Genomic DNA, 57,671 nt, shown 5'->3' on the forward strand with positions numbered 1-57,671 from the left:
TCAGGGTCACCTTGAGTGGCGACGACTTTGCCGTTTTGCGTACCGACCAGCACAGAACAACCAGTACCACAAAAACGACAAGGGGCTTTATCCCATTTTATTTTTGTTTGGTCTGAACTTGCGATGAGATTGGTCGCAGAAGCGGGAAGTGAAATTCCGGCTACAGCAGCAGCTGAAGCAGCCGCATTTGCTTTCACAAACTCGCGTCGTGTCATTTTCATAATGTGTCCTCTTGCGGGGTCGGTGTACCGATGCTGGCATCGGTCGTAGCCGTTGCATGTATGTCGGTGTCTAGGGCGTCAATATCTGTTTCGATTTGGTGATAAACTAAAGCCGTATTAATGACTTCCGGTTGATCGTTTATTTCATCAATAGTTGAGGTGATAAAACCTTGGTCTTGCGTTTCCATAACCACAACAAATTTACCGTCAGATTCGGCGTAAATTTCCGTAGTAGAAAAGCTGTTTATCTTGTCTCGAATACTATCCATAGCATTTGGAGCGCAGTAGATAACAAAACTTGAAATATGAACTTCACTGGCTGGCATGTGGTTCCTCATTGCAGTCAGTCATCGATATAGCTGTGACAGGGCAAACACTCAAACAAGCTCCGCATCCGTTACACAACTGAGAGTCTAATTTTGGCTGGGGGACATGCCCAACCGAAAACGTAAATTGTATGGCGGCCTGTTCGCACTCATCGGTACAAGTGCGACACTCGACATTCTTTAGTGCTAGGCAAGTATCATTAATTTTAGCTGTAATCTCCCAAGCTACCTCTGCAGTGGAACGAAAAATGCTCTCTGGGCAAGCTTGAACACACTGTTTACAAAAGGTACATTCCCCTTTATTAAAGTCGATTATCGGAAATCCGCCACTCCCATTTATGATGATGTTGCTTTCACAGGCTTGCAGACATTTGCCACATTGGGTGCAACCATCAATAAATTCGGCATCGATTTTAGCCCACGGTAAACGTTGCCCAGTCTCGTAAACTAGGCTTGTTTGAGCGGTGCGTCGCGTGAATAATTTACGCTTAGATAAATCGACCAATTTCGTCCTTGAGCAAAGAAAAGAGTAAGCCATAAGATGCATACACATCTAAACACCTACTAAGTCTAGGTGAATAAAATCTATTCGATATAACTCGAAAGGGTTAAACTTGTGCTTAACTTGTTTTAGATCAAATAGTTATTATGACCAAGTTCACAGATTCATTGATGGGAAGAAAAGTGAGAAAGAATTCAGCACAGTCTGTGTCATTTACCATAGGGGGAGCAGTGTTTTTGATGGTGATTCTGTCTGCACTCACCATTATGGTTGCTGTGGCAACGGTCTACTCAAGTTTTGATGATGCCGAAGCGGTGAACGTATCAGGTTCTATGCGGATGCAAAGCTATCGACTTGCCTATGATACCGAGACACACTCTGAAGAAATCGCCAAGCATATCGACCGATTTGAAGTGTCTTTGTATTCCTCTTCGATGCAAAATTTAATGCAATGGAATGTACCCACTGACATCCAACAAGATTACCAATCGATCATTAAACGCTGGCAAATCATGAAAAATTTGCTGCTCACTCAGCAGTATGTTGAGTACCAAAAACACGTGCCCATTTTTGTGTCTCGCATTGATAAATTTGTATTGAAGTTGCAGTTAAATACCGAGAAAAAGCTGTTAGATATGGTGGTGTTCTGTGGCTTTGGTTTAACTTGCATCATATTGATTTCATTTGTGATTATGCGTTTTGTGCGCTTTAAAGTGCTGCATCCACTACAAGCATTAGTGCGCGCCAGTCGTAAAGTGGAATCTCAAGATTTTGACGTAGTGCTGAACGATTCAGTGGACAATGAACTGGGCGCAGTAGCCGCTACATTTAATGGTATGACCCGAAAGCTTAAAGATCATTACGAACGTCTGGAGGCTATGGTTGAACATAAAACTGAAGAACTAAGACACGCCAATAGTTCGCTGACTGTGCTGTATAAAAGCACTCAGCAATTGTCCGCATCAAGATTGAGTCCGGCACACTTTCAGCAGATCATCGATAACATGTCTTCCATCGACAATATCGAAGCGGTGAAGTTGATTATTGACGACAGTGCAGGGCAGTCTACAGAGCTTGTGTCTGGTGAAGTGTCGGCAGGCACTTGGATAGATAAAGCGTTAATTTTAGATGAGGTAAGGCTAGGTAGCCTACGCTTACAGATTACGCCGCAATTTTCAGAGCAAGAGCTTATCGACAATATGTCGTATATTTTGGCGCGGGGTATTTACTATAATCAGGCACAAAAGAAATTTGAGCAGTTGCTCATTTACGGCGAGCGCAGCGCAATTGCCCGAGAGCTGCATGACTCACTGGCGCAATCCCTGTCATTTTTAAAAATTCAAACCAGCTTGCTCAAGCGCGCTATGAAGCAAGAAGGGCCGGCAGAGAAAATGCCCAAATCTTCGATTATTGTGCAAGAGATCGATGATGGATTACGCGAAGCCTATACTCAACTAAGAATTCTGTTAAGTACCTTTAGATTTAGTATTGATGAAGCCAATTTTGGTGATGCGTTAAATGTACTGTTAGAGAAGCTTCAAACCACCACAGAGGCGGAGATTGAAGTGGAAAACAAACTATCTTCGATTTTGTTAGAAGCACATCAGCAAGTGCATTTATTGCAAATTATCCGTGAAGCGACTAATAATGCAATTAAACATGCGAATTCGACATTAATTCGTGTAGAGTGCCTGCAGAATGAAGAACAGATCACCGTTTCTATTACAGATAACGGATGCGGATTCGATACCAGCCTTGAGAAAACAGGTCACTACGGCTTATCCATTTTAAATGAGCGAAGTCAGTACCTTAATGGCAAATTAACGATAAATAGTGAGCCCAATAAAGGGAGCACAATAAGAATTACCTTTAACTGTAAGGATGAATCGGACAGTGAGTAATACCCATCGCATTATGATTGTGGATGACCATCCATTAATTAGACGAGGCATCACCCAATTGCTTTCATTCGAAGATGACTTCGACATTGTTTGTGAGGCAACCAGTGGCACTGAGGCGCTTGCGCTCGCCCATCAACATGATTTAGATTTGATTTTGCTCGATCTGAACATGAAAGGGTTATCGGGGCTTAATACCTTACAAGCATTGCGTGATGAAGATATTTTAACCAAAGTGGTCATACTCACGGTATCGGATTCCCCTGCAGATATTGATGCTATTGTAAAAGCCGGCGCTGATGGTTATCTCTTAAAAGACAGCGAACCTGATGAGCTGATTGACCATTTACGTCAAGCGCTCAACGGCGACAAAGTGTACAGTGACGTTGTCGCTCAACAAATTCGCGACCGCGCAGAAAACCCAAGCTTGTTAGATAGCTTAACGGAAAGAGAGCTAGAGATTTTATCGAAAGTGGCACTAGGGCATCGCAACAAACAGATTGCCGATGTGTTATTTATCTCGGAATCCACCGTCAAAGTGCACATGAAAAGTTTATTAAGAAAACTGCAGGTAAAATCTCGCACAGCAGCCACTATTTTGTACTTAGAGCACTATAGCTAACGCCGTATTGATAGGTATTTATTCAAGCTGCGATATGAAGTGTCATCTCAGATACTTCATAATCCCAGATGCTTCATATCGCAACTTGAACTTATTTGAGCTAAATGCTCGGCTAATCCAAAGTAAAACCAATCTTCACCGTCACTTGCCAGTGAGCCACTTTACCATCGTCAATATGACCTCTGACTTCCTGCATTTCAAACCAACGCATGTTGTGCACACTTTCACTGGCTCGCGCCACCGCATTATTAATCGCATCATCAATTCCAATAGAAGATGTACCGACAATTTCCATTTTCTTGTAAGTATGATTTGGCATCCGATAGCTCCTTGAGTTACACCGTCATCACTGTTTAAAAACTAGACTGCGAACTCGGCTATAGCAAGGCGTTAGCGATTGTTTTCTCTATAGGGATAGTGGTTATCTAACGGCACAGAGTCATCAAGCTTTCTTATTGATATTTAACAAGAAATTAATGTCTGAGAGTATTTTTTTCTTAATGTTTTTGTTACATTGAGGATAGTAATGTTTTTGCATATCCCAAACACATGTACCGCTAAAAAGTAATATCAAAACCACACACTTTCCACAATCAAGAGGTTTCAAAATGCTAAATGAACAAACTGCTACTCGACTTGATGTGCAACAGAATGAATCACTGCAATGGTTAAAGATTGTTGATTTACAGCACTACCAGCAGAGTTGGGAAAAGGCGAGCGACTATTTTCAATCACAAATCTCTAAAAGCGACTGGGTTGATGCGGTGTCGGCGGTGCGATCTTCAATCGGTGAGCTAGTATCACGTGACATTACTATGTCAAAACCAGTGACACCTTTATCTGATGCTCCAGAAGGCGAATATAGCCAGTGCCAATATAAATCTACGTTTAGCCAAGGTGAATTTATAGAAACAGTCACTTTACTTAAAGAGAATGGTGATTGGAAAGTGGTGGGTTACTTTGTGAAGTAGAAGTAGAAGTAGAAATGGTAAGCGTAAGGTGGTGCTAAACATTAGTCACCACCAAAGCACACTACTTATCTCCGCAAACTTCACATTGCGCCTGCTTAGGCAAAGTAAACTCTTGCCATTTCATGCTTAGCGCATCAAACATCATTAATTTACCCAGTTTATGCTCACCCAAATTCGACAGTATGCGCACGGCTTCTAATGCCTGCATGCTACCGATCACGCCGACCACAGGCGCTAATATTCCAGCTTCAACACAGCTTAGCTCATTAGCACCAAATAGGGTGCTTAGGCACTGATAGCATGGCTCGTCATCTTGGTAGGTAAAGCTAATGACTTGCCCCTCAAGGCGGATTGCCGCGCCTGAAACGAGTGGAGTTTTATATTGGTGACAAAGGCGGTTGAGCTGATTGCGGGTGGTGAGGTTATCGCTGGCATCAATGACTAATGAGTGGCTGCGTACTGCCTCAGCAAGCTGTTGCTCGTCTAAACGATGAGCAATGGAGGTGAGCTGACAATGAGAGTTTAATTGAGCCAAACTTGCTTTTGCGGAGTCCACTTTAAAAGCATTAATATCCGATTCAGTGTGTAAAATCTGACGCTGTAGATTCGACAGTTCCACCACATCATCATCCACAATAGTCAGCGCGCCAACGCCCGCTGACACCAAATACGGCGTTGCCGCACAGCCAAGGCCACCTGCGCCAATCACCAGTATTGAGGCTTGTTTTAGCGCCTCTTGGCCTTCAAAATCGAACGAACGTAGGATGATCTGCCGATTGTAGCGAAGCATCTCTTTGTCACTCAAAATCTCCATCACACAACCTCTAGTACAATGTTGAGTTAAACAACTGGATATTGACCGTTTCGCCCACTTCAACGCGGCCACGCTCTCGCTCTAGAATCACAAAGCAGTTGGCAAGGCTCATTGAGCGAAATGCGCCCGAGCTTTGGTTGCCAGTACTTTGCACTTCAAATTGGCCTTGTTCATTGATGGTATAGATGCCGCGCTGATAATCAGCACGTCCCGGTGTTTTCTTAAAGGCTGAATGGGTGGTTGCTGGCAGCGTCGGTGGACACTTCCATTCGCTTTCACCGCTGAGTTTTGCCAGCAGTGGCTGAACCAATATATAAGTGGTCATAAAGGCAGATACTGGGTTGCCTGGCAGACCACAGAACAGTGCATCGCCTATGTTACCAAAAGCGAAAGGTTTACCCGGTTTGATGGCCAGTTTCCAAAATCCGATTTGTCCTTTTTGCTCTAAGATGTCTTTAGTGTAATCAGCTTCACCGACACTTACGCCGCCAGAGGTGACAACAACATCGGCTTGCTGTTTCGCTTCATCAAAGGCTTTGGCGAGCAATTCAACGTCATCAGGGATCACGCCAAGGTCAATAACCTCACAACCAAATTTTTTAAACAGAGGAATGGTGCCATAGCGGTTGCTGTCATAAATTTCGCCTTCACCTAAGGCGGCGCCAACTGGTTTTAGTTCATCGCCAGTTGAGAAGGTGGCAACAATCGGTTTACGATATACAGAGACTTGCGCCACGCCAAGTGAAGCCAGCATAGGGAGATCGCGCGCGGTCAGTCGTTTGCCTTTACTTAGCACCAGTTGCCCAACCTGAATGTCATCACCAAGGGGACGAACGTTCTGGTTATGCTTAGGCGTTGCGCTATCAAATTTAATTCCTGCATCGGTAACTGTCGCTAACTCTTGCATGATCACCGCATCACAACCAGCTGGGATTTTAGCGCCCGTCATAATGCGGATACAAGTAAGCGGTGGCCATTCACCTTGCAGTGGCGCACCAGCAAAAGATTGTCCTGCTAACGGAAGCGTCGATTGCTGTTCAAAATCGGCAATACGCACCGCATAACCGTCCATTGCCGAGTTGTCAAAAGGCGGCACATGAATAGGGGAGGTGATGTCACTACAAAGAACACGACCAATGGCTTTATCTAAAGGTAACGTTTCAGTTTCATTGACCGTAAATGTACTTTCGAGAATTTTGGCCATTGCTTGTTCGATTGGCATTAGACCTGGGGCGTCGCAACAATCCATCGTAGTTCCTTGTTTGTGCACTGAAAAAAAGCACTGTAACACGATGCCTGCATAGAGACACTTAAGTGATTAAATTAGATAGTGTAATTTTGACCAAATCCAAGTATTCTCTTTCGCCATCGCATAAATTTTGATCGTGCGATGAGAAGATGTAGAAATGGAGAGACATATGTCAGCATTAAGCGAATCAGCACTGCTAGTCAAACAAGCACTTGCCGATAGAGGTTTAGAAACCCCTATGGTGGCAAACGAGCTTACCGCAGAAGATAAAAAGCGCAAGATTGAACATCATATGCGCGAAGTGTTGGAAATATTGCAGTTGGATTTAACCGATGATTCTTTGCAAGATACCCCTAAGCGTATTGCCAAGATGTATGTTGATGAGGTGTTCTCTGGTCTAGATTATGCTCGCTTTCCTAAGATTACGGTCATTGAGAATAAAATGGACGTCAGCGAAATGGTACGCGTTAAAGACATTACTTTAACTAGCACTTGTGAACATCACTTGGTGACAATCGATGGTCGAGTGGCAGTGGCGTATATTCCACGTACTAAGATCATTGGCCTATCGAAAATAAACCGCATTGTGCGCTTTTTTGCCCAGCGTCCGCAGGTGCAAGAGCGTATGACTCAGCAAATTTTAGTCGCGCTACAAACGCTACTAGAAAGTGACGACGTAGCGGTAAAAATTGACGCGACTCATTACTGCGTTAAATCTCGCGGTGTTATGGATGCGACCAGTGAAACCACTACCACAGCGTTGGGCGGTATTTTCAAATCAAACCCAGCCACACGCCATGAATTTCTGCACGGCCTAAGCTAATCGCAACAATGGCTTATTGCGGTTTAATCTTCTTCTTTTGAGGCTTAAACCGCTCTGGCCAATACATCACTACATATCCCGCTGATACCCACACCACTAATAGCGTTGCAATCGTTAGCTCAAAGAAACCAAACGTATGTAGCCAATACCAGTTGTCATGATGATATTCAAACCACGTAGTGAGCTTTGACATAGCAATTGCACTGATCACCGATGGAAAAGTCACCGCCGCGATTGAGGGCTGAAATTTAAGCCTGAGCAAATTAATGTAGCAAAGATAGATGAGTAAGGTCATGGTGATGGCAATGCCAGCCAGTGCGCCTGTTAAGATAGGATCTGGGTCTGGAAAGTTCACCAAATAAGCCGCTAGCGTTAAGTTGATAGGGGCGGCCATAATTGCCAGTGTTGGACGCGCATTTCGCGGTAATTTACCAAAGAATACCAAGCGATACAGCACCAGTGGCAACATAAAGAAGTAAATCCCCACGCAGGTCATCACTATAGTTTCTGAAAAAACCGTATGCCCAAACTGAGTAGCGGCGAGCGAGCTACTGATCACTCCCACTGGGTATAAAAACCAACTGGGCACTATGTTAGACATCTTGAAATTGGCAATTTGATAGCCAAAAAATAAAATCATCATAGTGACATGCAGCAGGACTGACATAACCCACAAAGGGTAGGCAATATACGGTGATATAACCGCGAGATAGTCACAAAGGATCAACAGCGCCATGCTCATAGGCGCCATTAAACTGCCTCTAAGCGGGTGTTTGATATCAGCTTTGAAGGTGGAAACACTGGTTAAGTATTTCATTAATACGGGTGTTAATAGCAGAGCGCCAAAGCAAGCGAGAAAAGGGCGAATAACCTCGCCAATTTGCGGGATGTATAGAGCCCATGCTTGGCCTAAACCAATAACGCCCAGTGCCAGAGCGGCCTGAGAAGGTGGTACATTTTGATATTGTGTAAAACGTTTCCAGTCCAACAAGCTTTCCTATTTAAAGATGATACTGAGCTACTTCACTTTTTCCTGCATTTATACAGGAAAAAGTGAAAGATCATAGCAAGATCACAGCTTGTATTGCAAATATGTTTGCTATTCGGTCGGAAGGTCGTCTTGGCGCAACTTCGTTTTCTTCAACGTTCTGTTAAGCAGTTGGCTGTAAATAGGTTGACCACCGAGTAACTGAGCAAAAATAACCGCACCTAAGCTGGTAATGATTAATGGAAGAATCAAGTAATAGTTATTGGTCATTTCGATAACCAATAGAATGCCGGTGATCGGAGCACGAACCGTTGCCGCAAATAGTGCGCCCATTCCGGCGATGGCAAACATTCCTGGAGTAATAGGTAGTTCTGGGAACGTCGCTTGTGCAATAAGACCAAAAGCGTAACCAAATAGAGTACCTAGCGCGAGCATTGGCGCAAAAATACCCCCTGGTGCACCAGAACCAAAACAAAGCATAGTCGTGATAATTCGCGCTGCAAATAAAAACAGTAGAAGTTTTACACTAAAACCACCAGTAGTAATTGTTGGGATTAATTCAATACCGCCACCAGTGACTTCTGGAAGATATAACAGAATTAAACCAAAACTACCGCCAATTAAACTGCCCGTTAGCAAATAACGGCCGCGTTTATTTTGATGAAGCTTCACAAATGAGTCTTGAGAAAATGTCACCAGACGGTTGAATACGACGCCGAATATACCAAACATGACTCCAAGTAATAAAAATAGCCATAACGTTGATAGCTCAGGAGAGGCATATTGTGGCGTTTGAATAACGGCATATTGTCCATTCAGAGCGCGGAAAACAATCGTTGCTGAAATAGAGGCAATAATAACGGCTCTAATAGAAATTAGGGAGTAACGAAATTGAGGACGCATTTCCTCAACAACAAACATAATAGCGGCTAGCGGAGCGTTAAACGCAGCGGCCAAACCTGCCGCTGAACCTGATGCCAGTAAAGAGTGACGAGTATCATCGTCTTTAACGCGGAAGATATCACTGATCATGCGACCAATCGCGCCACCCATTTGCACGGTTGGACCTTCTTGACCGAGCACCATACCTGAACCAAGTGTACCCGTACCGCCGAAGAATTTAACAGGTAGTACGCGCCACCAGCGAACAGGTCGAACCCCGTCCATTGCCCCTTCGATTTCTGGAATACCAGAGCCGGAAGCTTCTGGAGCAAATCTGTGTACTAGGTAGTAACCGATAAAGGCTAACGCGGCACTGATAAGAAACGCGGCTAACCATAGAGGCAATCCGCCTATAGAGTTCTTTAGCCAATCGGTACGAGTGTCCGATACAAAATGGACTGCGAATTCAAATGAGGTCGAAACCAAGCCTGCGAGAACGCCAACGATAACAGACATAAATAGTATCGAGATGGAAGTATTGTCGCGAGAGAGAAATTGACTAATGGTATCCTTTGGCACTTTTGCTAATAGGGACCGTGTAATTTTTTCTCTTTTTGTCATTGTTGTGAGCCTTTCGCGCCAATTGTTAAGTGAGATATCTATTTAAATTATACGTCTACAAATGAATAACGTTTGAAGAATAGAGCGTATATTTTCATTTAGTGTACATGGTTTATATGACAAAAAATCTAGCTATTTTGTCATTGTAAACTTGCAGTTTTTATAAACTTAGCCATAGTTAAAGGGTGAGGTAAGGATTAAATCTTACAGGGAGAACAGGATTGCCTCACTTTGATTAACACATTAGTAATAGCGTATAGATAATACATAGTGTAATCGCAACAAAGCTGAAGAGCTTAAAATACTTTAAAGCTCGTTAAATGTTCTCCGGTTTATTATCCGCGAGATTCGCGAACTCACGATTGAGTAACGAGACCATAAGGCGCATGCAAAGTGCGCCTTTGTGTTATTTAGTGTAGTCATAATATCACCGTCTGCCTCATTAATTTTCCGATTATTTATTCCAAAAACGTAAACTTGCTTTCCGATAAATCATACTAATAAACTGTTTGTTTTTTATGCAGTAAATGTATAATTCGCACTCAATTTAAGGCGTTCTGTTGAGTATTTTGATGGCCTTTTTAGTGATATGTTTTGGTCGTGAGTGAGGTTTGTGATGAAAGTGGTCGAGTATGTTTTGATGTCGGGCTTGGTAATTGGCATTTTATGCGCGTTGTTTGGTACTTTTACCGCGCATGCTGGTGATATTTGGGGAACAGTTCTGGCGATAAAATAGTCACCCTTAAATTACTACTTTACTAAGTAAGCGGACGCGTTGGGTTAAGGACAACCTCTCTTACTGTTTATTCTCCTCTCATCTGTGTTCTCTGCCTCTATTTTACCTTTCTAGGTGTAAATGAATCTTGTAAACTTCCTGTACTATTCGTTCGTTCAGGCTTTGCATTATGTCGACTAAAACTCCAACCAATATTATTACCGGCTTCTTAGGCACCGGAAAAACCACGGCAATTTTAAATTTATTAAAGAACAAACCAGAAAATGAAAACTGGGCTGTGCTGGTGAATGAATTTGGCGAGATAGGAATCGATGGCGCATTGCTGTCTGAACAAGGTGCGTTAATCAAAGAAGTTCCGGGTGGATGCATGTGTTGCGCCGCTGGCGTGCCAATGAGTGTTGGTATTAACTTGTTGCTTCGTCAAAAACCTGACCGCCTACTCATCGAACCTACAGGTTTAGGTCACCCAAAACAGGTGATGGCAACGTTAACCTCAGAGCAATACCAACCTTATATTGCGCTTCATACCACCGTTACTATGACCGACGCGCGTTATTTTGAAGATGAGAAATACACGTCAAATGATAACTTTAAGCAGCAGCTGGCTGTGGCTGATGTGATTGTGGCCAACAAGAATGAGTTAGCTAGCAAAGCGCAAAATGAAGCAATGCATGTATGGCTTGCTGAACAAGGGTTTACTTATCGTGTCGAAGCCACTTCAAATGGCGAGTTTGATATTGAGTTGCTAGATGAAGTGCTTAAACCAAGCGTTGCGGTGGATATTGAGCAGCATCACCATCATCATGCGGCTATGGAGCCTCAGTTTGCGATCCCACCAAATAAAACCTTTGTTAGAAAAGAGAACAAAGGGCAGGGTTATTTCAGCTGTGGTTGGCTGTTTGGCCCAGAAGTTGAATTTCCTTTTGATGATGTGTTCTCATTATTTTCAGATATTACTGCAGAGCGTGTTAAAGCGGTGATCAATACCGATAAAGGCTGTTTTGCGTTTAATGTTGCTAACGGTGTGGTGTCAGTGAATGAAATGACATTAGATGGCTTTGAGTCGCGCCTTGAAGTGATTGATAGCCAGCTAATTGCATGGGATCAGTTAGAAAGTATTCTGCTCTCTATCGCAGGTCTACCAGCAAACGTATGATTACCCTGATATAAAGTCGTTAAATGCTTTAATGATATCTTGAGCCCCATCTTGCAAATTGCCGATGGGGTCAGTACTGATAAATTGCCACACTTCTTCACCAAATACCGCCGAAATTAACAAAGCCAGTACCAAAGCAGGGATTACGTAGCGTCTAATCATGTTTCTTCCTCCGTTGAGGAAACCGTTTCATTGTTGTATGAAATATAGTCGATTAGACGCAATCTACCTATTTTGGGCGAAAGTAAGGTTATGAGCGACAGTGATGTTTTGGGCGAAATTAACGTTTGTTGCGTAAGTAACGCTTGCGTCGCTCTTCTTTTTTCTTCGCTTTCGCTTCTTCTTTACGAGCAGTTTCGATTTCAACTTCAACCAACTCTTCACTGATCATTTCTGGCAACTCTAGAGTTACTTGACCCAAGATACCTTGGCGCAGTTCGTGCAGTAATATTTCTGATGCTTTATGCAGATCCACTCGGCCACCAGAGCGCAATGCACCACGTTTGCGACCGATGGCTTCCATAAGTTCGATTTCGGTTTCTGGCAACTCGTCAAGTTGGTAACGCTCTTTAAGACGCTCAGGATATTGCTGTGCTAAATACTCAACCGTATAAAAAGCCACTTCGTCATATTCCATCGCCGTATCTTTAATTGCGCCGGTTGCGGCTAAGCGGAAACCACTGTGCGGGTTTTCCACTTTCGGCCATAAAATTCCAGGAGTATCAGAAAGAATGACGCCATTTTGCAAGTTAATGCGTTGCTGGCGACGAGTGACCGCAGGTTGGTTACCCGTTTGAGCAATGGTACGGCCTGCTAAGGTATTGATTATTGTAGATTTACCTACGTTAGGGATCCCCATAATCATAGTGCGAATATTTTTACCCATAGCTTCGCGATGCGGAGCTAGCTTGCGACAGATTTCCATGATTTTATGGATTTCTTGCGGATTTTCCGTGGTAACCGCCATCGCTTTAACGCCATCTTGCAGTTCAAAATGGTCAATCCAACGCTGAGTTAATTCAGGATCGGATAAATCTCTTTTATTTAGTACTTTCACACATGGCTTATCACCTCGTAATTTAGAGATAACAGGGTTCTCTGAAGAATACGGGATACGTGCATCTAAGACTTCAATAATGACATCGATTTGCGGAATTACTTCCTCAATTTCTTTGCTCGCCTTATGCATGTGCCCAGGGAACCACTGAATAGTGTTATTAACCATTTGAAAAATATACCTTTTGATTTGATGCTTGGCAGGAGGGTAGTAGGTGAGGTACTGATGCGTACAAAACACAATAGCCCTAGCCGTGGTCACTTTAATGGCATGATCATAGCATTTATGCCGGTTTAGCGGAAATAATACCAATGACTTAATTCTGTTGGTCGATATGGTGTTTGTGAAAGGTGTTAAGGAGGGTGATTGTGGTTTTTCGTGCCGTTTATAAACATAAAGGCAGCGATGAAATCATCACTGCCTCTATCTATAACTCTTAATCTTAGCTATTAATCCCAATCTAAAGCATGAACTCGATTCAGCTTAATGCTTGAGATCGACTCGATTAGAATGCGTAACGTACACCCAGCGCCGCATCCACACCAAAGTGGAAGCTATCAGGGATATTTACGCGCGGTGCCAATGATGCAAAGCCATCCCACTGCGGAGCAAACTGCCAATCAAGACCTAGTGGTACGCGAATACCGTAGTCGTTGAAGTGGTTGCTTCCATCTTCAGTCCAATAGTTAGAGTCATGGTAACCATCACAGTGACCTACATTATCGAAATGATCACAAGTATGGCTGTGGACCAAATGGCCGTGGCCACCATGCCATGTTTTGTTAAAGTCATAGAAACCGCCTACCGCTACGTAGTAGGTGAAAGGCAAGTTAGGGGCAAAACGTTTGTCTTTTACAACTTGGTAATCAGCAGAAACACCGTCGTTACCGATGAACGCATCGATAGTATCGTATAGCTCAGCATTGATACCAAAGCCTTGATCAAAACCTACACCAAGTTTGAAGTCTGAGTGATTCTCATAGCTACGTGGTTTAGTGTTTACAGGCGTACCTGGATTTGCATAAGCGGTAACCGACGTCAACAGCACACCCGCTGCAACCAAAGCTTTAACTTTATTCATGTCATTCCTACGATTTATTGTAAATTCATTACGTTGGTTTTCATAACCTTGTGACCATTATCACAATAAAGTTTTAAAAAGTTCAATTTTGACAGCTTCATTGACATGCAAAAATAATTTCCATAATTGTTGTATGGTTAATTTCTACCGCTTTATCAATACCTTGCATCAAATTACCCAACTGAAAACACCACGCGAACATTTTAAAAAATAAGCACAAAAAACCATCACAAAGTACCCGTATAACAACAGAGATTCATATCAAAAGCGGGGTCAGGTCTTGAAATTTGCATGCCTCTAGATTTTGTACCTAAATAAGTTGTTTTTAGAAAAGATCGCTAAAAGTATTCTGATTAAGTGATAGTTCACTCCATTTTTACGCTAGTTTTGACTGACTCAAATTAAGTGCAAATTTCAAGACCTGACCCCGCAAGTGGGGTGTGGTAATATCGCTCTCAATTTATTGTTTCTATTAGGTCATCTATGTCATTTTCCAAGCTTGGTTTGAGTACTCCTATTCTCGATGCGATTAAAAAGGTGGGTTACGATAAACCTACTGATATCCAACAAAAAGCAATTCCGATTGTGTTGGAAGGTCGAAACCTTATTGCGGCGGCTCAAACGGGTACGGGTAAAACAGCCAGTTTTGTATTGCCTATTTTGGAGATGCTGAGTAAAGGTGAAACGCAACGTAAAAAACGCATTCGTGCGCTTATTGTGGTGCCAACGCGTGAGCTTGCTATTCAAGTTGATGAAAAAATAAAAGAGTACGCTGGCGAAACTAAGCTTACTTCGATGGCGATGTACGGTGGGGTGGATTACCAGCCGCAGAAGCAAGGATTAGTTGATGGTGTGGATGTATTGGTTTCCACTCCGGGGCGTTTGATTGATCTTTATGGTCAAAAAGCGGTGTACTTTGAAGAAGTTGAAGTGCTGGTACTTGATGAAGCCGATCGCATGTTGGATATGGGCTTTATCGAAGATATCAACAAGATAATCGCTCGTTTACCGCAAGATATTCAAAACTTGCTCTTTTCTGCGACATTGTCGAACCCTGTTCGCGACTTAGCCAAAAGCGCAATTGATGGCGCGGTCGAAATTTCTATCGGTAAACACAGTGCCTCTAAATCTAATATTGAGCAGTGGTTAGTTACGGTCGACAAAGACAAAAAATCATCGTTATTGGCGCACATGATTAACGAATATCAGTGGGAACAAGCGCTAATCTTTATCGAAACCAAACACGGCGCGGCAAAACTGGCGGCGCAGTTGGAAAAACGTGGTATTCATGCCGAAGCATTCCACAGCGGACGCAGCCAGCATATTCGTGCAAAGCTGTTAGAAGATTTTAAAGCAGGCAACATTCAATACATGATTGCTACAGGTGTGGGTGCGCGTGGTATCGATATTCACGATCTGCCAAGAGTGATCAACTACGATTTGCCATACCCTGCCGATGAGTATGTACACCGCATTGGTCGTACTGGCCGTGCTGATAAAAATGGTGAAGCGATCTCGTTTGTCTCAAAAGACAACTTTAAGAATCTATGTATGATTGAAAGCCGTCTTGGACATTTAATCGAAAGACGTGAAATTGAAGGGTTTGCGCCGCGTAAAGAAGTGCCAATATCCATTCTTAACTATGTGCCAAAACATAAGCGTGAGCCAAAGGATTAATACCAATCGTACTAAATAACTGGTCATTCTAGCTTGTTAAAATACTCGATAACGGCGTTAGAATTTTTGATTGTAGAATAACTACTTATCGAAAAATTCTGCCTTGTTCTCGAGCATTTTTCCTGCGCTAGTTCTGATCACTTACTTAGTGTGATTGGTATAATAACAATCCTTGGGGAAGAACCGTTTATGATTTCACTTAGTTAAACGATAAATCAGAACACTAAAAAAGCTCTATAAGGGGAACCCTATAGAGCTTTTTATTATCTTATTGCTATAAAACGTCAATGATGCAGGCAAGCGCTGCCCGCACGCGTTTTATATTAAGCAGCTACTTGCTTAGCAGGTGCTTCAGCAGCAACAGTTGCTGAAAGAGTAGGGCGACCTACTGGCAAGATAACACGGCCGTATTCAGCGTTTAGCAGTTGAGCCATTGCAAAGTAGATTGCAGATGCGCCACAGAAGATGCCTTCAATACCCGCGATAAAGCCAAGCGTGTGGTTGCCTGTCATTTCGTGTGCTGCAAGTAGGAAGAATAGGATCGTTAGAGAGCCAAAGATAACTTGCTTAGCAACAGGGTAACGTAGTGAACCAATGAACATGAAGCCAGTAAATACGCCCCAAAGAATTAGGTACCAAGCCATGAAACCTGCAGGGCTTGCCGCTTGACCCATACCCGGCATGACAACAAGGCCTACCAGAGTCAGCCAGAAAAGACCGTAAGAAGTGAATGCAGTTGTTCCAAAAGTATCGCCACGTTTAAAGCACATAATGCCAACAATTACTTGGCCTAAGCCACCATAGAAGATACCCATCGCTAGGATCATTGAATCCATAGGAAAGAAACCTGCATTGTGGATATTAAGCAAGACGGTGGTCATCCCGAAGCCCATGAGTCCAAGTGGAGCAGGATTGGCCAATTTGTTTGACATATGATTACCTTATTCAAAATAGTGCGTAAAAATTAGCCGTGAATTTTAAAGTGTTGAATCCAATTAGCAAACACTGTATATGAAAACTTAGATTGCATGAGTGGGTGGATAAGGTGGGCATATAAGATGGGTGATAAGTAAACAAAAAGGGAATCCGCCAAAACGAATTCCCTCTAAGATTATTCTATGTCGTTAAAGACTAGTTATCGCGTGGAGTTGATTTCTCATAAAGCACGAAACCAATACAAGCAATGACACATGACAACAAGAACGACGTTGCATGACTAGGAATAAATCCGTACAACGCATAACCTGTACCACAAATAGCAAGCAGTACAAATAAAGGCAGTGCTGGAACACGAACAAGTCGCTGTGCTTTTGGTTGGGTGAAACGCAGTCTCCAAACACCAATAAATAGCAATGCGTAGATGATCCATACGATGGCGATTGGTAAGTCACCATACAAGTCAAAAATGTCTTTATTGACACCAGTGCCAACAAATACAAACCCAACCGTCATATATACCGCAAGTAACACCAGCATGGTTACACCAGAGCGTACCGGCAGGTTAGTTTTTGGTGATACAGAAAGCAGAGCTTGAGAGCCTTTGAAGTTACGACGCATAGCCAAAGAATATGGCATACGCATACCCAGAAGCATTAAGCCGTTAAAGCCACCTAACGCAGAAATTACAATAAATAGCGATAGGGTTCGACCTAGGCTTTCACCAAACAGCAGGTTAGCCACTTGCGACACGCCCATATCACCATTTGCATAAGAAGGGCCTTGACCAACAGAAAGCAGACCTAAAGTAAAGGTAACGTATACAATACCGATAATCGCCAAACCACCTACCATAGCCAGCGGTAAGTTGCGTTGTGGGTTTTTGATTTCGTGAGCGATAGTCGTAACGTATATCCAACCATCTAAAGCAAACAGTACAGGAATCAAAGCAGCAGCAATTGCGGCAGCAAAGCCCACTTCAGTAACAGAAGCAACCGCGTCAGCAGAAGCGGTAACAGCGTCACCTTGATAAAATAGACCGAAAATAGCAATCGACAGTAGCGGAATCAATTTGATGATGGTCGAAATACGTTGTAGCAAGCCACCTAGCGATTCAGCTAAAAGGTTCGCACCCGCAAAAACGACAAAATAAAGTGCTGCTAGACCGGCTAACAGTGGTGTAGTCGGTTCAACTTGCAAGAATGCACAAGTAAAGATAGTTGAGTAGTAAAGAATAACTGACAGAATCAGTGGGATATAAAGTACAGTTTGCACCCATCCAACGAAAAAGCCGAAGCGTTCGCCCCATGCCGTTTCACTAAATGACATCAATCCACCGGTTTTAGAACCCATAGACGCGATTTCGGAGATGACAACTGCCGCTATTGTGGTCAGTAATGCCGCCAAAATCCAAGCGATAACAGCGTAAGTACCATTGCCACCTGTCGCACTTAAAACAGGGCCTGTTTTAAAGAAGATGCCAATACCTACTACTATACCGACAACCAGTGACACTGCTGTGCCTAAACCGTATTTAGGCTGTAACTTTTCGTGCACTTTAAATTACCTCTATCAATACCTAGCAAAATACTCGAACGCATTTCGGACGAGAATATAATTAAAATTGTTATAAGGCGTGCAGTCTAAATTATTTAAATAAAAATGCGTACCACAATACCTTCGGCGTTAGCATATAGAAGCTAAGGTATCTCTTTATTGGTTTAAATCTTAGATTGCATTTATGGTGCGTGCGAGTAAGTTGGCAAAAAACTAGCGAATAAAGGATTGGGCTTGTTGAATTTGGCGGATAACCTTGGCTCTGTCTACGCCTAAGTGATTGGAATCTAAAATCATCGTCCAATGAGCAATGGCTTGTGAATAGCGAGCGCTAAGGAAGTGATCAGATGCAATAAGCTGTAACGCGGTTTCGTTAAAAGGTTCCATTTCTAAGGTCATGTCGAGCAGACGCTGTACATTTGGGGTGATGGTTTGCGAGTGCTGATAGTAAAGTGCGCTAGCAAGGGCTGCAAATTGACTGGCATAAGGCGTTGTAGACAGTCTGATGGCATAGTCAAAACAGGTGCTAGCGGAATCAAATTCATATTGCGCCATATACATCTGTCCAAGCTCAAACCACGCCTGTTGATCATTCGGCGATGAAGTGAGTTGCTGTTGTTTCTCTGCTAATAATTCCTCAAGAGTCGGCATTTGTTTGGCGACTGGCACGCTTGGCGCAGGATCGTTCATCAATGCCCACACAGCGAAAGTACAAGCAAACAACAAAACACTGCTCATAACAGACAGCTTCAAATTGGCTTGCTGAGGGCGCGCGGTGCGCAATACAGTATAAAGGATAGCGATGGTGAGCAATGCCAAACCGATAAACGCCAGATATGTGATTAGCATTGGATCCCTCCTATTAATAGCGATGTCTGAACTCTTAATTTCAGGGCATCAAATGACGGTGCTAGGTATGAAAAGGCTCCGAGGAGTCGGAGCCTAGTCTATCAATACAACAACTTAGTAAGTTGCTTCGCGTTTTTTCGCTTCTTCGTCCCATTGTGGCACAAGCGTTTTTAAGAAATGCTCTTTTTCCGCTTTCATTCCTTCCATATCCATACCAAGTACCGCTTGCGCTTTTTCTTTGGTAGAAATGTCTGGAATTTGAATTGGGTCAGTAATGCCTTTCTTCGCTAGTAAACGAATCACTTTAGTTCGAGCATCAGCCGCTTTATCCACCGCAGTACCAAGCACTTCTAGCGCCACTTCAGGAGCATGCATATGAACGCCGTGTGATGCGATAGCGTAATCCCAACGCCATTGAGCATGACGAATATCCATTAAGATAGGCTTCATCTCTTCTTCAGTTGCGCCTGCATCCCATGCCGCTTTCGCTTCAAAGTGCGCCGCTACAATTTGTTTCTCAGCGGTTAGCTTCATGCTTAATACTTGAGCTTTGCGAGTAGACACAATGTTTTGTAGCTGATCTTTGCTCTGGGTATGACAGTTTGCACACGTATCTTCAAAGCGATCAAATGGGTTACCAATCTTATGGTCGGTATACACAGTGCCGTCTTCGTTTTCTACTTTAGGCATATGACAGTCAACACACACGACATTGTTTTTACCGTGAATACCGTCTCGCCACGTTTCATAACCTGGATGCTGTGCTTTCAGCATTGGCGCTTTAGAGACGCCGTGCGTCCAGTCAGCAAAATCGATAGCGTCGAAATACACTTCCATCTCACCCACGGTGGTGCCCATATCCCATGGGAACTTAACTGCATTGTTGGCGTTTTTATCAAAGTAGTATTCAACGTGACATTGCGCGCACACACCGGCTTGCTGATCTAAGCGTGATTGCTCTTCAAAAGGTTTGCCGATGGCTTTAAACGCACGTTCTGTATAAGGACGCGTTAAGGCCAGTTCAGGCTCACCATTTTTGAACTTATCACTTTTGGTATTGTGACAGTCAGAACAGCCAATAGGGTTAACCACTTCTGCGCCTAAACGAGCCCATTTGCCGGCAAAATAACCGTCTTCACCTTCTTCATCAATTAAACGCGCTACGTCAGGGCTTTTACAGCTCCAACATGCCATCGGCATAGGGCCAGACTCTCCGTCCGTTGGGCCGCCAGTACGCAAGGTTTCTCTGAGATCTTCCACCGCATAAAAGTGACCACGCGCTTTATTGTAATCTTTAGCAAAGCCATAGCCTGCCCACAAGATCACCATGTTTGGGTCTCCTGCTAGAGCATCGTCAATTTCTTCACTTTCACTGGTGGCTTTCCAGCTTTGATATTGATCAGGATGAGCCTGTTCAAATGCCGCATTACGCGGATCAAAGCGCTGCTCTTGTTCTGTTGACGCGTAAGCATTGAGGGTGATTAACCCCAACAAAGCTATGGGCGCTAACACACCGAGTTTCCATTTTTTGTTCGCCATATTGTCTCCAAACTTTCATTTTATGAATTGCGTTGTGGGGCAGGTTCCTAAAAAGAATTGGAGGTGGTGACCTTATTAAAAAATATGCATTAATTCGGCCAACAGTCGCAGTATAAATGAAAAGATTGATTTCATATTAGCCAAGCATAACTAAGTTGATCCTAATCAAAAATGGCTATAGATCGCACTCACACTTATATAATATTCTGAATTCATGCTTCTAGATGAGATTAATTGCTATTTGTAAATTAATGAATTATCTGGGTTTTCTCACAAATATATAAAAAACAATAAATAAGGGGTGGGTCACTAATATGAACAATTGGACTAGGGAAGGGTGCGATTGAAGGCTATTATTAAATAAAGCGTTGTGGCTTATCCTAAATAAGAATTGATTGCACTTAGCCTGAAATGAATTGGGCTGAGAGTTGTTAATTGATGGTCGAATTATATTTATAAGAAAAATATTTCGATTTAAGGAAAGGATACAATGGGCAATATTAAATTGACCATAGCCACTATGCTTAAAGCTCTAATCGCATTGTGCCTATTTGGTTATTCTATTAATGCTTTGGCCAATGATGGTGTCCAGAACCATTCAGCGACATCCGAACGCTTTAAAGTAGAGTTCACTCGCGACAAAGACTACAAATGTACTCAATGTCACAAGGATTCTAAACACACTTTAGCTGAATCTCATGGGCAAAACGTTATTGATAAAGTCGGTAAAGAAGTAAATTGTACCGATTGTCATAGCAACATAGGACCGGATCACAGAGACGGTGCCTCTACCGTCGTCAGATATTCTGATGCACAGTCTCGCGCTGGGACAGATAAGCATCAGCTACCACCAGAACTGATTCTAGAAGCTAACGCAGCTTGTACTGATTGTCATACGCCAGAACGTTTGCGTAAAGCCGACTGGACGCACGACGTACACGCTAAGAATCTCACCTGTTCAAACTGCCACACGGTTCATGGAACCGATGCCAAGGTGCTGTCACATGACCACAAGGCAATCGTTGGTATGTGTGTGGACTGTCATTCAGACTTCAACCACAAAGCCAAAGAGTAGGAGATGATATGAGTTGTTCTAGAAGAAACTTCATAACCGGCGCTGGTGTCGTCATCTTTACTACTGGCGTAGCGGGTACCGCGGCATTATCAAGCCGTCGTTCATTTGCCAGCGGTGAAGAAGAAGCGGCCATTAAGTACGGCATGCTGCACGATGAAAATGCCTGTATCGGTTGCACCGCTTGTAGTGACGCCTGCCGAGAAGTGAATAAAGTACCAGAAGGTGTCAGTCGCTTAGATATCCATCGTTCTGAACCGATGGGTGAATTTCCTGATGTCGAGTATCGCTTTACCCGAAACTCCTGTCAGCATTGTGAAAACGCCCCTTGCGTGTATGTGTGTCCTACGGGCGCGGCTTATAAAGACTCTAAAACCGGCATTGTGGATGTACACAAAGATAAATGCGTAGGCTGCGGCTATTGTTTAGCTGCATGTCCTTATCAAGTGCGTTTCTTCCATCCGGAAAACAAAGCGGCCGACAAATGTAATTTTTGTCGAGACACTAATCTTGCGCAAGGCAAACAACCGGCTTGTGTTGAAAGCTGTCCAACCAGCGCCCTTGTTTTTGGTGATTTAAATGATGCAAACAGCACGATTTCTCAGGCGATAAAAAGCAAGCCTATATATCGTGACAAAGTAACGTTGGGCACAAAACCTCAGCTTTACAAAGTGCCGTTTGATAAGGGGGAGGTGTAACATGAGTAGTGCATTTCATTTCGACTCTTTAGTGTGGGATTGGATCATTGCGATCTATCTCTTTTTAGCGGGTATGTCGGCGGGCGCTGTCATCGTCGGATTATATTTAAAACGTAAAGTGATAGAAGGCGATGCGGCGCAAAATGGCATCATCAAAGCGATCGCTTGGATTGCGCCGATTGGCATTATCCTTGGACTATTGATACTGATATTCCACCTAACCAAGCCGTTAGATTTTTGGAAAATCATGATTTACTACAACCCAACGTCAGTCATGTCGATGGGCGTGTTGTTATTCCAAGTGTATATGGCGGTAGTGTTTGTTTGGATTGGCATTATTTTCAGAAGCCAAATCATGAACTTCTTAGGTGGACGCTTTCAGTTTATTGATGGCGTTTTACTCAAGTGTAAGCGCTTTGAAAATGGCTTAGAGCTGTTATTAGGCTTTTTGGCGATTGCCTTAGCCGCTTATACCGGGTTCTTATTATCGGCGCTTAAAACCTATCCGATGCTAAATAACCCTGTATTGCCGATTTTGTTCTTGTTCTCTAGTTTGTCCTCTGGTGTTGCGGCCTGTCTTTTATTTGGCATCTTGCTGTTTAAAGAAAGTGTCTACAGCCCAAGTGTGGCTTGGATTCACAGCTTTGAGCGACCTGTAGTGTTGTTTGAATTATTTGTTCTGGTGACCTTTTTTACTGGGCTTATTTTTGCAGGTGGACAACATGAGGCGGCCGCATGGAACGCCATTGGTGGCGGCTTTTGGTCGAACTGGTTCTGGTTTGGGGTTGTGGGCATAGGAATGCTCTTACCGCTGGCAATGAACTACTTTAGTTCGGCAACGACCAAGCATAATCGTGGCTTCATTTTAGTGGTGACAACCCTGAGTTTGATCGGTGTCTTAATGCTGAGAACATTTGTGCTGTACGCAGGGCAAATGACGGTAATATAAACCGATACCATCAATGCCCAAGCAATACCCAATATCGGCTAATAACTGATAGGTATAAATTGAATTTTTTCAATGGCTTGGGCCTATTTCTATGAGTGAGACCATGCTAGCAAACCTTGGCTTATTTTGTTTGATCCTGACTGCCATAGTCAGTAGCGCAGGTGTTGGTGTGGGCCTCTATACTGTTGCGCAGTGGCGAGTCTTTCAAACCGATAAAACGGGTCAAGCGAATTACTTGTCAGGCAACTCTTCACCACAGCATCGCTTAATGTGGGCTCCTTCTTTAGTGCGCTCGTTTGCCTTGATTTCCTTTTTGGCATCGACCATTTCTATCTCTTTGCTTGCTTACGCCTTTGCCAGTGATGATTTTTCACTGAGCTATGTCTCCAACAATTCAAACAGTGCTTTAGCTTTGCCATTTAAAATTGCCGCCACTTGGGGCGGGCATCAAGGCTCAATGTTATTTTGGATACTGGTGTTAGCAGGGTGGGCGGTATTGGTCTCTAGGCGACACACTAAAGAGAGCGATTATCATGCCAGCTGGCTGATGCTATTGCTGGTGGCCATATTTAGTTGGTTTACTTTAATTGCTTCCAACCCTTTTGTTTTAAATGAGGTTTTGCCACTGCAAGGGCGAGATCTTAATCCCATGTTGCAAGACATCGGGCTGATTATTCATCCGCCACTGCTGTACATTGGCTATGTCGGATTTGCTTCGGTATTAGCGCTTACCTGCGGCTATTTATTGGCACTAGATAACCTAGGCGATGTGTTTGAAAGGCTGACACGACATGCGTTATTAGCATGGATCTTTTTAAGTGCCGGGATCTTAGTCGGTGCGGCGTGGGCGTATTATGAGCTCGGTTGGGGCGGATGGTGGTTTTGGGATCCAGTCGAAAACGCTTCATTGTTGCCGTGGTTAACCGCGACCGCATTACTGCACTCGGTGATGGTAAGTCGCAAGCAAGGTCAGTTAAAAGTGTTTACCTTTGTATTGGCTATTGTCACTTTCTGTTTGAGTATTTTAGGCACCTTTATTGTACGCTCAGGGGTGCTAACCTCAGTGCATGCTTTTGCAGTTGACCCAAGTAAAGGTCTGGCGCTATTGGCTATTTTAAGTCTGGTATTTATCAGTGCTTATGGCTTGCTGGTGGCACGAGTACATTACGTAAAATCCAATGCCATCACGCGTTTTGCCAGTAAAAACTTTTTGATATTAGTGTCGATTAATCTATTGGTGTTAGCCACAGCAATTGTGCTACTAGGCACTTTTTATCCCATGCTTTATCAGTTGTTTGGCTTAGGTAACATCTCAGTCGGCGCGCCTTATTTCAATCTACTGTTTGGTCCATTAACCATACTGGCGCTGATAGTAATGGGCTTTAGCCCGCTAGTTAAATGGCAAGCACAATCGGGTGCATTCCCCGTTAAGTTTATGTTGGGCTCGCTCATCCTTTGCGGCGTATTAAGCGTGCTCTTTTTGCAGATGTATATCCATAGAAACAGCCATGTCTCTGCCTCTTGGTCTGCTTGGGCTTTATTAACCACATGGGTGGCAATGTGGATGAGCTTTACCCATATTGCGCGTTGTTTTCGCGTAAGAAAACAGGTGTATAAATACAAAGTGTACCTGGTGTCTATGGCGCATATTGGAGTCGCTATATTGGCATTTGGCGCTAGCATGAACAGCTTTTATTCTTATGAGCTCACCGCAAAACTGGGCCCAAACAGCCACGTTCAATTTGGTGACTATCAAATCCACTATCAAAACACCAAGCTGTATATCGCCAGCAACTATACCGCCGAGCAAGGTGTGGTTGAAATTACCGCTCCTAATGGTCAAACGCATATCGCATTGCCTGAAAAACGCTATTACTCAGTGCGAGTAATGAATATGACCGAGCCATCATTAACCCCATTTTTAGATGGCGACGTGTATCTTACTCTTGGCGAAAAACTCGATACTCAGCATTACGCCGTCAGAATGCAGTTTAAAGCCTTCATCCGCTGGATATTATTAGGCGCAGTATTGACCATTATCGCAGGAGTAGGGCTACTTGGACGAGGCGTATTAGTGAAGCAATGGTTCACTCAACCCAAAGTAGCCAAGGAGTATCAAGCATGAAATGGCGGTTAGGTTTTGGGATTTTGTTAATAACGGCCATGCTCAACGTCAGCATAGCATCGGGGTATCAATCCATTTCACATCCCGTCGATTTATTTGAGTTTGATTCTGTCGCTCAGCAAAAGCAGGCGATTCATCTAGCCAAAACACTGCGCTGCCCAATGTGCCAAAATCAAAATTTAATTGAGTCAAACTCAGTGGTCGCCAAAGACATTCGTTTACGAGTGTTTGAGTTGATTAAAGCCGGCAGCAGCGATGCCGAAGTCAAACAGTACATGGTGGCGCGATACGGAGAGCATGTTTTGTATCAACCCAGCATGAGCTTAAAAAACGCTTTGTTGTGGGGGATCCCGCTGCTACTTGCGGTCGGGATGTTTGGGTTTATGGTGAGGCATATTCAGCGTTTGGGTAAAGAGTAATGATAGGGTTATGTTTATGCTAAATATGTCTGAGAAAAGTGAGTTCAGCACGCTTTACGAGTCGCTCTTAATTGTAGTGGCATAGTGAATACAGTGGCAAGCTTACATGTTTTTTTGCGCTGTTGATGTTAGTAGGTGCTAACTGTCTTATTTCATTGTAAAGAGACAGCCCGTCAAAACCAAGGCGTAGTTGACATCTAGCTAAACGTTTACAATTTTCAATTTGTCTAGTTTTTTGTAAGCTTTCTAATAGAAACTTGACTAAAATCTAAGGAATTGGGTATTGCTCTAGCGTACTTTTGCGTGAATGCTAGACTGTGAACCATGGTGAATGTAGAATCACTAGCTCAGTTTTTGGAGATAATGAAGTAGTTATGCCACAGTGTAAACGTCAAACACATGATCGACAGTTGTTTAAAGATAGCAGCTTAGACCGTGCTATGGACGATAAACTATTCAACGACTCTTTTTTCAAAAGCATAATTTATACAAAAGAGTTTCAACGTTTGAAAAGTGTCTCCTTTTTAGGAGCTATCGATTATACGGACAGAAAAAACAAAAGCACTAGGTATATTCACTCTTTAGATGTGGCAAAACTAGCTCTTTATATTAGTGAAGTACGAAACTATTCAACGGAAGTAACTAATCACTTAGTAGCAGCAGCTCTTTTACATGATGTAGGGCATGCTCCGTTGTCTCATAGTATGGAACCCTCTTTTTTCGATGAGTTTGGTATTGATCACCATTGTGCAACAACACAAATCATATCAAAAGGTAAAGGGGCATCTTCGTTAACGGAAACTTTAAAAGCTAAAATAGATCTTAACCTCGTTATAGATTTAATTGAACAGCGGTCTAACGAAGAGTTTTCAGATATATTTAATTCTAAAATTAATGTTGATACAATCGACGGTATTCATAAAAGTTTATCATTCGTTAAAATACATGATTTTTATGATAAATATGACCTTGTAAATCACGTATTCTTAAGCAATACAGAGAACTCGATTGATTGCGTGAAGAAGATTGATAACTTTTGGAAAGCTAAAGACTTTGTGTACAAAAATGTAATATCCAGTGGTATTGGTGCTATAGCTGATCATGTTTCTAGAGAATACTTCAACGATAACTTAAAAAAAATTGATGAGAGCTATTTTTTCAAAACAGAATCTGCTTTTTTAATGGGATGCAAACCATTATTTAAAAATTTTACTAAGCACCTAAATAGTATCACGGATTTATCAGGAAGATCTGTATGTAATGCTCAAACTCTTACAGTTAAAGTTATAGAGCGTGAATACAAACCTAACACAAATGTTAATATTGATAATTTCTCAGATGTTGGTTCATTCATAGCGGAACGTTATGAAGTGAACAAAATTAAAAAAATAAAAAAAATCCCATACGCAACAACGATTAATTTCGAACAAATAGAGTTACTTGGTTAGATATGTCAAAAGAAATATTAGATAGAAAAACTTATTCAGAAAAAATTGTTAACTGTATTAAGGGAAAATTAGAAGGTATTGAATCTCTTAGTCAGAATAATGTCAGTGTGATTGTTACTGGTTCTTTTGGTAGAAACGAAGCTTCTGAAGAATCAGATATGGACTGGTTTATTATCTCTGAAGATAGTTTAGATTCAGCACTAGAGCAGAAGTTACAAAAAGACGTTACTCAAGTTGTAAACGAACACGTAACTAAAAATGTTGGTAATACTGGTACATTTGGTGGTGTAGTAACTAAAGCTGAGTTGCTAAGTAATTTTGGTGGTGACAAAGAAACTAACCAAGAATTTACAAGACGTATGCTCTACTTATTGGAAAGCAAACCATTGTATAATATATCCTTGTATACATCTCTTAAAGAGGAAATACTAAAGCTATACATAAAAGAAGGTGTACCAGATTCTAGCTTAAATAGATTTATGCTTAATGATGTAATTCGTTATTACCGTACTATTTGTACTGATTACGAATACAAAGTGCATGAAGGTATGAAAAGTTGGGGGGTTCGCAAGATAAAATTGAGATTTTCAAGAAAGCTTCTCTATTTTTCTGGCTTACTTACTGTAGCTTATACAAGTAATTTAACTCGTGATGAGAAAGTTTCTCAAACCCTCACTCTGCTAGAATATACACCGATTGATAGAATTAAAGAAATAGTTGGTCAGAATATCTCAGAAAAAATGGTGGCACATTATGCCAACTTCCTTACTGAAATATCGAAACCAGAGATAAGAAACGCGTTGGAAGACATTACCCGAGAAAATAAAGACGCATGCAGTGAGTATCGTAAACTTAAAAATCTTTCTCAACACTTTAACTGGGAAATGGAAAAATGCTTTCTTAACGAATTCCCTAGTAGTCACCCTATCCATGGCGCGATGCTATTTTGATAAGAAATATCTATATTCGACATGGTATCACCTTGTATAGTCAGCAAAACAAATTTGCCGGCAGGAGAGACATTCCGGTTGTTGAATTTGACATGCAAATGTTTAATGATTCTCTTAAACTTATTGAAAGTCATAAGCCTAACATATTGATTCATAGCCCTCTACTGAGGGCTAAACAGACTTCTCAGTTATATATTGAACGTTTTATATTTGATGAAGTTGTGAGTGAGCCATTATTACTAGAGAGAGATTTCGGAGTTTTCGAAGGACAGCTAAAAACTCCAGAAAATAGAAACGCAATGGAAGAACATCCTTCTGTAGAATGTGATATCACATTCATTGAAAGAGTTGTTTCCTTTTTGGATAAATATGGTGCATTAGATATTAACGTTTTAGTGGTAGGGCATTCAGCGTTTTTTAGGAAGCTTTCAGAGCTTACTAATACTGATAAACGTAAGTTGTCATGTTGCGAGTCAAGCTGCTTCGATTTTAAAAGAACTTAACAAAGTTCGAAAATAAGGCTCCTCTGGGAGCCTTTAACATTTAAAAAACGTTCACCAGTTTGTACATGGTGTTTAAGTCACGCTACTATTAACAAAAATACTCCATTGTATTTCACTAAATTTGCTCTAAACATGAGTTGTTATTGAAATTCAATACCTACTCCCGAATTCAACTCTGAAGTGCGACACTCTCTAAAATATCAAGCAACCTTTGCTAACTCTTTAAAAATCTGTAATTCGGATAATTTTCCAGAACAAACCAAACCCCAAACCAAAAACACAAAAAAGCTCAGCCCGACGGCTGAGCAAAGGCTCTCTTTAGAGGAAGAGATAAGAACTACTTTTTCATCTGATTAATTTGCTGTTGCATGCTGTCAATTTGGTCAAGTTTGGCTTTTACGCCGAGCGACGTTTGACTGATTGCGGCTGGGTTTAGCACTTGTCCTTGTTGACGAGGGTATTGATCTAGGGTGGCAAAGAATTTGCCTAGCTCGTCTTGTACAGGAACAAATAACCACATGTTATCCGCCATCCAACGTAGGTACATGCCTGATTCGTGTGGTGCTTTTTCAAATGGGTCTGCACGTAGGTGGATGATTTTCGGCCAGTTAGATTCAAAGCGCACTGCATCGGTGATGTTGCCTTCTAGGGTAGCGAAGTGCAGTTTCCAATCTTCCCAGCGAATGGCGTTTAGCTCGCCGTTGGCACTAAAGTACAAAAGTGAATCACGAGGGCCTTTTTCTTCTTTTCCTTCAAAGTAAGGCATGAAGTTGTGACCGTCGATGTGCACGCGCCATTCTTTGCCGTTCGCTGTGTAGCCTTTTGCTAGCTTCTCTTTTACATCTGGTACGCCTGCTGCTGCCATGATGGTGGGTAGCCAATCTTGGTGCGCCATCATATCGTTGTAGCGAGTACCGGCTTCAATCACGCCAGGCCAACGGACCAGTTGTGGTACGCGCATGCCGCCTTCCCAAGTAGTGCCTTTTTCACCGTGAAATGGCGTTGCGCCGCCGTCAGGCCAAGAAACGGTTTCTGCGCCGTTATCTGTTGAGTAGATGACGATGGTGTTGTCGGCTATTCCTAGTTCATCTAGCTTGTCGAGTAAGATGCCCACATGGTCGTCGTGCTCTAACATGCCATCGGCATAAATGCTGATGCCTGATTTACCTTGGTATTTCTCTTGTAGACGTGTCCATACGTGCATGCGAGTGGTGTTGTGCCAAATAAAGAATGGTTTATCGGCTTTTACTGCTTTTTCCATAAAGGCGAGGGAAGAATCTAAGAACTCTTCATCGGCGGTTTCCATGCGCTTACGCGTCATAGGGCCAGTATCTTCAATTCGACCGTCAGCGTAAGATTTAATTACGCCGCGAGGGCCGTAGTTTTTACGAAACTCAGGGTCTTTTGGATAGTAGTAAGTCTCTGGCTCTTCTTCGGCATTTAAGTGGTACAAGTTGCCAAAGAACTCATCAAAACCGTGTTTGGTTGGCAAGTGCTGATCTTGGTCGCCTAAGTGGTTTTTACCAAATTGTGCAGTCATATAGCCTTGATCTTTTAGTAGATCGGCAATGGTTGGAGCCCAATCAGGAATGCCGTGGGTTGAACCTGGCATGCCAATGGTAAGCAAACCGGTACGAAACGGTTCTTGACCGGTAATGAACGAAGCACGTCCAGCCGTACAAGATTGCTGACCATAGTGGTCGGTAAATAAGGCGCCTTCATTGGCAATACGGTCAATGTTTGGGGTTTTGTAGCCCATCATGCCTTGGTTGTAGGCACCTACGTTCCATATACCTATATCATCGCCAAAGATGGCAAGAATATTAGGTTTGTCGGCGGCTACAGCGGTTGCTGAAACGGCTAACATTCCTGCTGACATAGCCAGTTTACTGAATTGATTAGTCATTGAGACTCCATCGCTTTTTTCTAAGGAAAAGGAATTCAACGAATCAGTCCCATGAATTGCTAAGGGAAGTATTAAGGCGCTCTTTGTATTTTATTGCGTTAAATAACTTACAAGAGGGCGATAAACCCGATGCGTTGTGGGGGCATAGTAAATATTGGGCAAATGCTTTGTCGCTTTATAGACCTTATAACCTTTAGTTAATTTAATGCTAACTATCTGATTTGAAGGTTTTATTTGAATATTAAGATGAGTTTGATAAGTGAAAAATGTGAGATGGCGCATCGGTTATTACCGTTGGCTATTTAAAACGTTCGACTTCGAAATAAGCTATAACGACTTTCCTGTATAACCTTTTGTTATGGCGAAATTACATACAATGAATGGATTCAATGTATGAGGGTCGATTATGAATCAGTCACAACAGGCTATTGCCAATCTAATTTCGCGAGTAGAACAGTCTGTGGTTGGGCAGAGGCATGTGGTTGAGTCGTTGGTGCTGGGTTTATTAACCAACGGGCATGTCTTGTTAGAAGGCTTACCCGGCACTGCGAAAACGCGCTCAGTCAAAGCTTTGGTCGATGCGTTAAATACCTCGTTTGGCCGAATTCAATTTACCCCAGATCTTTTACCCTCAGATGTAACGGGCACAGAAGTGTATCAAGAGGTTGTTAATGACTCAGGCAATGCCAAGCCCCAGTTGCACTTTCAAGCAGGCCCAATTTTTAACAGCATTGTATTAGCCGATGAAATCAATCGCGCTCCGGCCAAGGTGCAAGCGGCATTGTTAGAAGCGATGGCGGAGGGAACAATTACTGTTGCTGATGAAACGCATCAATTACCTGAGTTATTTATGGTGCTGGCCACACAAAACCCGATTGAGCAAGAAGGGACATACCCATTGCCAGAAGCGCAAATGGACCGTTTTCTTTTAAAAGTGCGAGTGGATTACCCAGACGATGATGCCGAGCTAAATATCATGCGCCTTGTGCGTAGTGAAGAGACGCAAGATGATGAGGGTGACTCTTTACGCGCAGAGCCACTCCCGGCGATAGATCCTAAATGGGTGTTTAAGGCTCGCCAAGAAATCGCCAAGGTTGAAGTCTCAAGCATCGCAGAGCGCTATATTGTGGCGCTTATCATGGCAACTCGTCAGCCACAGCGATACCCAAACAGCCATTTACCGCGCTGGATCCAAGTAGGCGCAAGCCCAAGAGCTTCAATCGCCCTAGATAAATGCGCGAGAGCTTACGCATGGCTACAAGGGCGCAATTTTGTTGAGCCTGATGATATCCGTGCGGTGGCCCACAGCGTGTTAGGCCATAGATACACCCCAAGTTTTGATGCACTAGCAGAAGGAATTTGCGCCACTGAGATCATTGATGAGTTACTTGATCATGTCGTGATTGGCTAGCGAGAGGCTGCAAAAATGATTCAACTATCCCATGATGAACGAATTCATTGCCAATATCAGCGTCTAGTTCAGTTGCAAGGGCTGGTGGGCTCATTGTCGTTTTTACCAAAATTGACCGCAGGCACTTTGTTATCTGGGCGTCATCACTCTTTGTTTCGTGGGCGCGGGCTTAACTTTGAAGAGTTGCGTCATTATCAGCGTGGCGACGACATTCGTAACTTGGACTGGAAAGTGACCTTGCGCACTGGCAAGCCCCATGTGCGTTCTTATACCGAAGAAAAAGATCGCAATGTGATTATCTGTGTTGACCAACGCGCGAGTTTATTTTTCTCTTCTGTTGAGGTGATGAAATCGGTAGTGGCGGCGGAAATTGCGGCGTTGAGTGCATGGCGAGTGCTAAAAGATGGCGATAGAGTGGGCTTTGTCATCGCTACACCGAGCGGGCCGCAGTGGCACAAGCCTCAGCGCAGTCGTGCGCATCTTTTACATCGTTTAAAGTATCTGGCGGACGCCAATCAAGCGTTAAATGTACGTTGTCATGATGATGAAAACGCTTCATTTTCACATCTTATGACAGCCTTGCGTCGCAGTGTAACTAAAGGCTCAACGGTTATCATACTCAGTGACTGGCATGGCGTGAGCCAAATGGATATTGAAGCGCTCAAGCAGTTACAAATTCATAATGATGTGCTTACCGTGATGATTTCCGATGAGTTTGAGCAGAGCTTACCTGCTAGCACTTCACCGTGGGTATTGGGCGATGGTCAACATCAGCTCAATCTTGGCGGTGCCAATCAAATTCAAAAAGCCAGTCGTGGTCTAGCGCAGCATCAAACCATGAAAAAAAGCCAACTAGTGCGCTTAATGACGAACAAAGGTTTACCTCTAATTAGCTTGGGCACAAAAGGCGATCATCTTGCGCAATTTAAGCGGGAAATGGGGGCGGGACGATGAGCCTACACACTCCACCACAAAGTTATATGTTGCGTGACATCGTAGAAGTTGCGGTCGCGCCCTCAGTGAGTTGGGTTCCACAGACGATAGGCTGGAAGGTTTTAGCATTCGTGCTACTCGGCGCTTTTTGTGTATGGATGGTTAAGCAATTTAAAATTTGGCGCAGTAACCGTTACCGCCGAGAAGCGTTGAATACACTGAACCGCATTGCAAAAGCGTGTCACGGAAGTATTCACGATTCGGCGGCTTTTCGTCGTCAGGTCAGTTGCGATCTCTTTACGGTGATGAAAGCGGCGCTGTGCGTGGTAAATCCAAAGGGTGCTAGTTTATACGGCGCATCGTTTTTACAGGCGTTAGATGCACACCTGCCAGAAAATAGCCGTCAGTTTGAAGCTAAATGGTTGCACTGGATGCGCGGTTTGATGGACAGCCAATATGTGCTGAGTGAGATTGAATTACTGCTGTTGTTGGAAGATTGCCAAAGATGGGTCAGTGAACATCATGCTTTTCTTACAGAGAGTAACTGTGAGGCTAACAGCGAGGTACAAAATGTTTAGTTTTGATCTCGAACTGGCGCACCCACTTTGGCTGTTGGCATTGCCTACGCCTTTGTTTGTTTACTATTTTATTCCTGCCTATCGCACCAAACAATCAGCCATCAAAGTGCCGTTTTTTGGCTTGTTGCTAGAGGTGCTAGGTGAGAGCCCAACACAAGGTGCCAGTCAGTTGCGTCCATCACCTTGGCAACGCTGTATTTTAGTATTGTCTTGGTCACTTGTGGTTTTGGCTATGTCGAAACCGACCGTACTTGGCGCGCCACAAACAAAGCAGCAATTAGGGCGTGATGTGATGGTGGTAGTCGACTTATCTCAGTCAATGGAGGAGCGTGATTTTACCTCATTAGACGGCAAAAAAATATCAAGGCTAGAGGCGGTAAAAGAGGTATTACATAGCTTTGTGCAATCTCGACAAGGCGACCGCCTTGGCTTGATTTTGTTTGGTGATGCGGCATTTGTGCAAACCCCATTTACCGCCGACCAAAGTGTTTGGCTGGCATTACTCGAGCAAACTCAAGTAGGAATGGCAGGGGCAAGCACACATCTGGGAGACGCAATCGGCTTGGCAATAAAAGTGTTTGAACAAACGCCTGCGACACCTGCAACACCTGCAAAAGCGAATGAAGCGCGCGAGAAAGTCGCCATTGTATTGACCGATGGTAACGATACAGGAAGTTTTGTCGAACCCATTGATGCGGCAAAAGTGGCTAAAGCCAAACAGGTGAAAATTCATGTGATTGCCATTGGCGACCCAACAACGGTTGGCGAAAAAGCCCTTGATATGTCGACGATTGAGCGTATTGCTTTGGAGTCAGGAGGCGAGTCATTTCAAGCGTTAGATAGGCACTCTTTAACACTCGCTTCTGAAAAAATTGATGCATTAGAGCCAGAGCTTTACCAAAGCACTACTTATCGACCGAAAACTAGCTTACATGCGTACCCTATCATGCTGGTGGTTGCGCTTTATCTGTGCGCCTTTGCTGTTAGCTTGTGGCGTCGCACGCTGAATAAGAAGGAGCAAAAGTATGTTTGATTTTGCCCTTTTTGAGCGACTGTTTTGGCAACAAATACTGCCGCAGTTCCATTTTATAAGACCGTTATGGCTGTTTGCGTTGTTGCCATTGTGTGCAGTGATTTATTGGCGATGGAAATTAGACACCCAACGCCAAGGGCAAGCGGTTTTACCTAAGCACTTAATCCAAGCTTTATCTATTGGACAACAAGGGTGGCGAAAGCAATTACCTCTTAAATTTTTGTCTGTGGTGATGGGCTTGGCAATCGTGCTCTGCGCAGGCCCCACTTGGCAACGTGCACCATCACCATTTGGCGAAGACAAAGCCTCATTGCTTATTGCGTTAGACAATAGTGCTTCGATGAAAAATGAAGATTTAGTGCCAACACGCTTAACGCGAGCAAAGCAAAAAATTCATGACTTACTAGAGCTAAGAGATGGAGGACAAACAGGCTTAGTAGTGTTTGCGGGGACGTCACATTTGGCGATGCCGCTGACTAAAGACCGTCAGGTATTTGCGCCATTTTTGGCGGCCATTGATCCCGACATAATGCCTGTAAAAGGCAAAAGAGCCGATAGCATTATTGAGCAAATTGATAGTCAGCTATCGGAGAAAATGCCTGCTAGCGTGTTGTTAATCAGTGATGGTGTTACGCCAGATAGCTTAGTGCGTTTGGCGGAGTATTTTACGCAAAGCCCTCACCAATTATTGATTTTAGCGACAGGTAATCCAAAGCTAAAAAGTAACAACCCAATGGATCTTGGCTCGTTGCAACGCTTAGCTCGTCAAAGTGGCGCAAGTTTAGAAGTGGTCAGTATTGATAATACCGATGTGCTGGCGCTAGATAGAAAAATACAAAGGCACATGCAGCTTAATAATGAGTCGGCAATGCCGTGGCAAGATATGGGCTATTACTTATTGTTTCCTATCGCTTTGCTTTTATTACTGTGGTTTAGAAAAGGCTGGCTAGTGCAATGGGTTGTTATTGGCTGTGTGATAGCGCCTTGGTATTCAGCATCGGTTATCGCCGCACCGGTTTATTCTGTTAGCGCTCATCAAGCAGAGAGCAAAAGTGCTTTTGAAGAAGTGACTACGCTGGATAAAGTCTCTAGCGCATGGATAAACCTTTGGCTAACTGCAGATCAGCAAGGGCAGTGGCACTTTAGTCGACAACGCTATTTGCAAGCCGCCACTCATTTTCAAGATCCCATGCGCAAAGGCATTGCCTATTACTACGCCGCAGAATACTCGTTAGCTTATTCTGCGTTCTTAAATGCAGACTCTGTCAATGGCGCCTTTTACGCAGGCATTGCGCTCGCAAGGCAAAGGGAATATCTAAAAGCGCGTGACCTGTTTGCCTATTTATTAAGTGAGAAACACTGGCTGTTAACACCTGAATTGCGCTCGCAAATTGAGCACAACTTAATGGTGATGCAAGGCATAGTCGATGAAGTAAACCGTTTGAGTGCGAGTCAAGCAGGCACTACCGATGGGGCGGAGGATTCCATTGAGTTGGGAGACAATCCACAAACCGGTGACGGCGCAGAAGACACTGCGGTTGCGGAGATGATGCTAAAAGAGTCACTCAATGCCAACGAGATTTTAGGCAGTGAAGAGTTGGCCGACAAATGGCTGAGACGGGTAGAGTCCGATCCCAAGCTCTTTTTGCGCGCTAAGTTTCAAATACAGCGAAGCACACAGCAAGCACAGGAGCGAAATGATGCCCAATAAATGCTTAAATATCGTATTGCTGGTGTTGGTCTGTTTACTGGCGTTTAGCACTTATGCAGTAAGTGGCGATGCACAAAGTAATGAAGAAAATAGTGTGCTAAGCCTGCCCAATATTCAGCTAAAAAGTTGGCTACAAAATCAGAGCGACACAGCCAATGCGCTACATACGGAGCTTCAAGCACAGGTCAATCAGCCCATTACGCTGTTTGTCGAAGTATCAACGCCGCGATGGTTTACCGCAGGTACGCAAGTGAGCCTGCCGGAAATTGCCAATGTCATTGTGCGACAGCCCTCTCAACTTGCGGTAAATTACGCAGAAAAACGAGCGGGTAGTACTTGGTCAGTGCAGCTTTGGGAAATTCATTTATATCCGCAGCAAGAGGGGCATTTTGTTGTGCCGCCTTTACGTGTTCAAGCGCAAGTCTCGGTGCAGAGTAGGGGCAATGTTCAACGTGAAATGTACACTAAGCCACTTAAATTTAACGCGCAACTGCCAACGGGATTGTTAACGCAGAACTCAGCGTGGATCAACAGTCCGCAGGTTGAGGTTACGCAAAAGTGGCAACAATCAAGCGCAGAATTAAAAGCTGGTGATGCGATTACTCGCACAGTGACGGTCACCGCCGACAATACTCTGGCTATGCTATTGCCACCGATATTTAATCGTAAGCATGATTTAGCCAGCGATCATTACCAACTGTATTCACAGCCAATTAAGTTATTGGACGCGCAACATCGCCACCAATTTCAGGCGCAAAGAACGGAGCAACAAGTGTATGTATTGCAACATGGTGGAGAGGTGACGCTACCTGAGCATTCAATACTGTGGTGGAATTCTCGCACGCAACAATTGGAAAAGTTGCGGGTGGAAGCACGCACTTTTAAAGTTGCGCATACACTTACATCGTGGATGAACTACTATAAGAATAGCGTCGTTATTTTGTTGTTATTTTTGATTGGTTTTTCTATGTTAATCATAGCGATGCGACGATTTTATAAAACCAGACCATTGCCTCTGTTTTGGCAATTTTCACAAGTGTTGTATCGCGGTGACACAGGCGAAATTAGAGCGGTTTTGTATGCGCATTTAAGGTGCTGTTCCAGTGAGTTACAAATGAGCAAATTATCTAGCGCAAGCCAATGGCAGATAGTCGCCAACAAGATCCAATCTCAGCCGATTTCATTTGTTCAAGGCTGGCTAGTGTGGTGCAAAATAGCGTTAATGCGCAGACGCACAATAGGGCAAATGGGCATGCACAAAGCATTGCCAGAATTAGACAGCATCAATCGCCGTTATTAACTCCGGTTAATAACAACCTTGGCGGTTGGTATACAAGTGACGCAAGAGTAACTTTAAACTATGAAAAGCACTGAGCTTAATTTGATTCCTTTCTTTGTCGCTGTGTATGAAGAAAGCAGTATGTCCAAAGCGGCTAATCGTTTAGGGGTGAGCCAACCTGCGGTGAGTAAAGCCTTAAAACGTCTGCGTGAGATTTACGACGATCCTTTGTTTCATCGCAGCCCTGCTGGGGTTAAGCCAACGACCTTTGCCTCTGATATTTACCCTGCGCTGTCGGCGTCGTTTAAAAACTTTACGTCTACATTAACTGCCACCAGAGATTTTGATCCTAAGGTATCCGAGCGTATATTTTCTATCGCTTGTATTCCTTTAGTCGGGTATCGATTGATGCCAGAGCTGCTTTTGAAAATCAAAAGTTTAGCGCCCAATATAGATCTGGATGTTCATCCGCTGTTTACCGAAGACCATGAATCAGATTTAAGATTGCAACGCTATGACTTGGTGCTAGATATGCGCCCAGTCGAAAAGACCAGCTTAAAGATAGAAAAGTTAGGTACTGAAAGCGTACGGGCGATTGTCAGACAAGGGCATCCAAGGATCAGTGACAGTATCAGCATTGAACAGTTTTTAGCGGAAGAGCACATAGCGGTATCGCGCTGGCAAAGCAGAAGCTCATTTTTATCGAATGATCACTTTCCTGAGCTAAGTAAGCGAAAAATTGTGTATCGTTCGCCGGGGATTTTGGAAGTGTTACCTGTGGTATCTAGTACCGACTATATCTCGTTATTTCCGTCATCACTGATAAAGCAAGTGGGCGGCAATTATCCCATCCAAGTGTTGGAGACGTCGTTTTTAGATATATCAGAAGATTTATGTATGTTGTGGCATCCAAGCCGAACCGCAGAAGCCGGTCACAAATGGCTAAGAACTCAAATTCAGAGCGTATCTAAATCGATATTTAATGATTAGAGTAAAGGCACGGTAACCGTCTTGGTATTGTTTTTCCCTTACAATACCAAGAAGGTTTCTAAGCGGCAGCTTATAGGCTATACCAAGCTTTTCCTGCTTTAAAGCCGATCAGTGATGACATTTGTTCAAGATAAATTGCAGGAACTTGTGACAACTCTTTTGGTAATTCTGATTGAGATACAAATTGAGCTAAAAATGATTTGTACGTAGAGAGCATACCTTCATTTGTATCTGTAGCACCTTGTGCTCTGGCGATTTTACGCGCTTTTTGTATTAAGTAGCTTTCGATAATGCCTGCTTCACCACGAAGTAAAGCATGTTTGTTCACCATACCCAGTTCATCGTTGGCAATATCGTTAGAAATTGTCGTTTTTAGCAGTGTTAACTTAGAAGTATCCATTGTTGTATTCCCCCACAGAATCAAAATAAAAGATGAATTCGTGTCTCATTATTCGCGCACTAAACTAGGCACATAAGCTATGCAAATAAGCCATGCAAAAAAGGTGTTAAATAATGAACAACGAAAAAAGATGATGCATCCTAGACGCAGAATGTTAACTAGTCCACAAAAATCGTATGAATATGTAAGATTGCGAATAAATTGATTGCCAGCGAAGGAGGTTTGTGGTATTGGGGTTACTTTAGTTTGTCGTAAGCTATATTTATTTTTTTCATCATCTCATTACTTCCAGACCTATCAAAGTGGTATATGTTTGAAAGTTTTATATAGTTGCTTTTTATTAATTTTTTATTAGTCTCTCCAAATTTCAATCCAAGTATTTCATATGGAGAATTGTTAGGGCTGGAGTTAATTACTTGTTCTAATTCAGTTATTTTATTTAACAGGTCGTTGATTTCCTTTCCTTTTTCTTTCTCTTTTTTTACAGAGCTTAATTCTAATTCGGTTATTTTATCAGCTAAATAATTAATGGTTTCTTTATGACTTTCAATTTCTGACTTTAATTCAGATACTCGAATATTTGCTTTCCTAATTGTAGCATTAGCAGTTTCTAAAAGTGAACTATTATCTTTATAAGGTAGATCTTTAAGTTGTATATATTCAAACGCTTTATCAAATTCTATTGAGAATAAACAATCTGAATATTTTTTTAATTCTTCGTAGCTAAATTTAAATTTTAATTTTGAATGTAGTCTATCAATAACATTTTTAATAGCCAATATTGATTGTTTTTTCTTTTTATTTATAATGGCATCTTTTTTAATTGCATATTTATACATCGCATCAACAAAGATATAACCAAACATGGTAATTAAAAGAAAGTCGTACCAAGACAAGCTATAATCGTTATACTTGAACATAAGTACCATAATAATGGTAGCGACAGAATATACAAAATACCCACTACTTTTAACTAAAAAAACAGATAGCCATTGAGGTAAAGTTTCATTGAAACGCTTATACTCATGCAATGCTTGGCAGTCTATTATAACGTTATTAATTAGTTCTTTTCTATTGTTTTTCTTGATGTCTAAAGAAAATAAAAACCTATGTATACCATTTTCATTTAAATATTTAACCGCTGAGTTTCTATTTTCTTTGTATAAGCTAATATCAGATTTTGAATTTATTAGATCTCTTGTATTTATACATCCATGCTTCAATTCAGTATCAACAAGTTGCTTGTCGTATTTAGTGTTTGAGGCGAAATCAATTAAAACATTCAAATTTAAAATATTCATGATAGTAGCAATAAACAATGGTCATTTCGTGATTATAGCACCACCTAAATAAAGAAATCTATGTGTATTACTTTATATGAAATAGAGTTAATATTTAATTTTGAAGGATGATTTATATGTTAATAGATGTACGGTATGTGAATTTCATCTCATATCTTAGTTGAATATATTTTATTGATATAATGCAGGTTGAAATTGCGGTCCAAAATTTATTTTCAATCATGACCGCAATTTCTATCAAAAAGCTTACAAACGAGCCGTTGCCATTTCGCCACCGTCGATGTGTAGCACTTCGCCAGAGATGTAGCTGGCTCTTGTAGAAGAGATAAAGACCACGGCGTTCGCTACTTCTTGTGGGCTTGCTAGGCGACCCATTGGGTGTGCGTCTTCTTTGGCTTTAAATTCTGTTGGTGCTGAGATTCTGTAGCCATCCCAACCGCCGCCAGGGAAGAGGGTTGAACCGGGTGCGATAGTATTAAAGCGGATTTTTCCTGCGTGCTCTTTTGATAGTGAGTAAACATACTGGGTAAGAGCGGCTTTAATTGACGCGTAAGCGCTGGTGCAATCTGTGATAGTGGCGCTAATTGAACCAATGAAAGTAACGGCTGGATTAGGGTTGGTCATTGCTGGAATAACTGCTTCAATATTTTTCACAGTGGCAAGCAGATCAACTTCGATTGAATCTTCCCAGCTGCCGCTTAATGCGCTGACGTTAGGAACAAATACGTCAACAGCACCAATTTCTGCAATCCATGCTTTAAAATCAGCTTCTTTAGTGACGTCTAATTGTTTAGTGAAAACATTGCTGAAATCTTTTAGATTTTCTAGGGCTAGGTCCAGTTTTTCTTGGCTGCGACCACAAAAGTACACGTTGGCACCTTCTTCTAGAAAGGTTTTTACCATAGTCGCGCCAATGCCAGTGCTGCCACCGGTAATTACAATGTTTTTGCCTTTGAAATTCAGATCCATATCGTCAATATCCTCTTAATTTTTTGATACTTTAGGCTTGCCTGTCACAACCTAATTTTATGAGTCTTATAACAGTATATGCTGATCTGCAATAGAAAAGACAAGGTGTTACTTACTTTGTATTTTTCAAGGGTAACAGCCACATAGGGATTATAAATAACAGAGTGGATCTGGCGTGTTCGAGCGTCAAATTTAGGCTGATGGCGCAGAAGATGAACTCGCTGGGTATTCTATATCATGTTCAATATAATCATCTTCGCTAAACCAAGTTACTGTGCCCACATAATCATTTTCATTTAGTCGGCTATCGATAAGAGCGGCAAAGCGGGCGGTCATTTTGAATAAGCCATTTTTATTTTCTAGGCCAGAGAGTAGATCTGCGGCAATGGCTTGTGCTTTGTCGTCCAGTTGTAAGTTCATGTAGTGCATATTTTACCTGTCTATATTTCCTGATCGATATTGCCTAAATGGCAAGAGTCTTGCTCCAAGCGCCACAGTATGCAGGTTAGTGTCTCAAGTTGTAAGTGAATTCGTTGTAGCGTGAGTTTTTGGAGTGATAAAAAAATGCCGCAAAGCGTACAAGCAATGCGGCAGATTATTTAATTGTTGATTCAGCGCTTATTTTTTGGAAAGCAGCTGTTTGACGGCGGTCTCTAGCTGAACATCACGCTGGTTAGCAATGCTGTCAGGATAGTTATGAACTATCACATCTGGCACTATTTCTTGGTTTTCCAACCAGTCACCGTGTTTATCCTTCACGCCAAGTTGCGGCACGCCGTAGACTAGCATTGGGTTTTGCTGTTGTTGCCAGTTTACAAAAGTCCCTGTGCCTGGAACGGTATCCCCGACAACTTTACCTAATTTGTTGTCTTGATATAGCTGCGCCATCACTGAAGCATCTGAATAACAATAAGAGTTGACCAGCAGTACTGTAGGTTTAGTCCAGCGTCGGATTGGGAATTTCGTTACTTGGAAACCGTCACGACTCACAGCGGTGCCGTATTGAACGGCAGATAGTAAGTCTATAATTTGGTCATGCAGATTACCGCCGGTGTTAAAGCGAATATCAATCACTACTGCGTCTTTATCTCGGTTTTCACCAAACAGTTTGTCGACTAACTCTTTATAATTGTCTGAGTCCATTTGTGGCACGTGCACATAACCAATTTTGCCTTTTGATAGGGTGTCAGCCAGTTTTTCGTTTTTAGCGACCCAATATTGATAAGAGAGTTCAAATTCTTGTTTGTTATCAATAGGGAACACCTGCACATTTTGCACTTTATCTGAATCGGGCTTAACAACACCAAGGGTGGTTGGTTTGCCGATAAGGTTGCGCAAGTACGGGTAAATATCATCCGATTTTTGGATAGCAGTACCGTTAACGGTTTTGATGATGCTACCTGCCACAATGGCAGAGTTAGGCAGGTCGGACGGGCCGTTGTCTAACACTGTTGCAACGCGTACCCCTTCGCCTTGATAGCTGTCGTCATAAAATACGCCTAACGCACCGACTTTTTCCCAATCTTGGCCTTGCCCTTCATAAGATGCACCAGTATGTGAAGCGTTTAATTCGCCGACCATCTCACTTAGCAGAATCGCAAAGTCTTGATAGGTGTGAATGGCTGGTAAATGACGGGCATAGCTGGCTTTTAGTCCAGCCCAATCAACATTGTGTAACTCGGCGTTGTAAAAACGTTGCTCTGATAAGCGCCATACGTGATTGAAGATGTAATCTCTTTCTTGTGCGAAATCAAATTCAGCTTGCAGATCAAATGCTTGAGTTTTGGATTGATGAGTCGCAAGACTGTAATTTTCGATAGTGCCATTGCCTAGCATAATCACAGTGCTGCCATCATTACTTAACTGAATTTGTGATACCGCTGCCGCTGGGCGCGTAAATAACGGTGTGAACTCTTGGGTTGCGACTGAGAAAGTAGCAAATACAAGGTTCTCTTTTTGATTGTAAGCGACCAGTACATCTTTGTTGTCTGGCGATAGCGCCGCAAACTGTAAATTAAGTGACAGTGGCGTTAAGCGATGTATGCGCTGAGCAAGCCCTTTTTCATCGACTTTTGTTTTAGGTGCCAAGGCTTGTTGTTCAGCTTGTTTTTTCGCCTTGCTGTCATCTTTATCTTTAGAATTGTCTTCATCACTTGCCGCTGTGAGTGGCACGGCATCTTGATGTTTAAACCAGTTATATTCTGTGAATTTATTCAAAGAAACACCATAAACATCAAGCTGTGTTGGAGAACCATCTAGCTTAGTCACGCCATCTTTAGTTGTCAGCCAATACGCCACTTGACCATCGTTTGAGAACACAGGTGATAATTTACTAAAACCACCTTGGCTTAACACAATGCGTTTATCTTGCTTGGTGGTATCAAACATCAAAATTTTGTTTGCGCCAAACAAACTGCCAGTGCGAGATAGCACATACTGACTGTCTGGTGACCAACTGTAGCTCCAGTCGCCTCTCGCATACGAATAAAGCTCAGTGGATTTAACCAGTGGCATAATCGATTTATCGGCAAGGTTTTCAACAACTAAGTTATTAATATCAACGCGGTAGGCGATTTTTTTGTTGTCAGGTGATAGAACAGGTTGGTATTCATCTTGCGGAGTTTGCGTGACCGCTGTCTCGGTGATAGATGTTGAACCAATAAAGCCTTGGTCGGTCGCATTCACTTGACTGCGGTAGATATCCCAATTGCCGTTGCGCTCAGAACTGTAGTACAGAGACTTGCCATCATTAGAGAAAGACACGTCTTTTTCTTGTTGTCCGGTGTGCGTAACGCGAACTACGCTGCCACTGCTCATAGAGACGACAAAAATATCACCACGAGCCACAATCGCAGCTTCTTTACCCGATGGAGACACGGCAAATTCAGTGGCTTGATATTTCAGGTTAACGTTACGCTCACTCGCTTGCAGATCTTGCTTGCGGATATGAATCGCCACTTTATGACTTTTCGCGTCTTGGTTTGGTTTGATCCAGATATCGCCATCATAGCTAAACACGAGATCGTTTTGATTACTCACTGACAATGAACGCAGTGGGAATGTATCAAAAAACGTTTGTTGTTCTGGTTTAGCAGAAGGGTCGTTAATATCTTTACGCCATACGTTAAATGAGCCTGAACGTTCAGATAAATAGTACATAGCGTTGTCATCGGCTGACCAATGCGCGTCCCTGTCTTCGCCTTTGAAGTAGGTTAGCTGTAGGTGTTTGCCACCTTTGTACAGCCAGATATCACGCGCCGATGCTGAGGTATGATGTTTACGCCATTCTTGCTCGATGGAAGGCTTATCTGTGTATAAAAAACCTTGCGCGGTGTGTGCGCTATCAAAACTGCTGACCGCATTGCCTAGCTCTAAGTGTTCTCGTCCGCCATTGGCATTGACAGAATATAAGTAGAAGCCAGCGCCAAATAGGCCATTGCCCATGTTCGCTTTGTCGTTACCAATGCGGCGACTTGCAAAATAAACTGTGCTGCCATCAGAGCTGTAAGAGTAAGGAACGTCTTTGCTTGGATGATAAGTTAAACGCTGCGATTGTCCGCTATTTACATCCATGGTAAAGACATCACCAGTGCCGAAACGGTTCGAGCTAAAGGCAATAGATTTGCCATTAGGAGACCATACCGGATGACTGCTAAATACTGACTCACTGGTTAGTGGAAGTGCGTCTCCTCCAGTGCTTGGTACAAGCCAAAGTTGCCCTGCATAGCGAAAGACAATTTGTGAACCATCGGGTGATACTGCGGCATCGCGATACCAGTTTGCAGAATTGGCAGTGTCAGTTTGCTGTACTGGGGCGGCAATAACCACCGAAGTAGAAACCGCTAACAGGCCAAGTGTTTGAGTCAGGCGTTTAAACACGAAATATTCCCATCTAGACAAAAGATAAACGGTAGCAAATTGCGCCTTAGCTTTGGGTTATATTATCGGTAAATTAGCTTTCAATAACCGTGCTAAGTCTTTGCTAAGCAAAGAATAAGGATAGTTGAGAGCGTGGTGATTTTAAAATAAATAGGGCTAAACCTCATCAAAGCTATGTTTGATGTGATTTAGCCCGATAAAACAGTCAGCGTGAAATGAATAAAGCGTTATTTTTTGCTTACGGTATTGGTGACTTCATTGAGTACATTACCGGTCGCGCCGCTGGGTAGGGTAATGCCTAATAAGTTAGATAAAGTGGGCGCAATATCATAAGGGGTGATTGCAGTGGTGACTTTTTGCGCGCTGATGTTATGCCCAGCAAAAATGACAGGCACATGCGTATCATAACGCCATGGCGAGCCATGAGTGGAAGCTACGGTTAGGCCATCCATATCATTAATATAGGTTCTTGGCTTGAATACCAAATAGACATCACCGGAGCGGTTTGCATGATAATTGTTGCTGATCATGGTATTGAGATAACTATCGGCTAATCGCCCTGTTGCGATATCGTCACTGGTGACTGCATTCGCAACGCCTTTTATTTTCATCGCTTCCTCGGCAATAACCGCTTGTAATTGCGCAAGGTTGATGGATTTTTGTTTGATTAACTCGTGATTCAAATAGACATAAGGCTGAGCATATAGCCTTATGATCTCTTCATTAACCGCAAACTCTGTGGCAAGTCGTTGTTTGAGGTTGTCGGTGAGTAAATTAGATTTATCAAAATACTGGGCTTGTTTTAACCCAAGTGAAGCGGCCACAGGGGAGGCCTCAGGCGCGCCATGATCGGCGGACAATACCATCACGGTATTGTCTAAACCAATGCGCTTATTTATCTCAGCAAACAATCCTTGCAAGGTTCTATCTAAACGAATCAAGTTATCCTCAGCTTCAAGGCTTGATGGCCCATAAAGATGCAGCACATAGTCATTGGATGAAAAGCTGATCGCTAGAAAATCGGTGACACTGCGACGCCCAAGTTGCTCTTCTTCGAGTAAGGTTTTGGCAAAATCTGCGGTGATTTCATCGCCTGCTGGGCTGATGGTGAGCATGGTCGAATAATACGGGAAACTTTCTGGCCCATAAGGGTGGGGAAAGGTTCTTTGAAAGCCGGCTAGATCGAATTTGTGCTGCTGTGAGACTTCTTCAAGTGTGTATTTGTCCCTTGCCAGAGCAAGCTCCCAACGCTTACCTGAATATTGTGAGGGTACGTTCTTTTTATTCCACGCCTCGACCCAGTTCGGATAGCGGGTGTAGTAATAATCACTGGTGACAAACTCAGCAGTGGCTTTGGAAAACCAAAAAGCTTTGCCTGTGTGGCCGGCTAGCGCAATGGCGCCGCGATCTTTAGTGGATACGGCAAATACTTTTGAGCGACCATTGTTTGAAATCGTTAGCTCATCACCAAAAGTGGAGACTAGCATTGGCGCAGGCGAGCGGCCATCTTGCTTGGCGGTGCGTTGGGTCGGATCAATTTCTGTAGATTGATCAACCCCTGCTTGTTGAGTGAGCATTTGGTAGTCGCCATCTTCAACGTTATACACCAAGCGTTGCTGAGCGCGGTCATACCAAACATTGCCGACCATGCCGTGCACCGAAGGAGGCGCACCGGTGGCAAGTGAGGCGTGACCGACAATGGTTTCGGTGTTGGCGTGTTGATAATGAGCATTGCGGTAATAGATGCCGTTATCCATCAGGTAACGAAAACCGCCATCGGTGAAATTGTGCTTATAACGCTCTAGAAGATCTCCGCGCAGTCCATCGACTGTGATTTGCAATACCAACTTAGGTTGGGTGTCTTGCGCGAAAGCAAAAGCATTAAACAGCCCCATACTGGCAAAGCCTAAGCCCAGTGCAATTAATTGTTTTTTCATAGAAATGACCTATTTAGACCTGATTTTTAAAACGCACACTAATGTGCACTGCGCACTAACCGTAATCCCATATCCGACATGGTGATGGACTGACTGGCGAAGTCGCGTCGAAAGTTCTCCGATTGCTCAGCACTATAAGCAAAACTGCCACCGCGCACGGATTTATGGGCAAGTTTGATGTCAGTGTGTTGGGCGTTATTTGGGTTATCTTGTGGTGAGTTGCGGTAATAGGTTTCTTCAAAAGCATCGATGGTAAATTCGCCAACATTGCCCGTCATATCATACAGTCCGAGCTCGTTGGGCTTTTTCTGACCAACGCGGTGCGCTTGATTGTTGGCATTGCCTGCATGCCACGCTACCTCATCAATATTGTTGGAACCGCTGTAAGTGTAACCTTGAGAATAATTACCTCCCTTGGCGGCAAATTCCCATTCCGCTTCGGTAGGCAAGCGATAGTTTTGCCCAGTGACTTCGTTTAAGCGCTGCACAAAAAAGTACGCTTGTTGCCAACTCAAGTTATTTACTGGCACTTGCGGGTCTTGGAAAAAGCTTCGAGAGTGTCCCATCACTTCTTCAAACAAAGCCTGAGTCACTTCATATTTGGCGATATAAAAGCTATTCACTCGCACGGTATGCGCCGGCTTTTCTGCTGCGTGTGCGGAAGGCGAGTCTGAGCCCATGACAAATGTGCCACCTTCTACAAGCACCATATCCGCTTCTATTTTCGTGGTAAGAGGGTGAGGTTCTACAAGAGAACATCCTGTCGTTGTTAACACTAGCGTCCATGCTAAGAGGGAGTAAGAGTTTTTCAAAGGCAGGTTCATGCTTAGTCTCTTTAGAAATAAAAACATAAGCTTATCAAGGAGCGACTTTCCAAATGGTTATAAGCGCAATAACAAGCCTTTTGTATAACCAAAAGTTAAAATTAGGCTGTTTTTGGCAACCAAAATAACGGTATCGATATGTTGTTGACTCAAGGCCCACAGTTTAATGGTCACCCTTCTAAAAGAATGCACGTCATGGCAAAGCCAATTGGCGCGGCGTGTAATATTGATTGTAATTATTGCTACTACCTAAGTAAGCAAGACCTTTTACAGTACAAAAAAGGTTGTTCACCACAGATGAGTGATGACGATCTTGAGTTGTATATCAAACACTATATTGAGGCGCAAAATACCCCAGAGATCATTTTCTCTTGGCAAGGGGGCGAGCCAACGTTATTGGGGTTAGCCTATTTTGAAAAGATTGTTGAGTTGCAGAAAAAGTATCAGCCACAAGGCGTGAGTATTGCCAACGATCTGCAAACCAACGGCACCTTGTTAAACGCTAAGTGGTGTCAGTTTTTAAAAGAGAACAACTTTTTAGTGGGGCTAAGTATCGATGGCCCTGCGATGTACCACGATGCTTACCGCACCAATAGAGCAGGGCGCGGCACTCATAAACAAGTGATGGAAGCGGTAAAACTGCTGCATGAGTATGAAGTACGTTTTGCCACACTCACTTGCATCAACAACCTAACCAGTCGTAATCCGTTAGAGGTGTACCGTTTTTTGCGCGACGAAGTGAAATCGCCGCAAATGCAGTTTATTCCGATTGTGGAACAAAAGACGTTTCGTGATACGGCGCCGCAAACTTGGGCGGCAAATGATCAACCTCGTCAAGGTGATAAACGCTTGATTCCAGGTGCAAAAAACTCGGTGATGGAATCATGGTGCGTATCAGATGAAGCGTGGGGCAATTTTTTGATCGCCGTATTTGATGAATGGGCCACTCACGATATCGGCACAGTGTTTGTGCAATATTTTGAAGCCTTTATTGAAACTTGGATGGGGCGCAAGAACCCGCTTTGTACCTTGAGTGAATTTTGTGGAAAGGGCTTAGCGATGGAGCCAAATGGCGACGTATTTGCTTGCGATCACTATGTGTACCCTGAATACAAAATCGGTAACTTGCATACGGATAAATTAGATGAAATGGCATTTTCGAGTCAGCAACAACGTTTTGGCTTTTCTAAAACTCGCAATTTAACCGAGCAGTGTAAGCAATGCGATTACCAGTTTGCTTGCTTTGGTGAGTGTCCTAAAAAACGCTTTATTCGCACTCGTCAAGGTGAGCCTGGCCTTAACTATTTGTGCGCGGGCTGGCATAAGTTTTATAAGCATGCAGATCGCTCTTTAGCACATATATTGCGCGTGATGGGTTACCCAGTCGCGCATGGTAAATACAGTGATTCGGTAATGCGTCAGGCTATGGCACTGCAACAGCCAAAGCCGATAAAGAACAACATGTTCAATAAAAACGTATTCGGGGCTAAGTTTTGATGAATCGTAACTATCTCAATATGAGTCGAATTGTTTTGTTCCTGACTCTGGCGCTGAGTTTCTCAGTCAATGCCCGTTTAAGTGCTGGTGGAGAAACAGCGGTTACAAGCCATAACCAGAATAGCCATTCGTCAGCTGAGCAGCTTTCGTATATTGCGCAAGACAGAAATAACTCAATTGCAACACGCATTGATGCGCTACATCAATTGGCGCAGCACCCAAGCCAAAGTGCGCTTATTGCCGTGGCAAGAGGGCTAAAAGATCTCTCTTATGAAATAAGAGCGGCATCGGTGAGCGCAACAGAGCCTTATCAGTTTGCGCATCGCTGGCGATTATTAGCGCCACTGATGAACGATTTGGTAGTGGATGTGCGAATGGCCGTTGCGCACAATTTAGTGGTTGAATATAGCGAAATGAATGCGCTACAAAAACAGCAGTTTGCGAGCGTATTTGACGAATGGATAGCAAGGCTTGAGCACGCCTCTGATGAAGAGTCGTTAATTAGCATGGCACTAGCGTATGTGCATGTTGAGCGCTATTCACAGGCGAGGCAGGTTTATTTTCAATTAACAGATCAATCACAGCACAACGTTGAAGCTTGGATTGGCATCGCCGAAACTTACCGTTTGGAGCACAATGATTTTCAGGCGTTAAATGTATTGCAAGATGCCTTGAATGCCAATCCGCAACAGCCAAAACTGTATTACTCTAAAGCATTGACTTTAGTGCGTTTAGACAGAAAGCCACAAGCGGCGAAGGCAATGGAAAAGGCCGCAACACTGGCAAAAACCAATGCGCATTACTGGTATGTAAACGGTATTTTGCATGAAGTGTTTAACCCTATGGCAGCGCAACATTCACTGCAAAAGGCGTACAACATTTCGCGTAATCCACAACATTTGTATGCGGTGTGCGATTTAAAAATTAGACATGCTGATGTGGGTGCAAAACAGTGTGTGCTAGAGCTAAAAAGCCTAGCACCCGATGAAGTGACCAACGCATTAATGCGTCGTATTGACCACGGGGATGACATTATTACGCACTAAGGCACGTTTTACGTTTTTACACAGCTTGCCAAAGCGTCGAATATCATCAAAGTTTGGCGGCGTACCATCTGAGATGTAGTGCTCCCAATACGAAAGCTCAGTATCCACTAGCTCCATTAATTTCTTTGGACAACCGACGCAGTTGGTTCCCGTACCGCAGACAAAAGTCTCGTCTTCATAAAGAGGCAATTCGATTTTGGCTTGCTCTATCAGATTATGCATTGCGGTGAGTCTATCGGGTTTGCGTTCGGTCATTTCGCTGAGCCTTGAATTCTAGTTGGGGATATAATAATACAAATAGATCCAATGTATATAGATCGTTTCATTATTAAGAAACGCCCAGATTAAAAGCAAACCTACTAGGTAGATACTTAGGGGAGTATCTGCTTGTTTAAAGGAAATTGTGATGATGAAGTTGATAATGTTTTGGGTTTTTTCGTAGTTTGTTTTTTGGTTTAGCAAATTGTTGCTACAAAGCGTGCTATCACAAGATCATGGATGAATCGTCATTTGTAATGATAGGAATGCATGCAGCATTTTTCTCTTTGCAAAATTCAAGACCTGACCCCATTTATTCAGTGGCGCACAATTTAGTGGTTGAATATAGCGAAATGAATGCACTACAAAAACAGCAGTTTGAAAGCGTATTTGACGAATGGATAGCAAGGCTTGAGCAAACCTCTGGTGAAGAGTCGTTAATTAGCATGGCGCTAGCGTATGTGCATGTTGAGCGCTATTCACAGGCGAGGCAGGTTTATTTTCAATTAACAGATCAATCACAGCACAACGTTGAAGCTTGGATTGGCATCGCAGAAACTTATCGTTTGGAGCACAATGATTTTCAGGCATTAAATGTGTTGCAAGATGCCCTGCAAGCCAATCCGCAACAGCCACAGTTGTATTACTCTAAAGCATTGACTTTAGTGCGTTTAGACAGAAAGCCCCAAGCGGCGCAGGCAATGGAAAAGGCGGCAACACTGGCGAAAACCAATGCGCATTACTGGTATGTAAACGGTATTTTGCATGAAGTGTTTAACCCTATGGCAGCGCAACAGTCACTGCAAAAAGCGTACAACATTTCGCGTAACCCACAACATTTGTATGCGGTGTGCGATTTAAAAATTAGACATGCTGATGTGGGTGCAAAACAGTGTGTGCTAGAGCTAAAAAGCCTAGCGCCTGATGAAGTGATTAATGGATTAATGCGTCGTATTGACCACGGGGATGACGTTATTACGCACTAAGGCACGTTTTACGTTTTTACACAGCTTGCCAAAGCGTCGAATATCATCAAAGTTTGGTGGTGTACCATCTGAGATGTAGTGCTCCCAATACGAAAGCTCAGTATCCACTAGCTCCATTAATTTCTTTGGACAACCGACGCAGTTGGTTCCCGTACCGCAGACAAAAGTCTCATCTTCATAAAGAGGCAATTCGATTTTGGCTTGCTCTATAAGGTTATGCATTGCAGTGAGTCTATCGGGTTTACGTTCGGTCATTTCGCTGAGCCTTGAATTTTAGTCGCGGATATAATAATACAAATAGATTCAATGTATATAGATCGTTTCATTATTAAGAAATGCCCAGATTGAAAGCAAACCTACTAGGTAGATGCTTAGGGGGAGTGTCTGCTTGTTTAAAGGAAATTGTGATGATGAAGTTGATAACTTTTTGGGGTTTTTCATAGTCCGTTTTTTGGTTTAGCGGACTTTTGTTTCAAAGCTTGCTATCACAAGATCATGGATGATTTATCTCTTGTAGCAAAAGGAACACAGGACGCATTTTTTCTTTGCAAAATTCAAGACCTGACCCCATTTATTTGCAAAATTCAAGACCTGACCCCATTTACTACTAGTATTTGAAACCCTGTTAGCAGAGTGTCTTTGTAGTTGCTCCATTGTAATTAGAAAAGTTTCAATAGTGTGGTTTTTACTTTGAACAAGTGATATTTCGCTAAGTGTAGTGGTTCTAATTTGAATTATAAAAAATTTAATTCGTCAAAATGTTATTGAACACAACTTAGAAAGAGCAAGTAATATAGATGCAGACCAAATAAGGCGTGATGAGTATGAAGATGCGTGGAACGCATCACAAATTATTGATGAACAGTTTGGAATATAACAAGGTATGCTAATCTTATATTAATAGATAATCATTAAGGGAATTAAAATATGATTAAAAATATTATCATTAGTTTTTCATTAGGTTTAATTGTTACTGGATGTTCGAGTAAGCCTGAACCCGTAGATCTCACTCAAGCAAGTGATGCTTATAATATGGCATATGGAACGTACTTGACGCAACCGTATCGCTTCGGTGGAAGGACTTATCAAAGCCCACTTAAAGACTTCTCTCAAGATGAAGTCGAAACTATTGAGAAAGAATTTAACAAGCCAAATGGCGGAAACGCATCTGTATTTTTTGGTGCAGTTTCCATCTTAACAGGCAACTTTACGGGTGTGATCGATGTTGTAGGTGGTACAGCCGCTAACATAGCATCATCTAAACATCCAAGCTCGAGCTCTGGTTGGATTGTCAGTGTTGATGCAACACAAGCAAGTGATGGCGTACAAGCAAAAGAGGTAGCAACCAGAATAATTCAAACTAAAACTATTGAATTACTTGAAAGCAAAGGTAATAAAATAGAAAAAGTAACCTTAAAAGATAAAACGAAAAAAGTATCAGAAACAACAGCGTATCAAATAAACGATAAAGCTATTTTTGGCATGGTTATTGACCATTATTATGATAATAAAAACGGCTTTGAATTAAATAGTGACAAAACACAGTATGTGATAACTGGTGATACAAACTGGTGGGGAGTACAGATTGCTAATTTTATGGTGTTCGATAAAAACTATGTTAAAGGTTATAAAGGACTTGATGGATACGAGCAATTTTTAAAAGATCTTACTGCATCACTTCCAGAAAATTACAAATACTATTCATCTACTTTTCCAAGAACTCAGTTTATGGAAAATACTGATAATTCAGCATGGAATTGTAATTGTTTCGATAAATCAATATATAGCTTATATTCACATATAGTACCATCTGTATATTTTAAAGGAACGCGATACGATTTTATTAAACCTGAAGAACAGGATACAGTTGAGAGGTAATGTTATGCAGGTTGAAAAAGCATTAGACTTACTAAGTAGTCAAAATCTAATCTACTTATTATGTGCATTACTTATGCAAAACTGTTGCTACAAAGCTTGCTATCACAAGATCATGGATGAATTGTCATTTGTAATGATAGGAATGCAGGAAGTATTTTCTCTTTGCAAAATTCAAGACCTGACCCCATTTATTCACGCGTTTTTATGTAGAGGTAGAATGCAAAATGTGAAGTCTAAGCATTATATTTCAGTGACTTATGGTAGATTGAGTGAAGTTTAAGCAAGTAGGAATACGGACTAATCTGTTATAATTACAAGTCAAACTCAGCGCAAATAACGAAAAAATTAAATTAGAGATTTATATGGAAATTTGGAGCTCCTTTGCAACAATTTTAGGTCTAATTTCTGCATATAAAGCGGAAGGACGTGCTCGTGATGGTGATGATTACAATGAACTCATTAAATGGTTATCTGAAAAGCGGCACAAAGCTCTTATCGAAGAGTTGAATAATAATCAGATTCTATCGTTGCAAGTTAAGAAACTATTAAATCGTAATCATGATGAGCTTATGGATGGTTTAAATAATTTAGATAGCCTCATCATGCAACTAGCGAGTCAACTGGATGATTTTAAAGGTATCGCAAGCGCAATAGAACCTTCAGTTCAGTTATCTGAACAAGCAATTGACATTTTGCGTCAATTTGATAAATCAGGGGCTTCTCAGTTTCTGGAGGTTAAGACTTCGGCAGGCTCTAACTATTTGTTTTTAGATACGCAAGGTAAACTCAATATCAATGAGCCGCGTTTTGTTCATGATGATCTAACCCAACTCCTCAAACTAGGTCTGTTGGAGCTAGACTTTAACAAACAAGGTTGTCGTATTTTTAAGATTACAAGGTTGATGGTTTCCTATTTAACTAATGTGAAGTAGTAGTTATAACAAATAAGGATAGATGTCGCTCAGCCGACACCTTATCTGGTTATTGAGCAAGTCCAGTGCTACTTTAGTATGTAAATTGTATGATGGATTTTGAAGCAGACTTCACCTTGACACTTTTTTCAAGGTGTTATTTTACATGAATAAACTAACTCCCCAGCTATGACTCTAGGGTGAATGTCGTGTTATTTCAGGTGATTCTGGGGTAGCTGTGATTGACCTAAGACAGCCACGACTAAGATAAAGTCATCTTCTTTGGTGAAATAAGCTGTGTGTTTTCCAATCGGGAAATAAAAGCCATTTGGGTATATCTCGTCACAGCTTCTTCCTAAACCGGGGTTATCAGCTAACATTTGAAACCCAGTTAACAGAGTGTTTTTGTAGTTGCTCCACTGTAATTCAGAAAAGTTTTCAACCGTGTAGTTTTTTACTTTGCGCAAGTGAGATTGCGCTAAGTTACTTAGCTTGTATTTGTTCTTTTGCATAAGTTAGTTACAGCGAATTCAGAAAGCTTTCGCCATCAACTGCGTTTCCATTGTTCAAGTCTTCTTTAGCTGATTTAAAGCAGTGTTTGAGGTATTCAACTTTCATAGCTTCTAGCTCTTCAAAGTCACGAATGGACATGACAACGACAGCATCCTTACTGTTTTTGCTGATTTTTATTGGCTCGCGTTGTGCGTTTAGAAGTAGCTCGCCGAAATTTCGTTTGGCATCATTCGCTGTTAATGTATGCATGGTCAGTTCCCATTAGAGTTTACAGTTAGATTATAATATACCGCATGAAATGTGCAATTTAATTAAATCGTGCGATTCATGCGGAATGCAAGTTAACAAAACTGTACATTAGGGATTGAATGACAATGAGCTTCTTTGTATATAGCGCGGCATCATTTCTCAGTTTGTTGAGTGCTCTTGCCCAAGAATGTGCACTACCACAAGTTTCAATACCCATATACACGAGTGGCGTATTTGCTGTTGTAGTCAGTAGTTTAGCTAGGTCGATACAGCAGAAATGAGGTTTTTATCCCTCAATAGACTCTAACTTTTTTGAAAACCATCGCTACCCAACAAAAATTACCTTCTGTCTTATCTAACTTATCAGCGGTTTGATAGAGTTATGATTCGATGTGCAAGGAGAGTTTGAGATGGGAACTATAATAGGATTGGTCATTTTAGCTGGGGTAGATTGGTATCTTGTTCGGAAAACAGGACTCCATATACCTCAACTAATTTCTAAAAAGTATGCCGAGTATTTACGTGGCAAAGAACATCATAAATAAGACTTTTTAGGCAATAGCTTCATCATTTTCTTATTAAATCTGCTTTTTCCGCTACTTCGGTCGAGTGAAGCCAATACCGTTCATTTTATGCTGATAGCATGGGCAAGAGCGAGTTACTTCAATTTTTACTTTAGGTTCAACGTTTGGGCGTTGGCGAAATAACCCGATATAAACTCAGTTTATGGAGGGTCAATTTGCTGTTTTTGTATATTGCTAAGCTAGCCATTTAGTCTGACGACTAAGAAGAAAAAGAAGGCTAAGTAACCCACAAATATCATGCAGACAGGTAAATATTTCATGCTCAATCCTCACGTTAGAGGGTTGATTATGGGTAGTGTTGTGAATATGAAATAGGAATTAGAGAAATTCATTCTTGAATAAGAAATAGACAAATTTGAATTACTGTAATTCATCGTCAGTGTCCAATTTTGCGCGAATAATAGCCGTACTTAATTAATAACGGCTTACACGCTCAAACTGGATTACCGATGAAAAAGAAACTATTACGCACATTTGTCTCTACCTTATTTATTGGCTTATCAACTAGCACAGCTTTTGCATCTATGACTATGGGTGAGCGAACAATTCCTACTCCGGTAGGGGTTTCGCCAGAGTTTGCTCAAATTATAGAAAACAGAACGGTTGCACCTCCATTGTCAGTGCCGACGAATACAGAAGAGTGGTCAGCGCTACAAGCTCAGTTTGATGCCCCTGGAATCGAAGTGACTCGTCAAGCGCTAGAGCGTTTGCAAGTCACTTATGAAGCCAAGCAGTTTGCAGGGGTCGATACCTTCTTTGTCACGCCAAAGCATATTGCCCCTGAGTATAAAGATAAGTGGCTAGTCCACATTCATGGTGGTGCGTTTGTTTTCGGTGGTGGTGAATCAGCGTTGCGAGAAGCTATTTGGGTTGCTAACGGGATTGGTGCTCAGGTCATTTCTATTGATTATCGTCAGCCGCCACTGCACCCATTCCCTGCGGCCATTGATGATGCTGTGGCAGTATGGAAAGAGCTAATAAAAACACAATCCCCGGAGTCAACCGCGATTTTTGGTACATCTGCAGGCGGTAACTTAACCTTAGCGACAACTCTTAAACTGCAACAACTCGATCTTCCTGCGCCCGGCGCATTGTTTGTTGGTACGCCAGCGGTCGATCTTAAAGAGACATCGGATTCTTGGTTAACACTGCAGGGCTTAGATCCTCTAGGTCAGCGCGAAGGGTTAATTGAGAGTACTTTTGATGTGTATGCTGGTGGAGAAGCGCGCGATAATCCTCTTATTTCACCGATATACGCTGACATTGATGAATTCCCACCAACAGTTTTCATTTCGGGAACTCGTGATCTGTTACTCAGTGACACGGTTCGAATGCATCGACTTTTGCGTAGTGCAGGTGTAGATACGGATCTGCATATCTATGATGCTCAATCTCATGGCGATTATTTGAATAACCTTTTATTTGACATGCCAGAGTCAGAAGACGCACTTAATGAACTAAAAATGTTCTTTAATCAGCACATTAATAAATAAAAATAGGGATGTTAATAGATAATTGTTCACAGGGATGTGGCTTCTTATATAGGAGGCTATTATGACCAAGATTTTTGCTTCTATTTTTAGATGTAGCGCTTCGTTATTGCGAGCGAACTACCATTACTCTCAACATCAATCCATCTTTGAACATTCATATTCAACCACTCCTATGCTGGAATTTCCCCATGTAACGGGCGGGAGAGTACGGTGATTCGAGTGATATTCAAAACACTACTTGGCTGGTATTTATTGATATTCAGTTCAGTAGCGGTTTCAAGCACAAGCCTTGGGCTATCGGATACCTCTAGCCCAAGTCAAACCTTAGCCAGTTTCATGCGAGACTCCAGTATTGTTATTGAGCACTGGCAGCAAGAAACCTTGTATTTAAAAGAAGCCCAGTACGCCTATTCCCAAGTTCAACGCACCATGGATC

The 57,671-nt window shown here is 42.5% G+C and carries 55 protein-coding genes (2 of these 55 cut by a window edge); 28 read left to right on the top strand and 27 right to left on the bottom strand.

What is annotated here, in order from left to right; genetic code table 11:
- The 3 genes in view from napA to napF are tightly spaced (each overlapping or abutting the next) and all read right to left on the bottom strand, a layout consistent with a single transcriptional unit that may run on beyond the window.
- A protein-coding gene (gene napA / locus OCU38_RS14665; RefSeq protein WP_261824933.1) for a periplasmic nitrate reductase subunit alpha crosses the window boundary here: on the bottom strand, positions 1–221 show its 5' end (the start). The gene continues 2,269 nt to the left of window position 1, outside the view; 221 of the gene's 2,490 nt are visible here — the first part of the coding sequence; its start codon is at positions 219–221; its stop codon lies beyond the left edge, outside the window.
- Complete coding sequence (locus OCU38_RS14670; protein WP_261824934.1) at positions 218–547, bottom strand: chaperone NapD; 330 nt, start codon at positions 545–547, stop codon at positions 218–220. Before OCU38_RS14670 ends, napA begins: the two co-directional genes overlap by 4 nt.
- Entirely contained in the window at positions 534–1,052 is a 519-nt protein-coding gene (gene napF / locus OCU38_RS14675) for a ferredoxin-type protein NapF (protein ID WP_261824962.1), read from the bottom strand. The genes OCU38_RS14670 and napF overlap by 14 nt, the downstream gene beginning before the upstream one ends.
- Positions 1,053–1,231: 179 nt before the next feature.
- Between napF and narQ the strand changes: the two genes are divergently transcribed.
- Positions 1,232–2,950, top strand: coding sequence for a nitrate/nitrite two-component system sensor histidine kinase NarQ (narQ, locus tag OCU38_RS14680; RefSeq protein WP_261824935.1), 1,719 nt, complete (start codon positions 1,232–1,234; stop codon positions 2,948–2,950).
- A 13-nt stretch (positions 2,951–2,963) separates the two neighbouring features.
- The gene (locus OCU38_RS14685; RefSeq protein WP_261824963.1) at positions 2,964–3,569 is read left to right on the top strand and encodes a response regulator; all 606 of its coding nucleotides are present in this window, start codon (positions 2,964–2,966) and stop codon (positions 3,567–3,569) included.
- Positions 3,570–3,681: 112 nt separating this feature from the next.
- Here OCU38_RS14685 and OCU38_RS14690 read toward each other — a convergent pair whose 3' ends face one another.
- Positions 3,682–3,888 (bottom strand): dodecin, encoded by a 207-nt coding sequence (locus OCU38_RS14690; RefSeq protein ID WP_023402998.1) that lies wholly within the window; start codon positions 3,886–3,888, stop codon positions 3,682–3,684.
- Positions 3,889–4,177: 289 nt separating this feature from the next.
- On the opposite strand from OCU38_RS14690, the gene OCU38_RS14695 reads away from it, so the two are divergent.
- On the top strand, positions 4,178–4,540 hold the full coding sequence (locus tag OCU38_RS14695) for a DUF4019 domain-containing protein (RefSeq protein ID WP_261824936.1): 363 nt from the start codon (positions 4,178–4,180) through the stop codon (positions 4,538–4,540).
- A 61-nt stretch (positions 4,541–4,601) separates the two neighbouring features.
- Here the strand turns inward: OCU38_RS14695 and moeB are convergent, their stop codons facing one another.
- Both moeB and moeA read right to left on the bottom strand, forming a co-directional pair.
- A complete protein-coding gene (gene moeB / locus OCU38_RS14700; RefSeq protein ID WP_261824937.1) occupies positions 4,602–5,354 on the bottom strand; it encodes a molybdopterin-synthase adenylyltransferase MoeB in 753 nt (250 codons plus the stop codon).
- A gap of 10 nt (positions 5,355–5,364) precedes the next feature.
- Positions 5,365–6,603, bottom strand: coding sequence for a molybdopterin molybdotransferase MoeA (moeA, locus tag OCU38_RS14705; protein WP_261824938.1), 1,239 nt, complete (start codon positions 6,601–6,603; stop codon positions 5,365–5,367).
- A 169-nt stretch (positions 6,604–6,772) separates the two neighbouring features.
- On the opposite strand from moeA, the gene folE reads away from it, so the two are divergent.
- Positions 6,773–7,426 (top strand): GTP cyclohydrolase I FolE, encoded by a 654-nt coding sequence (folE, locus tag OCU38_RS14710; RefSeq protein WP_023403002.1) that lies wholly within the window; start codon positions 6,773–6,775, stop codon positions 7,424–7,426.
- 13 nt (positions 7,427–7,439) lie between these two features.
- Here folE and OCU38_RS14715 read toward each other — a convergent pair whose 3' ends face one another.
- Positions 7,440–8,414 carry a TDT family transporter gene (locus tag OCU38_RS14715; RefSeq protein WP_261824939.1) on the bottom strand — a complete coding sequence of 325 codons (975 nt, stop codon included), beginning with the start codon at positions 8,412–8,414 and terminating at the stop codon, positions 7,440–7,442.
- Positions 8,415–8,525: 111 nt separating this feature from the next.
- Positions 8,526–9,917, bottom strand: coding sequence for a H(+)/Cl(-) exchange transporter ClcA (gene clcA / locus OCU38_RS14720; protein ID WP_261824940.1), 1,392 nt, complete (start codon positions 9,915–9,917; stop codon positions 8,526–8,528).
- A 905-nt stretch (positions 9,918–10,822) separates the two neighbouring features.
- Between clcA and OCU38_RS14725 the strand changes: the two genes are divergently transcribed.
- On the top strand, positions 10,823–11,809 hold the full coding sequence (locus OCU38_RS14725) for a CobW family GTP-binding protein (RefSeq protein ID WP_261824941.1): 987 nt from the start codon (positions 10,823–10,825) through the stop codon (positions 11,807–11,809).
- On the opposite strand, the gene OCU38_RS14730 is transcribed toward OCU38_RS14725, so the two are convergent.
- From OCU38_RS14730 to OCU38_RS14740, 3 genes are all read right to left on the bottom strand, one after another.
- Positions 11,810–11,971: a hypothetical protein gene (locus OCU38_RS14730; RefSeq protein ID WP_261824942.1), complete on the bottom strand. Its 162-nt coding sequence runs from the start codon at positions 11,969–11,971 to the stop codon at positions 11,810–11,812. It abuts the gene before it with no gap.
- Positions 11,972–12,089: 118 nt separating this feature from the next.
- Positions 12,090–13,034 carry a ribosome biogenesis GTPase YlqF gene (gene ylqF / locus OCU38_RS14735; protein ID WP_261824943.1) on the bottom strand — a complete coding sequence of 315 codons (945 nt, stop codon included), beginning with the start codon at positions 13,032–13,034 and terminating at the stop codon, positions 12,090–12,092.
- 337 nt (positions 13,035–13,371) lie between these two features.
- Positions 13,372–13,947, bottom strand: a complete 576-nt coding sequence (locus OCU38_RS14740; protein WP_261824944.1) for a hypothetical protein — start codon at positions 13,945–13,947, stop codon at positions 13,372–13,374.
- Positions 13,948–14,430: 483 nt separating this feature from the next.
- On the opposite strand from OCU38_RS14740, the gene OCU38_RS14745 reads away from it, so the two are divergent.
- Entirely contained in the window at positions 14,431–15,624 is a 1,194-nt protein-coding gene (locus OCU38_RS14745; RefSeq protein ID WP_261824945.1) for a DEAD/DEAH box helicase, read from the top strand.
- Positions 15,625–15,947: 323 nt separating this feature from the next.
- Here OCU38_RS14745 and OCU38_RS14750 read toward each other — a convergent pair whose 3' ends face one another.
- The 4 genes from OCU38_RS14750 to nrfA all read right to left on the bottom strand — a co-directional run bounded on the left by OCU38_RS14750 (position 15,948) and on the right by nrfA (position 20,505).
- Positions 15,948–16,556 carry an acetate uptake transporter gene (locus tag OCU38_RS14750; protein ID WP_023403011.1) on the bottom strand — a complete coding sequence of 203 codons (609 nt, stop codon included), beginning with the start codon at positions 16,554–16,556 and terminating at the stop codon, positions 15,948–15,950.
- Positions 16,557–16,755: 199 nt separating this feature from the next.
- Positions 16,756–18,117: an APC family permease gene (locus OCU38_RS14755; protein WP_261824946.1), complete on the bottom strand. Its 1,362-nt coding sequence runs from the start codon at positions 18,115–18,117 to the stop codon at positions 16,756–16,758.
- 213 nt (positions 18,118–18,330) lie between these two features.
- Positions 18,331–18,966, bottom strand: a complete 636-nt coding sequence (locus OCU38_RS14760; RefSeq protein WP_152820054.1) for a TPR domain-containing protein — start codon at positions 18,964–18,966, stop codon at positions 18,331–18,333.
- Positions 18,967–19,080: 114 nt separating this feature from the next.
- Positions 19,081–20,505: an ammonia-forming nitrite reductase cytochrome c552 subunit gene (gene nrfA / locus OCU38_RS14765; RefSeq protein ID WP_152820053.1), complete on the bottom strand. Its 1,425-nt coding sequence runs from the start codon at positions 20,503–20,505 to the stop codon at positions 19,081–19,083.
- Positions 20,506–20,995: 490 nt separating this feature from the next.
- Here nrfA and nrfB point away from each other — a divergent pair, with 490 nt between their 5' ends.
- The 8 genes from nrfB (at position 20,996) to OCU38_RS14805 (ending at position 28,669) form a co-directional block, all read left to right on the top strand.
- A complete protein-coding gene (gene nrfB, locus OCU38_RS14770) occupies positions 20,996–21,580 on the top strand; it encodes a cytochrome c nitrite reductase pentaheme subunit (protein WP_261824947.1) in 585 nt (194 codons plus the stop codon).
- 8 nt (positions 21,581–21,588) lie between these two features.
- Positions 21,589–22,275 (top strand): cytochrome c nitrite reductase Fe-S protein, encoded by a 687-nt coding sequence (gene nrfC / locus OCU38_RS14775; protein WP_261824948.1) that lies wholly within the window; start codon positions 21,589–21,591, stop codon positions 22,273–22,275.
- 1 nt (position 22,276) lies between these two features.
- Positions 22,277–23,224: a cytochrome c nitrite reductase subunit NrfD gene (gene nrfD, locus OCU38_RS14780; protein ID WP_261824949.1), complete on the top strand. Its 948-nt coding sequence runs from the start codon at positions 22,277–22,279 to the stop codon at positions 23,222–23,224.
- Between the two features lie 91 nt (positions 23,225–23,315).
- The gene (locus OCU38_RS14785) at positions 23,316–25,349 is read left to right on the top strand and encodes a heme lyase CcmF/NrfE family subunit (RefSeq protein WP_261824950.1); all 2,034 of its coding nucleotides are present in this window, start codon (positions 23,316–23,318) and stop codon (positions 25,347–25,349) included.
- Entirely contained in the window at positions 25,346–25,768 is a 423-nt protein-coding gene (locus OCU38_RS14790; protein ID WP_390625270.1) for a cytochrome c-type biogenesis protein, read from the top strand. Before OCU38_RS14785 ends, OCU38_RS14790 begins: the two co-directional genes overlap by 4 nt.
- 374 nt (positions 25,769–26,142) lie before the next feature.
- Entirely contained in the window at positions 26,143–27,216 is a 1,074-nt protein-coding gene (locus OCU38_RS14795; RefSeq protein WP_261824951.1) for an HD domain-containing protein, read from the top strand.
- A gap of 2 nt (positions 27,217–27,218) precedes the next feature.
- The gene (locus tag OCU38_RS14800; RefSeq protein WP_261824952.1) at positions 27,219–28,166 is read left to right on the top strand and encodes a nucleotidyltransferase domain-containing protein; all 948 of its coding nucleotides are present in this window, start codon (positions 27,219–27,221) and stop codon (positions 28,164–28,166) included.
- A gap of 32 nt (positions 28,167–28,198) precedes the next feature.
- Complete coding sequence (locus OCU38_RS14805; protein ID WP_261824953.1) at positions 28,199–28,669, top strand: histidine phosphatase family protein; 471 nt, start codon at positions 28,199–28,201, stop codon at positions 28,667–28,669.
- 337 nt (positions 28,670–29,006) lie between these two features.
- Here OCU38_RS14805 and OCU38_RS14810 read toward each other — a convergent pair whose 3' ends face one another.
- The gene (locus OCU38_RS14810; RefSeq protein WP_152820047.1) at positions 29,007–30,575 is read right to left on the bottom strand and encodes an arylsulfatase; all 1,569 of its coding nucleotides are present in this window, start codon (positions 30,573–30,575) and stop codon (positions 29,007–29,009) included.
- Positions 30,576–30,981: 406 nt separating this feature from the next.
- Between OCU38_RS14810 and OCU38_RS14815 the strand changes: the two genes are divergently transcribed.
- Genes OCU38_RS14815 through OCU38_RS14845 form a run of 7 tightly spaced genes read left to right on the top strand, consistent with a single transcriptional unit; the run spans position 30,982 to position 38,510 of the window.
- Positions 30,982–31,986 carry an AAA family ATPase gene (locus OCU38_RS14815; protein WP_261824291.1) on the top strand — a complete coding sequence of 335 codons (1,005 nt, stop codon included), beginning with the start codon at positions 30,982–30,984 and terminating at the stop codon, positions 31,984–31,986.
- A gap of 15 nt (positions 31,987–32,001) precedes the next feature.
- A complete protein-coding gene (locus OCU38_RS14820) occupies positions 32,002–32,940 on the top strand; it encodes a DUF58 domain-containing protein (protein WP_261824292.1) in 939 nt (312 codons plus the stop codon).
- The gene (locus tag OCU38_RS14825; RefSeq protein WP_261824293.1) at positions 32,937–33,497 is read left to right on the top strand and encodes a DUF4381 domain-containing protein; all 561 of its coding nucleotides are present in this window, start codon (positions 32,937–32,939) and stop codon (positions 33,495–33,497) included. The genes OCU38_RS14820 and OCU38_RS14825 overlap by 4 nt, the downstream gene beginning before the upstream one ends.
- Complete coding sequence (locus tag OCU38_RS14830) at positions 33,490–34,530, top strand: vWA domain-containing protein (RefSeq protein ID WP_261824294.1); 1,041 nt, start codon at positions 33,490–33,492, stop codon at positions 34,528–34,530. The genes OCU38_RS14825 and OCU38_RS14830 overlap by 8 nt, the downstream gene beginning before the upstream one ends.
- A complete protein-coding gene (locus OCU38_RS14835) occupies positions 34,523–36,241 on the top strand; it encodes a vWA domain-containing protein (protein ID WP_261824295.1) in 1,719 nt (572 codons plus the stop codon). Before OCU38_RS14830 ends, OCU38_RS14835 begins: the two co-directional genes overlap by 8 nt.
- Positions 36,228–37,541 carry a hypothetical protein gene (locus tag OCU38_RS14840; protein WP_261824296.1) on the top strand — a complete coding sequence of 438 codons (1,314 nt, stop codon included), beginning with the start codon at positions 36,228–36,230 and terminating at the stop codon, positions 37,539–37,541. Before OCU38_RS14835 ends, OCU38_RS14840 begins: the two co-directional genes overlap by 14 nt.
- A gap of 60 nt (positions 37,542–37,601) precedes the next feature.
- Entirely contained in the window at positions 37,602–38,510 is a 909-nt protein-coding gene (locus OCU38_RS14845; protein WP_261824297.1) for a LysR family transcriptional regulator, read from the top strand.
- 70 nt (positions 38,511–38,580) lie between these two features.
- On the opposite strand, the gene OCU38_RS14850 is transcribed toward OCU38_RS14845, so the two are convergent.
- The 7 genes from OCU38_RS14850 to OCU38_RS14880 all read right to left on the bottom strand — a co-directional run bounded on the left by OCU38_RS14850 (position 38,581) and on the right by OCU38_RS14880 (position 47,820).
- On the bottom strand, positions 38,581–38,910 hold the full coding sequence (locus tag OCU38_RS14850; protein ID WP_261824298.1) for a hypothetical protein: 330 nt from the start codon (positions 38,908–38,910) through the stop codon (positions 38,581–38,583).
- Positions 38,911–39,146: 236 nt separating this feature from the next.
- Positions 39,147–40,211, bottom strand: coding sequence for a J domain-containing protein (locus OCU38_RS14855; RefSeq protein WP_261824299.1), 1,065 nt, complete (start codon positions 40,209–40,211; stop codon positions 39,147–39,149).
- Between the two features lie 246 nt (positions 40,212–40,457).
- Positions 40,458–41,180, bottom strand: coding sequence for an SDR family NAD(P)-dependent oxidoreductase (locus tag OCU38_RS14860; RefSeq protein ID WP_261824300.1), 723 nt, complete (start codon positions 41,178–41,180; stop codon positions 40,458–40,460).
- A gap of 192 nt (positions 41,181–41,372) precedes the next feature.
- Positions 41,373–41,609 carry a hypothetical protein gene (locus OCU38_RS14865; protein WP_261824301.1) on the bottom strand — a complete coding sequence of 79 codons (237 nt, stop codon included), beginning with the start codon at positions 41,607–41,609 and terminating at the stop codon, positions 41,373–41,375.
- 189 nt (positions 41,610–41,798) lie between these two features.
- Complete coding sequence (locus tag OCU38_RS14870) at positions 41,799–45,059, bottom strand: S41 family peptidase (RefSeq protein WP_261824302.1); 3,261 nt, start codon at positions 45,057–45,059, stop codon at positions 41,799–41,801.
- A 227-nt stretch (positions 45,060–45,286) separates the two neighbouring features.
- Entirely contained in the window at positions 45,287–46,996 is a 1,710-nt protein-coding gene (locus OCU38_RS14875) for an alkaline phosphatase family protein (RefSeq protein WP_390625262.1), read from the bottom strand.
- A 38-nt stretch (positions 46,997–47,034) separates the two neighbouring features.
- Entirely contained in the window at positions 47,035–47,820 is a 786-nt protein-coding gene (locus OCU38_RS14880; protein WP_261824303.1) for a formylglycine-generating enzyme family protein, read from the bottom strand.
- 138 nt (positions 47,821–47,958) lie between these two features.
- On the opposite strand from OCU38_RS14880, the gene OCU38_RS14885 reads away from it, so the two are divergent.
- Positions 47,959–49,317, top strand: a complete 1,359-nt coding sequence (locus OCU38_RS14885; RefSeq protein ID WP_261824304.1) for an anaerobic sulfatase maturase — start codon at positions 47,959–47,961, stop codon at positions 49,315–49,317.
- Positions 49,317–50,363 (top strand): tetratricopeptide repeat protein, encoded by a 1,047-nt coding sequence (locus OCU38_RS14890; RefSeq protein WP_261824305.1) that lies wholly within the window; start codon positions 49,317–49,319, stop codon positions 50,361–50,363. The genes OCU38_RS14885 and OCU38_RS14890 overlap by 1 nt, the downstream gene beginning before the upstream one ends.
- Here OCU38_RS14890 and OCU38_RS14895 read toward each other — a convergent pair.
- Positions 50,319–50,618 (bottom strand): hypothetical protein, encoded by a 300-nt coding sequence (locus OCU38_RS14895; protein WP_023403039.1) that lies wholly within the window; start codon positions 50,616–50,618, stop codon positions 50,319–50,321. The two genes, OCU38_RS14890 and OCU38_RS14895, sit on opposite strands and share 45 nt — an antisense overlap.
- 269 nt (positions 50,619–50,887) lie before the next feature.
- Here OCU38_RS14895 and OCU38_RS14900 point away from each other — a divergent pair, with 269 nt between their 5' ends.
- The gene (locus OCU38_RS14900) at positions 50,888–51,607 is read left to right on the top strand and encodes a tetratricopeptide repeat protein (protein ID WP_261824306.1); all 720 of its coding nucleotides are present in this window, start codon (positions 50,888–50,890) and stop codon (positions 51,605–51,607) included.
- Here OCU38_RS14900 and OCU38_RS14905 read toward each other — a convergent pair.
- A complete protein-coding gene (locus OCU38_RS14905; RefSeq protein ID WP_023403039.1) occupies positions 51,563–51,862 on the bottom strand; it encodes a hypothetical protein in 300 nt (99 codons plus the stop codon). The genes OCU38_RS14900 and OCU38_RS14905 overlap by 45 nt on opposite strands.
- A 672-nt stretch (positions 51,863–52,534) precedes the next feature.
- Here OCU38_RS14905 and OCU38_RS14910 point away from each other — a divergent pair.
- Together OCU38_RS14910 and OCU38_RS14915 are read left to right on the top strand one after the other, a co-directional pair.
- Positions 52,535–53,485, top strand: coding sequence for a hypothetical protein (locus OCU38_RS14910; RefSeq protein WP_261824307.1), 951 nt, complete (start codon positions 52,535–52,537; stop codon positions 53,483–53,485).
- A gap of 362 nt (positions 53,486–53,847) precedes the next feature.
- Positions 53,848–54,417: a hypothetical protein gene (locus tag OCU38_RS14915; RefSeq protein WP_261824308.1), complete on the top strand. Its 570-nt coding sequence runs from the start codon at positions 53,848–53,850 to the stop codon at positions 54,415–54,417.
- A 191-nt stretch (positions 54,418–54,608) separates the two neighbouring features.
- On the opposite strand, the gene OCU38_RS14920 is transcribed toward OCU38_RS14915, so the two are convergent.
- Together OCU38_RS14920 and OCU38_RS14925 are read right to left on the bottom strand one after the other, a co-directional pair.
- Positions 54,609–54,908: a type II toxin-antitoxin system RelE/ParE family toxin gene (locus tag OCU38_RS14920; RefSeq protein ID WP_261824309.1), complete on the bottom strand. Its 300-nt coding sequence runs from the start codon at positions 54,906–54,908 to the stop codon at positions 54,609–54,611.
- Positions 54,909–54,915: 7 nt separating this feature from the next.
- Positions 54,916–55,158, bottom strand: a complete 243-nt coding sequence (locus tag OCU38_RS14925) for a type II toxin-antitoxin system Phd/YefM family antitoxin (protein ID WP_023403042.1) — start codon at positions 55,156–55,158, stop codon at positions 54,916–54,918.
- A 1,033-nt stretch (positions 55,159–56,191) separates the two neighbouring features.
- Between OCU38_RS14925 and OCU38_RS14935 the strand changes: the two genes are divergently transcribed.
- Complete coding sequence (locus OCU38_RS14935; protein WP_261824310.1) at positions 56,192–57,235, top strand: alpha/beta hydrolase; 1,044 nt, start codon at positions 56,192–56,194, stop codon at positions 57,233–57,235.
- Between the two features lie 219 nt (positions 57,236–57,454).
- Positions 57,455–57,671: the 5' portion of a mechanosensitive ion channel family protein gene (locus OCU38_RS14940; protein ID WP_261824311.1), read on the top strand. Its footprint extends 1,571 nt past the window's final position; only the first 217 of its 1,788 coding nucleotides appear in the window; its start codon is at positions 57,455–57,457; its stop codon lies off the right edge, out of view.

The sequence above is a fragment of the Vibrio neonatus genome (assembly GCF_024346975.1).
GTDB lineage: Bacteria > Pseudomonadota > Gammaproteobacteria > Enterobacterales > Vibrionaceae > Vibrio > Vibrio neonatus.

Coding starts and splice junctions, on each gene's coding strand:
- OCU38_RS14670 (WP_261824934.1), bottom strand. CDS start 547: ATGCCAGCCAGTGAAGTTCATATTTCAAGTTTTGTTATCTACTGCGCT.
- OCU38_RS14685 (WP_261824963.1), top strand. CDS start 2,964: ATGATTGTGGATGACCATCCATTAATTAGACGAGGCATCACCCAATTG.
- OCU38_RS14690 (WP_023402998.1), bottom strand. CDS start 3,888: ATGCCAAATCATACTTACAAGAAAATGGAAATTGTCGGTACATCTTCT.
- OCU38_RS14695 (WP_261824936.1), top strand. CDS start 4,178: ATGCTAAATGAACAAACTGCTACTCGACTTGATGTGCAACAGAATGAA.
- moeB (WP_261824937.1), bottom strand. CDS start 5,354: ATGGAGATTTTGAGTGACAAAGAGATGCTTCGCTACAATCGGCAGATC.
- moeA (WP_261824938.1), bottom strand. CDS start 6,603: ATGGATTGTTGCGACGCCCCAGGTCTAATGCCAATCGAACAAGCAATG.
- folE (WP_023403002.1), top strand. CDS start 6,773: ATGTCAGCATTAAGCGAATCAGCACTGCTAGTCAAACAAGCACTTGCC.
- clcA (WP_261824940.1), bottom strand. CDS start 9,917: ATGACAAAAAGAGAAAAAATTACACGGTCCCTATTAGCAAAAGTGCCA.
- OCU38_RS14725 (WP_261824941.1), top strand. CDS start 10,823: ATGTCGACTAAAACTCCAACCAATATTATTACCGGCTTCTTAGGCACC.
- OCU38_RS14730 (WP_261824942.1), bottom strand. CDS start 11,971: ATGATTAGACGCTACGTAATCCCTGCTTTGGTACTGGCTTTGTTAATT.
- ylqF (WP_261824943.1), bottom strand. CDS start 13,034: ATGGTTAATAACACTATTCAGTGGTTCCCTGGGCACATGCATAAGGCG.
- OCU38_RS14740 (WP_261824944.1), bottom strand. CDS start 13,947: ATGAATAAAGTTAAAGCTTTGGTTGCAGCGGGTGTGCTGTTGACGTCG.
- OCU38_RS14745 (WP_261824945.1), top strand. CDS start 14,431: ATGTCATTTTCCAAGCTTGGTTTGAGTACTCCTATTCTCGATGCGATT.
- OCU38_RS14750 (WP_023403011.1), bottom strand. CDS start 16,556: ATGTCAAACAAATTGGCCAATCCTGCTCCACTTGGACTCATGGGCTTC.
- OCU38_RS14760 (WP_152820054.1), bottom strand. CDS start 18,966: ATGCTAATCACATATCTGGCGTTTATCGGTTTGGCATTGCTCACCATC.
- nrfA (WP_152820053.1), bottom strand. CDS start 20,505: ATGGCGAACAAAAAATGGAAACTCGGTGTGTTAGCGCCCATAGCTTTG.
- nrfB (WP_261824947.1), top strand. CDS start 20,996: ATGGGCAATATTAAATTGACCATAGCCACTATGCTTAAAGCTCTAATC.
- nrfC (WP_261824948.1), top strand. CDS start 21,589: ATGAGTTGTTCTAGAAGAAACTTCATAACCGGCGCTGGTGTCGTCATC.
- nrfD (WP_261824949.1), top strand. CDS start 22,277: ATGAGTAGTGCATTTCATTTCGACTCTTTAGTGTGGGATTGGATCATT.
- OCU38_RS14785 (WP_261824950.1), top strand. CDS start 23,316: ATGAGTGAGACCATGCTAGCAAACCTTGGCTTATTTTGTTTGATCCTG.
- OCU38_RS14790 (WP_390625270.1), top strand. CDS start 25,346: ATGAAATGGCGGTTAGGTTTTGGGATTTTGTTAATAACGGCCATGCTC.
- OCU38_RS14795 (WP_261824951.1), top strand. CDS start 26,143: ATGCCACAGTGTAAACGTCAAACACATGATCGACAGTTGTTTAAAGAT.
- OCU38_RS14800 (WP_261824952.1), top strand. CDS start 27,219: ATGTCAAAAGAAATATTAGATAGAAAAACTTATTCAGAAAAAATTGTT.
- OCU38_RS14810 (WP_152820047.1), bottom strand. CDS start 30,575: ATGACTAATCAATTCAGTAAACTGGCTATGTCAGCAGGAATGTTAGCC.
- OCU38_RS14815 (WP_261824291.1), top strand. CDS start 30,982: ATGAATCAGTCACAACAGGCTATTGCCAATCTAATTTCGCGAGTAGAA.
- OCU38_RS14820 (WP_261824292.1), top strand. CDS start 32,002: ATGATTCAACTATCCCATGATGAACGAATTCATTGCCAATATCAGCGT.
- OCU38_RS14825 (WP_261824293.1), top strand. CDS start 32,937: ATGAGCCTACACACTCCACCACAAAGTTATATGTTGCGTGACATCGTA.
- OCU38_RS14830 (WP_261824294.1), top strand. CDS start 33,490: ATGTTTAGTTTTGATCTCGAACTGGCGCACCCACTTTGGCTGTTGGCA.
- OCU38_RS14835 (WP_261824295.1), top strand. CDS start 34,523: ATGTTTGATTTTGCCCTTTTTGAGCGACTGTTTTGGCAACAAATACTG.
- OCU38_RS14840 (WP_261824296.1), top strand. CDS start 36,228: ATGATGCCCAATAAATGCTTAAATATCGTATTGCTGGTGTTGGTCTGT.
- OCU38_RS14845 (WP_261824297.1), top strand. CDS start 37,602: ATGAAAAGCACTGAGCTTAATTTGATTCCTTTCTTTGTCGCTGTGTAT.
- OCU38_RS14850 (WP_261824298.1), bottom strand. CDS start 38,910: ATGGATACTTCTAAGTTAACACTGCTAAAAACGACAATTTCTAACGAT.
- OCU38_RS14855 (WP_261824299.1), bottom strand. CDS start 40,211: ATGAATATTTTAAATTTGAATGTTTTAATTGATTTCGCCTCAAACACT.
- OCU38_RS14860 (WP_261824300.1), bottom strand. CDS start 41,180: ATGGATCTGAATTTCAAAGGCAAAAACATTGTAATTACCGGTGGCAGC.
- OCU38_RS14865 (WP_261824301.1), bottom strand. CDS start 41,609: ATGCACTACATGAACTTACAACTGGACGACAAAGCACAAGCCATTGCC.
- OCU38_RS14875 (WP_390625262.1), bottom strand. CDS start 46,996: ATGAAAAAACAATTAATTGCACTGGGCTTAGGCTTTGCCAGTATGGGG.
- OCU38_RS14880 (WP_261824303.1), bottom strand. CDS start 47,820: ATGAACCTGCCTTTGAAAAACTCTTACTCCCTCTTAGCATGGACGCTA.
- OCU38_RS14885 (WP_261824304.1), top strand. CDS start 47,959: ATGTTGTTGACTCAAGGCCCACAGTTTAATGGTCACCCTTCTAAAAGA.
- OCU38_RS14890 (WP_261824305.1), top strand. CDS start 49,317: ATGAATCGTAACTATCTCAATATGAGTCGAATTGTTTTGTTCCTGACT.
- OCU38_RS14895 (WP_023403039.1), bottom strand. CDS start 50,618: ATGACCGAACGCAAACCCGATAGACTCACCGCAATGCATAATCTGATA.
- OCU38_RS14900 (WP_261824306.1), top strand. CDS start 50,888: ATGCATGCAGCATTTTTCTCTTTGCAAAATTCAAGACCTGACCCCATT.
- OCU38_RS14905 (WP_023403039.1), bottom strand. CDS start 51,862: ATGACCGAACGTAAACCCGATAGACTCACTGCAATGCATAACCTTATA.
- OCU38_RS14910 (WP_261824307.1), top strand. CDS start 52,535: ATGATTAAAAATATTATCATTAGTTTTTCATTAGGTTTAATTGTTACT.
- OCU38_RS14915 (WP_261824308.1), top strand. CDS start 53,848: ATGGAAATTTGGAGCTCCTTTGCAACAATTTTAGGTCTAATTTCTGCA.
- OCU38_RS14920 (WP_261824309.1), bottom strand. CDS start 54,908: ATGCAAAAGAACAAATACAAGCTAAGTAACTTAGCGCAATCTCACTTG.
- OCU38_RS14925 (WP_023403042.1), bottom strand. CDS start 55,158: ATGCATACATTAACAGCGAATGATGCCAAACGAAATTTCGGCGAGCTA.
- OCU38_RS14935 (WP_261824310.1), top strand. CDS start 56,192: ATGAAAAAGAAACTATTACGCACATTTGTCTCTACCTTATTTATTGGC.